This window comes from Streptomyces sp. HSS9-12, from assembly GCF_054963655.1.
This window is the reverse complement of sequence record NZ_JBUEGC010000011.1, coordinates 1-56,123: the sequence shown is the minus strand read 5'-3', so window position 1 is coordinate 56,123 and position 56,123 is coordinate 1. Positions and strand designations below refer to the sequence as shown.

Below are 56,123 nucleotides of genomic sequence, written 5' to 3'. Positions count from 1 at the left end.
GCCCGGAACGGCGGGCCACCGGTTGAAGTTGATGACGAGCGCCTTGGCGTACTGCGTGGGGTAGTTGATGAGGTGCTCGCTGCCGCGGTCTCCGGACTCGGTCAGCGGGAAATCCGCGCCCGCCTCGGTGTGCATCTGGTTGTAGAACTTCGACTCGGGGTCCTCGACCCACCAGTCGCTGCTGTTGACCACGTGATACGGCATGGCGGTGCCGCCCGGCTCGACACCGAACCCCTCGGTGATGGTGTAGGTGCCCGAGGGGGTGGTGTACGTGCCCTGCTTTCGGGTGGCCCCGTCGGTCACACCGTTGGAACCGACTCGCCCCGCGGTGGTGCTGAACTGCGCCTTCCAGCCGGAGGTCCCGTTCGCCCAGGCCGTCACGGTGGCGTACGAGCCGCTGGCCTTGACGGTGATGACCTGGGTCGCGTCGCCGACGGAGACCGGGACGGGGAAGTTCGGGGCGGCCGCGGGCTGGGCGGCCGTCGCCCCGGTGGTGGTGCCGGATGTCGGGTGGCTGGAGGGATTGCTCTTCTTGGCGGCGCCCGAAGCCGAGGCAGAGGCCGAGGCGCTGGGTGAGCCGGAGGGCTTCTTGGAAGCGGAGGCACTGGGCGAGGCCGAGCCGCCTGCCTTGTGGGACCGCTTCTCGGACGTCTTCGACACGTTGGCCGAGTCCGAGCCCGAGGCCGAGCCCTGGGAGTCGCTGGGTCCGCACGCGGAGGTCACCGCCAGCGCGCCGAGGAGGGCGGTGGCGACCAAGGCCTGGCGGGATGAGACCTGCACGCTGTGCTCCTAAGTGAATACGAAGAGTGATGGATGGTGGCGGCGCGTCGGAACGCCCGAAAAGAGTTGACCGCGAAAGATCACGCCCTACCGCGGCCGAGGTTCTAATCACCCGGCCGATGCAGCGTCAAGCGACCCGACATCTCGCACAAAAAGAACAATCAGTGGCGAACGAACGTTAAGAGGCCTCGTCGCTCGCGTGCGGCTGTGCCAGGGCCGGGGAGCGCGGGAAGCAGACGGGCTCGATTCTCAGGAGTCACTTGAGGTCGCGCGGAAGTTTGATGCTCCCGCCGAAGATCCCTCGATTCTCCTCCCGCACCTCCTGACTGTAAGTGATGGTCTGTCCCTGATAGGGGATCAGAAAGCGGAACTCACAGAGGTGAGACTTGACCCGGAAGGTTTTGGCATCGAGAACCAGCACCTCCTCGAGACGGTTCAGCGTGATCTGGCTTTCGCCCGCGGTGACACCGGACTTCCGCAGTTGCGCGAGAGTGGGTGCCAGTTCACGCGCCGCCTTCTTGACGGCGGGACGGTCCTTGACCTCGGACAGCCGCCGCGCGTCAGCCCGTACTCGGAGCCGCACCTCGCCACCCGTCCTGGTCAGCTGCAAGCCCCCGTTCGCGGTCTTGGCATAGCCCTGGAAGGCCGCCAGGGAGTCCAGGGGGGCCTCCACCTTGTTCGCGATGTCCGAATCCGACACGGGGCCCTTCTTCCAGGCGACTCCTGTCCCGCCCTCCCTGACGTAGCCCACTCCATCGACGACGAAGACCTCTTCCGGCTTGCTCTTCCCCTTGCTGACGATGGTCCCCGTCGAGTGAAGGGCCTCGGGATCCTGGGTCCGCCGCACCGTGGATGTGTAGGAAGCAGCGCTCCCCTGCCCCTGAAGTACGACCCTCTCGTTCCCCTCCACGGAAAAGGTCCATCCCGTCTCGGCCGCCATCGCATCCCGGGCGCGGGCGAGAATCTCCGCCGGTGTCTTCGGCGCCGCAGGCGGCTGCACCTTCTTGTCCTTGGAGTTATCCCCGCCCGAGGGAGCAGTCGCCTCGACCGGACTCGCAGTTCTTCCCGCCCCCTCTTCCGCGGAACAACCGACCAGCACAACCGAAAGAGGAACCGCAACCAAGGCCGCACATCCGAACCGGGTGCTCACTTCAGTACTCCCCATGCCGCACGAAAGGAGCCTGGTTATACAGGAACGCGGGCCAGGAGGACCACCGCAGGGACATTCAAGACAAAGAATCTCATCGCCGGCTTGCGTGCCCCCACTCGCTTGGCGACGCCCTGCCCTGGCCGACTTGGTCGCCTCAGGCAATACGGGTGAGCTGTACGGTCTCCACCCCTGGTGGCAAAATAGTCACCATGTCCAATTCATATGCGCAACCAATCCTGAGGACGACCGATCTCGCGGAGGCATCGCGAGTCGTTCGGCAGTTGCTGGAGATCGCGGACACCAGTGAGCTCGAAGTCGACTTCGACGCGCGAGTCTTCTCGGCGCTGTCCCTGGCACCGCTGATGAACCTGCTGCCGGCTGCGGATTGGTGGGCCGAAGGAAATCGAGACGCCTCGTCGGACAAGGGAGATGACCCCTCGGCGCACCTCCCCATCTGGTTGCAGAGCTGGAGTATGCCGCCGGACGTCGTGGAGCCGCTCTTCAACGCTGTGGGCGACAGCCCTGCCACGGTGCGGTGGGACTTCTCCGGCTGGCCCGAGGCGCCTGAGGTGGGCCTCGGTGTCGGCGGCTCCAGGGGGGCGTACGTCACGCTGTGCGTGAATGCCCGCGACCTCGACCTAACCGAGCCCGCTACCGATCACACGGTCTTCGTCCATGTCAAGCAGGTCGAGGCCGAACGCGCTCGGTGGTTGGCTGCTCAAGTCGGGTTGCGGGTGATCGGCGACTTGGTGATGGCCCCGCACTGATCCGCTCTGCCTTCGTGGATGAAAGCACACCACCGCCGGAATCTCCGGCGGTGGTGTGCGCACTCAGGAACTACTCAGGCGCAGTTCCCCGACGATGGATCACAGATGCCACCTGAGCTTGAGGGGGGCGCTACGGAGTCTGCGGCTCCGAAGGGATCGATGAAGTCTTTGCCCATTTCCGCCAGACCTCCCCAGAGACCGAAGCTTCGCACGTAGCTGTTAGCCTGGGCGAACGGCATCAGGTATCCCGCGACGCCGAATACGCGGCCGCGCAGCTTCGGAGTGACTCGTCCCGCGTTGGCACCACCAGTCGCCCCGTTGAAGACCTGGCCGGTGTCGAACCCGGTGCCCGGGTGGAGCACCCGGACCCGAGAGTCACCCGCGAAGTGATTGGCCACCGCCTGAGCCTGGGCCTCGCTCTGGGCGACATAAATCACATTGTTGGCCTGTCCCTTCTTATTCGCACTCATCTTGTTGTTGATGTCTGCGACGATGAATTTCAGGTCCTTGCCGACCTTGGAACTCGTCGCGTCGAAATCGGTAACGTCGACGATCTTTCCGTTCTCGTAAGAGACCCGGATGAAATCGGTCGTCGTCCCGTGGTGTCTCAGCTTTCCGTCCTTGTCGGTGAAGTTCCCCTTGCCCACCAGCGGGTTGGTGTCGTCTTGGAGCAGATACTGCTCTCCAGTTCCGTTTCCGGAACCGTCGGAAAAGACTCCCGCTGCCTTGAGGTCGTCGTTCAGCGCTTGAAGGGCAAGCTTTGAGGCGTCGTTATCGGGCGTGGAGCCGACAACGTGCCCGATACCGTACTCGTCATAGATCGCCGTACGGCCGTCCGACAGCGTCAGCTCCGTGAGAGTGGGGCTGCTGCCACCACCTCCCAAAGGCGCGAGCATGTGCCCGTCGAGCTCGATGAAGCTTGTGGGATTGCCGCCGCCGAAGGCGTACCGGTTCCCGGTGTACGGGTCTACGCCGAGTCCCATGTCCGCCAGGGCCCCGTTGTACATGTCCCGACTGGTGAAGCGGTTCAGGCCCGGGTTGTAGTCGCGGAAGCCCATGTCGTACGTGCCGGACTGGGCATCCCAGCGCTTCGCGTTGAAGCGGTAAGGGTTGTACGCCTCCTTGGTGGGGTCGGCGGCATCGGGCTTGTCGATGCCGGTGAACTCCGACTCGTCGTCCTTGCCGTACGCGGTGTAGCCGTACGTCGCCTTCGTGTCGCCGTTCTTGTCGGTCAGCGTCTCGACGTCGGTGTGGCTGTTGTAGCCGAAGTAGCCGTCCTCAGTCGTGCCGTCTGTGTTGTGCTTCACCTGCGACAAGCGCTCGCCCCAGGGGCTGTACTGGTACGACTTGGTCAGCGCACCAGCTACCTTCTCGTCCAGGATCTCGTTCGACAGGCCCAGGTACTCGAAGTCGGTCGTCTTGCCGTCCGCCGTCTTCGACGCGGTGCGGTCCAGCGGGTCGAAGGTGTACGTGGTGGACTCCATCGCACCCGCGTCGTCCATCTTCTGGGACTGCACGACGTGGTCGAAGCCGTCGTACACGCTTCGCTCGATGACCTTGCCGCCGCTCGTCACGGACTCCTGGCGGCCGAAGGGGTCGTAGTTGTAGTTGGCCGTGAGACCCGATGCCGTCGCCGTCAGCAGCCGGTTGCGGTCGTAATTGAATGTGGTGGTCGTGCCCTTGACCGTCTGGCTGATGACGTTGGCGTTGTCGTCGTGGACGTACGTCTCGGTCCCGGCCCCGTTGCCGGTCTTCACCGCCTTGGCGAGCCGGTTGACCGGGTCGTAGGTGTAGTCCGTGGTCGAGGAGAGGTACGCCGCGTGGTCGTCGGCGTTCATCTTCTTCGCCACATCTTGCGCCTTGTTGCCGTTGGGGTCGTAGGTGTAGGTGTGGGAGGAGACGAGCGTGCCGTTCGGTTTCTTCTCGGTCGTAGACTTGACCGGGCCGTCCAGGTAGTACGTGTAGTCGACCGCGTTGCCGTTGGCCTTGGTCTCCTTCAGCTTCTGACCGCGGTCGGTGTACGTGTACGACGTAACCTTCGGTGACGTGTCCGTCGCGCTCTTGCCGACCGAGACCGTCTTGACCAGCTCGCGAAGGTCGTACGTGTACTTGGAGAACTGGTCGGGGTGGGTGACCGTCTCCGGCTGACCGTTGGCGTCGTAGGTGTACGACGTGGACTTCTTCTCCTGGCCGGCCAGCGCCTCGGTCACCTTCTGGACCTGGTTGAGGCCCGTGTACGCGACCGTGTACGCGTCGATCTTCGCGCCCGACGAGGTGTCGTCGATCTTGGTCAGGTTGGCGTTCGCGTCGTAGGTGTACGCGAACGTCTTCTTCTCGTTGTCGGTGTCCGCGGAGTTGTCACGGACCAGTTTCACGGCGTCCGCGACCGCGATTCCACCACTGTTCTGGTCTAGCTTCAGCTTGGCGTCCTCGCCCTGCTTCAGGGAGTAGGAGCCCAAGCTGACCCAGGTGCCGGTGCCCGCGTTCTGGTCCTTCGTCACCGAAGGTTCAGTCGTCGACCCGTGGGTCAGGGTGTACTTCGCCGTCGTCGCCGCGCCCGTCACCTGCGGGAACTTCACGTACGCGGTGTACGTGCCGTCCTTGGGGATATTGAGCGTCCAGGTGAAGGCGTCGGTGCCCGTACCGGCCGCGTGGGTGCGGTGGTCGTATCCCTGCTGGCCGTACGCGTCTCCCTTCGTCCAGGTGCCGGTGGAGGAGGTGTTCTGGGTGTCGGAGTTGTCGACCAGGACGACCGACTTGCCGACCGGAACACCATCGTCCGACCTCGACTTCAGCTTCCCGTCGGGGTAGTACGACCACGACATGGTGCGGTTCGAGGAGCCGCCGGCGGAGGTCAGTGTCCGCGCGGTCTGCTGGCCCAGCTCGTTGTAGTCGTACGTGGCGGCGATGTCCCACGGGTCCGTGGCCGAACGCCAGAAGCGCGCGGTGGGCGTGCGTCTGCCGATGCGTAAGGAAAGGGTTCGCGTGAAACCCAGACTGGGCAGATCCGGATCAGGAGTCATCCGTCCACGCGAACGCGAACGGCACGGCGGCGAGCGAACCCGCGGACCCGGAGCCTGCGGACATCCGAGCCGCGGACGCCGGACGCTCCGACAGCGAACCGGCGGACAGCGGGTCCGACACGCAGGCCGGGCACACGGAGCCCTCGGACACCCAGCCCCCAGACAGCGGCACCGAGTCGCAGGGCGCGAACGCCCAGGCCGGCACCGAGGCAGCGGGCAGGCGCGCCGACCGCGGCGCGTTCGTCATCGCCGGCGTCGCCCTTGCCGCCTGCGCAGGGCTCGTGTTGTACGGCGTTGTCGACTGGGACAGCAAGCCGAAGGACACGGCGGTGCCCACCGCCGAGGTGACCTACGAGGTGGAGGGCACCGGCACGGTGGACATCTCCTACCGCGACGGCGACCGCTCCGGAATCGCGGGCAAGGCCGCCACCGCCGCCAAAGTCCACCTGCCGTGGAAGAAGTCGGTCAGGGTGCCGCTCGGCAAGGAACCGATCGTCAGCATCGTCCTGGGTGAGAAGGGTGGTCAGGCCCGATGCGCACTGGCCATCCGCGGCAGGCACGTGCAAAGCGCCACCGCCGCCGGAAAGTTCGGCCGGGCGACCTGCACGGGCGAACTGCCGTCTCCCGACCCCGCGCTCTCCGCGTCCACCGCCCCGGACGAGGGCTGATGGCGCTGGGCACCCGGCGAGCGCTCACCCGGGTGCGGTCCTGATGCATAACAGCGGCGAGCGTGAAGAAAGATGACCGGGGCCGCTGTGTGCGGCGGCCCCGGCCCGTACGGCCCGTCAGGTCGCCGGGTCCACCTTGTCCGCGAGCTTGACGAACGCCGGCCAGCTCAGGGACGGCTTGCGCGGATCCCACAGCCGCTGGGCAACCGCGGCCAGCGGCAGGCGGATGCCGCGCGCCACCTGCTCCTGGGTCTGGGCCTTCGGGATGTCGCCCCAGACTGCGAAGCGGCCGCCGAGGACCTGGTCCGGGCCGGCCAGCGACGCCGGCACCGGCTTGGTGCCGCGCAGGACCGCCGGCGACCACTCCTTGTAGATCCGCTCGCCCGTCGGGTAGACGAACTGGTTCGGCTGCCCGAGCACGTAGTAGAGGTACTCGTCGTTGAGATTGACGACCTTGCGGCCCTCACGCAGGTACTCCGCCGGAGGCCGGGCGCCGATCTCCTTGCCCGTCCAGTACTCCACCTCGATGTTCTTGTCCGGGTGGATGACACCGCCGCGGAAGAAGCCGTCGTTCCAGGCCTTGGGCTGCTTGCCCTTCGCGCGCACCACGGCCGCCCGGTCGTTCAGCCAGCCCGTGGCCAGGTCCTGTACCCCGGCGTTCGGCCCGTACTTCCGGCGGGCCTGCGCCGCGAGCCGGGGGTAGGCGGCGTCGGGGTCCTGCGCCATCAGCGCGCGGTACTCGTCCGCTCCCAGGTGGAAGTACTTGCCGGGGAAGACCTCGGCGAACTCGCGCAGCAGGTCGTCGACGATCTTGGCGGCGTTGGGATCGGCGATGTTGATCGCGCCGCGCACCGGGACGCCGCGCGCGTTGTGCAGTTGCAGCGTGGGGTGCGCGCCCATCACGGCCCCCAGGTGGCCGGGCGAGTCGATCTCCGGCACGACGGTGATATGGAGGCGGTCCGCCAGGCGGAGGATGCGGTGCAGCTGCGCCTTGGTCAGGTGCTGGGTCGAGACGATCTCCGGGTGCGAGTCGCTCTGGATCCGGAAGCCCTGGTCGTCGGAGAAGTGCAGCCCGAGCTGGTTGAGCTTGAGATTGGCCATCTCGCGCAGCCGGTCCTCGATCCACTGCTCGGTGTAGTGCTTGCGCGCGATGTCGAGGTTCAGACCGCGCTGGGGCCGGTCGGGCCGGTCCTTGACCACGCCCTCGGGGAAGGCGTGCGTGGTGCGTACGACCTGCAGGACGGTGCGGGTGCCGTAGAAGACGCCGGCGTCGTTCGAACCGGTGATGAGGACGCGGCCGTCGCGCGTGGAGATGCGGTACGCCTCGTCGCCGCCGCGCTGTTTCGGCTTGATCCGCAGCTCCAGGTCACCGCGCTTCGCGCGCCCCGTGGCGTAGGAGAGGCCGAGTTCCCGCGCGAGCAGCTTGGCCTCGTCGGCGACCGGGCTGCCCGCCGCGGCCACCACGCGGCTGCTGCGGTCGGGCCGCCAGCCGGGGCCGTTCATGGGCTCGTAGGAGCGTACGGAGGGAATCGTGCGGGGCGGGGCCGGCGGCGGGTACGTGGTGGGGGCCGACGGGCTGACGGGCGACGACCGGCCCTCGTGGTGCGGACGGCCGGACTCACCCCCGCCCCCGCACCCGCTCAGGAGCCCGGTGGTGGTGAGCGCCGTAGCGGCCCAGACGGCCACCTGCTTGACGACTGCGGTGCGGGCGGTCCGCCGCCTCGGCCCGGTCGATGCACCCATCGTTGTAAACATCGGCACAATCCTCCTATTTAGGGGCGAAGGTACGGCGTCTTGCTCACTTTCGCGTCCATCACGCGCGTTCGTTCGCTCCCGTCCGGGTGAAATTCGCGTATCCGCCGGACAGTGGCCGACATGCATCGATACGTTTGCGTCTCGCCTGCATCCCCAGTCCCACCACTTTCTTTCTGGAGTCCACGCTGTCCAGCGACCCTCCGGCCGCCCCGCCCGCGTTCGTGAACGCCCCCGCGGTGCGGCCCAGGTCCCTGCCCACGCAGAGCCGCGGCAGCGCTCACCCGTCTGCCCGGTCCATGGGCTCGGGCCGGCCGGCCGCCGACGGCTCGGGGCGCCCCGTCCGCTCGGGCCACCCCCGCCGCACCGGTCTGGATCATCTCAACGCCGCCACGCCCGACGCCGCCGAGGCCTGTCTGCTCGCCTGCTGCGGCAGTCACCGCTGGGCGCGCAGGCTCGCCGCGCATCGTCCGTACCCGGACCTCGACGCCCTGCTCGCGGCCGCCGATGAGGCCAGCTACGACCTGACCACCGGGGACCTCGCCGAAGCGCTGGCCCGGGAGTCGGCGGCGCACCATGCCGTGATCGGCTCGTGGGGTCCGGGAACCCTAGCGGCCGGGACCGCCCTGCGCGCAGCCCACGCCGCGTACGAGAGCCGTTTCGGCCATGTCTTCATCATTTGTTTGGACGGACTTCGGCCGGAGGACGTGCTCGACCACGTCCTCGCCGGCATCCACGCGCGGCTCGGCAACGAGCCGGAGGAGGAGCGGACCGTGGCGGCCGACGAGCTCCGCCGGATCGCCCGCGGGCGGCTGACGAAGCTGGTGATGGGCCGCCTGGTTCCGCGGTGACCTGCCACACACCCGGCACCACCACCGCCGCCATACTTTGTCCCAATGGTCGCCATAGCCGCCGCCAACGACGGACGGGGCGAATCCCGGCGATTGCGGGCGAGTTCAGTAGCCCGTACGTGCCTCTTTGATCACACCCGAACCACCCCGGCCTGGGGAACCGACAGGGCGTCGCTACGATGGCCAGGGCCGGTGGACCGTACCCGGCCGGGCCGACCGACAGTGAAGCCGGCAGGCCCCAATCGCCGCTTTCGGAGGGTTTCCGTGCCGGCTGGAACGTTGTACCGCGGCCGGGAAGGCATGTGGTCATGGGTGGCTCACCGAGTCACCGGTGTCCTCATCTTCTTCTTCCTGTTCGTTCACGTCCTGGACACCGCGCTTGTCCGCGTCTCTCCCGAGGCGTACGACCACACCATCGCGCTCTACAAGGCGCCGCTCGTCGCCCTGATGGAGTACGGCCTCGTCGCCGCCATCCTCTTCCACGCCCTGAACGGTCTGCGCGTCGTCGCCGTGGACTTCTGGGCCAAGGGCCCGAGGTACCAGAAGCAGATGCTGTGGACCGTCATGGGCATCTGGATCGTGCTGATGCTCGGGGCGATCTACCCCGTGCTCAACCACGCCGCGCGCGAGCTGTTCGGGAGCTGAGAGACATGGCCACCACTGAGACACCGTCGTCCGCCGAGACGGCAGGCTACGGTCCCGACAACCCCGCTCCGCTGATCGCGCCGCCGCGCTCGCGCACCGGCAGGACCCCGAAGGCCACCCGCACGAACTTCGAGCTGTACGCCTGGCTGTTCATGCGGCTGTCCGGCATCCTGCTCGTCGTCCTCGTCGTCACCCACCTGGTGATCCAGCTCGTACTGGACGGCGGCGTCAGCAAGATCAACTTCGCCTTCGTCGCCGGCCGCTGGGCATCGCCGTTCTGGCAGGTCTGGGACCTGCTGATGCTGTGGCTCGCGATGCTGCACGGCGCGAACGGCCTGCGGACGGTCATCAACGACTACGCCGAGCGGCACAGCACGCGCTTCTGGCTGAAGATGCTGCTCTACACCGCCACGGTGTTCACCGTCCTGCTGGGCACGCTGGTGATCTTCACCTTCGACCCGAACATCCGCTAGAGCCCGGGGCTGACGCGACCAATGAAGATCCACAAGTACGACACCGTCATCGTCGGCGCCGGCGGCGCCGGCATGCGCGCGGCCATCGAGGCGACGAAGCGCAGCCGTACCGCCGTTCTGACGAAGCTCTACCCGACCCGCTCCCACACCGGCGCCGCCCAGGGCGGTATGGCCGCCGCCCTCGCGAACGTCGAGGAGGACAACTGGGAGTGGCACACCTTCGACACTGTCAAGGGCGGTGACTACCTGGTCGACCAGGACGCCGCCGAGATCCTGGCGAAGGAGGCCATCGACGCGGTTCTCGACCTCGAGAAGATGGGCCTGCCCTTCAACCGCACCCCGGAAGGCCGGATCGACCAGCGCCGCTTCGGCGGTCACTCCCGCAACCACGGTGAGGCACCGGTCCGCCGGTCCTGCTACGCGGCCGACCGCACCGGCCACATGATCCTCCAGACGCTGTACCAGAACTGCGTCAAGGAAGGCGTGGAGTTCTTCAACGAGTTCTACGTCCTCGACCAGCTGATCACCGAGGTCGACGGGGTCAAGAAGTCCGCGGGTGTCGTGGCGTACGAGCTGGCCACCGGCGAGATCCACGTCTTCCACGCCAAGGCCGTCATCTACGCCTCCGGCGGCTGCGGCAAGTTCTTCAAGGTGACCTCCAACGCGCACACCCTGACCGGGGACGGCCAGGCGGCGGTGTGGCGGCGCGGTCTGCCGCTGGAGGACATGGAGTTCTTCCAGTTCCACCCGACCGGCATCTGGCGCATGGGCATCCTCCTCACCGAGGGTGCGCGCGGTGAGGGCGGCATCCTTCGCAACAAGCACGGCGAGCGCTTCATGGAGAAGTACGCGCCCGTCATGAAGGACCTCGCCTCCCGTGACGTCGTCTCCCGTGCGATCTACACCGAGATCCGCGAGGGCCGCGGCTGCGGTCCCGAGGGCGACCACGTCTTCCTGGACCTGACCCACCTGCCCCCGGAGCAGCTGGACGCCAAGCTGCCGGACATCACCGAGTTCGCGCGGACGTACCTGGGCATCGAGCCGTACACGGACCCGATCCCGATCCAGCCGACCGCGCACTACGCGATGGGCGGCATCCCGACCAACGTCGCGGGTGAGGTGCTGGCCGACAACACCACCGTCGTTCCGGGGCTGTACGCCGCCGGTGAGGTCGCGTGTGTCTCGGTGCACGGGGCCAACCGCCTGGGCACCAACTCGCTGCTGGACATCAATGTCTTCGGGCGCCGGTCGGGCATCGCGGCCGCCGAGTACTCCGCGCGGGCCGACTTCGTCGACCTGCCGGAGAACCCGGCCCAGTTCGTGGTCACGGAGGTCGAGCGGCTGCGCAACTCCACCGGCAACGAGCGGGTCGCCGAACTCCGCAGGGAGCTGCAGGAGACCATGGACGCCAATGTGATGGTCTTCCGCACCGAGCAGACCCTCAAGACGGCCGTCGAGAAGATCGGCGAGCTGCGCGAGCGCTACAGGAACGTCGCCGTCCAGGACAAGGGCAAGCGGTTCAACACCGACCTGCTGGAGGCCATCGAGCTGGGCAACCTGCTCGACCTGGCCGAGGTCATGGCCGTTTCCGCCCTGGCGCGCAAGGAGTCCCGCGGCGGCCACTACCGCGAGGACTACCCGAACCGCGACGACGTCAACTTCATGCGGCACACCATGGCGTACCGCGAGGTGGGCGCCGACGGCACCGAGTCCATCCGCCTCGACTACAAGCCGGTCGTGCAGACCCGCTACCAGCCGATGGAGCGTAAGTACTGATGAGCACCCCGACTCTGGACAAGGCCGAGGACGCGGGTCCCGGCACGGCCGCCGTCTCGCCGTACATCACGGTCACGTTCCGGATCCGCCGGTTCAACCCGGAGGTCTCGGCGGAGGCGACCTGGCAGGACTTCCAGATCGAGATCGACCCCAAGGAGCGGGTCCTCGACGGCCTGCACAAGATCAAGTGGGACCTGGACGGCTCGCTGACCTTCCGGCGCTCCTGCGCGCACGGCATCTGCGGCTCCGACGCGATGCGCATCAACGGCCGCAACCGGCTGGCGTGCAAGACGCTGATCAAGGACATCAACCCGGAGAAGCCGATCACGATCGAGGCTATAAAGGGCCTCACGGTCCTGAAGGACCTCGTGGTCGACATGGAGCCGTTCTTCCAGGCGTACCGGGATGTGATGCCGTTCCTGATCACGACCGGCAACGAGCCCACCCGGGAGCGGGTGCAGTCCCCCGAGGACCGCGAGCGCTTCGACGACACCACCAAGTGCATCCTGTGCGCCGCGTGCACGACCTCGTGCCCGGTGTTCTGGAACGACGGGCAGTACTTCGGCCCGGCGGCCATCGTCAACGCGCACCGCTTCATCTTCGACTCGCGTGACGAGGCCGGTGAGCAGCGCCTGGAGATCCTGAACGACAAGGACGGCGTGTGGCGCTGCCGCACCACCTTCAACTGCACCGACGCGTGCCCGCGCGGCATCGAGGTCACCAAGGCGATCCAGGAGGTGAAGCGGGCGCTGATCACGCGCCGCTTCTGACGCCTGCTGTACGCCGCGAAGGGCCCCGTCTCCCAGCCCAGGGAGACGGGGCCCTTCGGCATCTCCGCGCCACGAGATGCGCCTGTACCACCGGGGATGCGCACCATAGGCTGCCGTTCCGAGGAGCCACCGGGTGCGAGGAGGCCGCCGTGGACGCCCTGACCTTCCCCGAGATCGACGCCCTGGCGGCCGGGGCCCACGCCGGTCAGCGGGACCGGATCGGTGTGCCGTACGTCGAGCATGTGCGCGCCGTCGCGTACGGTCTCGCCCCCGTCAGCGACCGCCTTGCCCAGGCCGGGCTGCTGCACGACGTCGTCGAGGACACCGACTGGACGCTCGACGGGCTGCTGGCAGCCGGTGTCCGGGCGGAAGTGGTGGCGCTGGTCGACGCGGTGACCAAGAGGCCGGGGGTGCCGTACCCGGACATGATCCGCGCCATCGCCCGCGACGAGGACGCCGCCCTGCTCAAGATCGCCGACAACGCCCACAATTCGCTCCCGGAGCGTGCGGCCGCTCTCCCGGCCGACGTACGGGCCCGTCTGGCGGCGAAGTACCGGGCGGCGCGCGAGGTGCTGTGGCCGGCTGCCGACCCGGCGCGGCTGGAGACCGTGGTCCGCCGGATCAACCCGGCGCTGCTGGACGGTGCGTAACCAGGCGAACGGCTGTTCCGTTGCGAGCCCAGCAGACGACGAATACAGTCAACTGGCTTGTGATCAGGGGCCATTGACACATCGGGGGACCGGGGATGACGCAGGCTGGACACATCCCGCCGCAAGCCCAGCCAACTGGGCCGGTGGGCAGGTCACCGGAGTCACCGGGGTCGCCGCCGCCCGGCGGTCAAAGCGAGGACGGCTCCGGGCCGGGCTCCGGCAGACCGTCCGCGGCTCGCAGCGAGGCGACGCGGCTGCTGTGTGCGGGCGCGTTCCTCGACGCCACGTTCCGGCGGCGCGTCATCGAGGAGTTGGTCGAGCACCGGGAACGGCCGGTGCCGCCGTCGCTCGGCGTGGACGCGGTGCCCGTGCTGGCGTACGCACTGCGGGCCCGGGTGCAGGAGCTGCGCACCGGACTGCTGCTGCTCGGCGTGTGGGTGGTCTTCTTCGGCATCGACCTGGTTGTGGCGATCGTGTCCGGGGACAGCCCCTGGTCCGGAGGCAGCGGCGGCTTTACGGATTCTCCGGGATTCGACTCCGGCTACGGCGCCTACGACGGCTATTCGACGCCGGCGGATCCCTCGCTCCTCGGCCCCCTGGTGCCGGTCTTGGGCTATGTGGCCAGGGTCTGGCAGCTGCTGCCAGTCGGTGCGCTGACAACGCTGGGGAACCTCCCGGCGGGCGACCCGGTCGCCTGGACCGGTGTGTACGCGACGGTCGCGCTGTACCTGTGGCTCGCCCGCGCCCTCGCGGGCCGTCGCTCCGACCCGGTGCTGGGTGGATGGCAGCGCAGCGCGCGGGGGCCCGTGGGACGCCTGCGGCGCTACCTGGGCTGGTGGTTCCGGCTGTCCGCCTGGATACTCGGCGCCGGCTACTGGATCACGGCCGTCGTCGCGCTGAAGCAGGGCCACTGGCCGGCGCTGACCGCACTGCTGCTCCCGCCCGCCCTGAGCCTGGTGGTGTGGTGGCACCGGCTGCGCACAGAGGCGGTCGTGCGCGGCGAGCTGGGGCGTGACGCCTTCCGGGAAGCCCCGCACCGGCCCGAACTGCCGCCGCTGCCGGCGTTCCAGCGGATCAGCGAGGCGATCGACCGCGAACAGTACGCGCGGCTGGTCGTCTACAACCCCGACGATCCCTTCCTCGGCGCCGGACTTCCGTACGAACCCTGGTCACTGGCCCTTGAGTTGAAGCGGAAGAAGACCGTCGGCCCGAACGATCCGCAGCTCACCAGCCGCGAGATCGTGGACCTCATCAAGCCGCTGCTGAAGGCGCTGCGCACCTCGGCGGCGGTCACGGGCCGGGACCGGCTGCGGGACCTGGAGGTCGAGGAGTTCGTCTACGTCCCCGGAGGACTCCCGCGGTGGGAGATCCCGTACGACGACGTCGAGCAGCACCTGGCGGAGGCGGTCGACGAAGGCGCGGAGGCGCGGCGCCACTTCCTGCGGATCCGGGTCGGAGGATGGGAGGAGCACGTCGTACTCACCGTGCTCGTCCGCGTCCACACACAGGGCGGCATGCTGGTCCTGGAAGTCGCGCCGCACATCCTGCCGCCGGTCCGGCCGGACTTCCGGATCGTCGACGTCCTGGCGGCCCGGCCGCCGGAGACCCTCAGCGTGGGCACCCTGCTGCGAGCGCTGCCCGTCTCGCCGGCCTCGGGGCTCGCACTGCTGGCCACCGGCCTGCGGGCGCTCGGCTCGCTGCGCCGCGCGGGCGCCGAAGAGCCGGCCGTCGGGACACCGCCGAGCGGCCCCAACGCCTCACTGCGGCAACTGGCCGCCACGAACACGATGTCGCTCTTCCAGACCATGGACGTGAGCCGGTACGTGAAGACCGTGCAGGACCGCATCGCGAGCGGGGTACGGGAGGCACTGCGGGCCCGCGGCTACGAGACCGACGAGTTCGACCAGCAGATCGTGCATGTCGCGCAGGGCGGCGTGTTCATCGGCGGCGACATGTCGGGCGGCGCGATCAACACCGGCGCCCACGGCTCGGCCGCCGACGACCGGCGGGAGAACGGCGGAGGGGCCGCCGGCAACGGGCGGCCGGCGGCCCCGGCGGGCAATGACAGTACGACGGGAAGTACGACCAAGCGATGACGCAGAACGGACCGCAGGCCGCGGAGACCCCTCAGGGCGGCACGGGCAACGTGGGCATCGGCGGCGACATGTCGGGCGGCGCGATCAACACCGGCGCCCACGGCTCGGCCGCGGACAACCGGCAGTGGGGCACGGCACCGGCGGCCGACCCGGCGTACGAGGAACTGCTGGGCGCCGTACGGGAGCTGCGTTCGCACCTCCCGCTGCTCGTCCGCTCGCCGGAGGTCGACTCGCTCGAGGGCGAACTCGCGGGCGTCGAGGACGAGATCACGACCACGGGGCGGGCCGAACGCCCCCGTCTGGAGCGGCTGCGCGGCATGGTCCAGGGCGGGGTCACGGCCGTGTCCGGGCTGGCGTCGGCCCTTGCGGTGGCACAGGCGCTCGGCGACCTGCTGGGCTGACGGTCAAGCGGGCTGGACAGGCGGAACGGGGAGGCGATGCGGGCGATGGGCACGGTGCACTGGGACGCCGAGCAGCAGAAGTGGGTACGTCAACTCACCCCGGGGGACGTCGGCGGGGGCGGCGGGACACCGCCCGCCCCGGTCGGCACGCTGCCGCTGCTGCGGATGGTCTGGGCCGAGGACTGGGGTGTGGACGGCTGGCCCGCCATGGATCCCGCCACGCGCGCCCGCCGCCTGCGCATCGCGGGAGCGGTGGCGGCCGTGGTGGTGTGCGCTGGGCTGGCCAGTGGCGTGTGGGCGCTGGTCGGCGGTGACGACACACCGCACCGCGGTGCGCATGGGGAGGCGTCCGCGAGCACCGAAGCCGGGTCGGGCAGCACCGCGTATCCCTCCGAGGAGCCGGCCTCGCCCACCGACTCGCCGTCGGCCATGCCGGAGGGCTTTCGGCAGGCCCAGGAAAACGGCTTCTCGCTCGCCGTACCGCAGGGCTGGAAGCGCAGCGTGAAGGACGACCAGTTCTTCTACACCGCGCCGGACGGGCGGAGCCTGATCCAGATCAGCGTCACGGACAGCCCGGCGAAGTCCCCGTACGAGAACCTGACGGACGTGGAGAAGGACGTCTCCACGCGCGCCGCATCGCAGGACTACGTCAGACTCGGCCTGGAGCAGATGCCGACGGCTCAGGGGGCGGCGGCGGAGCTGCGCTACACGTACACCAACGCCGAGCACGGTCCGCGCCTCGTACTCGACCGCGCCTTCGAGGACGGCGGCCGCCAGTACGCCGTGCTGGTCGCCGTTCCGGCGGACCAGACCAGCTCGGCGTACGCGCTGCAGCGGGACGTGCTCGCGGGCTTCTGCAGCGACAGTTCGGGCTGCCGGGCGCCGGCGGACTGAGGCCCTGGCGGACCCACAAGCCCTACGCCCGCCGGGATGCCAGAGTGACGACCGTGATGTCCGGCGGTGCCCCGACCCGGACGGGCGGCCCCCAGGCTCCGGCGCCCCGCGTGACGTACAGCTGGGTGTCGCCGTAGCGCTCGAGACCCGCGACGGTCGGATTGGCCAGAGCGGCGAGGTAGTTGCCGGGCCAGAGCTGACCGCCGTGGGTATGGCCGGACAGCTGCAGATCCACGCCGTACCGCACGGCGTCGTGGATCACCACGGGCTGGTGGGCGAGCAGGACGGACGCCCGCGCAGGGTCCCGGTCACCGAGGGCCCGGGCGAAGTCGGGCGCGGCGCCTGCCGGGCCCGCGCCGTACGCGGAGACGTCGTTGACTCCGGCGAGGTCGAAGCCGGGCAGCTCCACGCGCGCGTTCTCCAGCGGCCGCACGCCGAGCTCATGGACGCGTTCGACCCACTCCTCGGCGCCGGAGAAGTACTCGTGGTTGCCGGTGACGAAATACGAGCCGTGGCGGGAGCGGAGGCGGGCGAGCGGCTCGGCGGCCCCACCGAGGTCGGCGACGCTGCCGTCGACCAGATCACCGACGATCGCGATCAGATCGGGCTGGGTGCGGTTGATCGCATCGACGATCCGCTGAGTGTGCGAGCGGCCGAGGATCGGGCCGAGGTGGATGTCGCTGACCACGGCGATGCGGTAACCGTGCGCCCCGCGGGGCAGTTTGGCGAGCGGGACGGTGATGGTCTTGACCGAGGGACCGTTCAGCACGTCGTAAGCCCCGTACGCCACGGTCCCCGCCGCGACGGCGGACGCGGCGACGGCCACGCTCCGCGCCACGAACAGCCTCCGGCTGAGGGCGGCCGGCGACTCGCCGCCCGCTGCGCGGCCGTCGCCGTCAGCGTGCGGAGATTCGGGGTCAGCGGGCCCCTCCGCCGCGGCCACGGCGATCTCTTCCCCGACGGTTCCGGCCGACGGCGAGGCGGCGGCTTCGGCCACCGCGGCCACACCCGCCGCGGGCACAGCGCTTCCCGGCCCGGCGGCGGTTCCGGCACCAACCCCGCCGTTGCTTTCCGCGGCGATCGCGGGCGTGTCCGTACGGGAACCTGATGCCATCCGCTCCGCCGGGGCGGACGCGCCCGTGCCGAGCGCGGACAGTTCGGTCGGCGCACTCCCCCGCGCGGCGGCGGCCCGGGCGGCGAGCCACGCCCGCAGGACGGGCCGTACCGCCTCGCCCACCAGCAGTGCAAGCGTCAGGTAGAGGACGAGCGCCAGCCACAGATAGCCCGGCCACGAGAGGATCTGCTGGACGGCGAACGGCGCGCCCGCGCGGCCGCCGATCAGCGCGCCCAGCGTCGTCAGCGGAAGGACGACCGCCGCGGCCGTGCCGAGCCGGCGGCCCGTACCGCCCTTGGCCGTCGTATCCCGTACGAGCCGGCGCCACAGATACCAGTGCACGCCGGCCAGCAGCCCCAGGACCACCGGCACGACGAGCACGAAGACGACGACCATCCCCCCGGCCTCCCCTTGTCTGTCGCGCTACTGCGCCGAGTCGCCGTCAGCCGACGAGTGAGTGTTGCCGGAGGCCGCTCGCTCCCGCCGCAGCGCCCGCAGGCCCCGCAGCCCGATCACCCCGATCACCGTCCCCAGCAGGAAGGAGATCACGGCCAGCAGCAGGTGCACCCAGAAGTACGCGGTGGGCTCACCCGCGTCGTCGAACGCGAGCCCGCTCGCGTCCTTCCAGAGGTTTTTGACGAACGTGATCCAGATGACCCAGCTCCACACCCCGAAGGCGAGCAGAAACCAGGACACAGGACGGCTGAGCTTCATAACTCCCAGTATCACCGGCCCGCGGCGGAGAAGCCCGCCGGGGTGGCGCGGGCGCCGTAGCGTCAACGCGGTGTGCCACCGCCACCGGTCGCACTGTACGTTCAACTGCGTGCCTGCATTCCTTCCCGGCGCTTCGCGCGCCCTGCCCTCACGGCCGCGCCGCGGTGCCGCGCTGGCCGTCGCCGCCGCCGTTCTGCTGCCCGCCCTGACCGGTTCGCCCGCGCTCGCGGAGGACCGGCACGGTGACAAGGAGAAGCAGGCGCGGCCGCCCGCGACCATGTCCACCGTCGGCGGCGAACTGCTCGGCCGCCCCGGTACGCAGGTCCGGCTGGGGCCGGGTGCGCCCAAGCTGCCCAAGAAGCTCACCGGCCGCTCATGGCTGGTCGCGGACGCCGAGTCGGGGGAGGTGCTGGCCTCGCACAACGCGCACTGGCCGCTGCCGCCCGCCAGCACGCTGAAGATGCTGTTCGCGGATACGCTCCTGCCCAAGTTCCCCAAGGAGCACAAGTACACGGTGGAGCCGGACGACCTGGCCGGGATGGGCGCAGGCAGCAGCCTTGTCGGCATCAAGGAGCACCAGACCTACACCGTCCACGACCTGTGGCTCGGCGTCTTCCTTCGCTCCGGCAACGATGCCGTGCACGTGTTGTCCGCGCTGAACGACGGCATTGACCAGACCGTCTCCGACATGCAGAAGCATGCGCGAGAGCTGAACGCGCTGGACACGCATGTCGTCACCCCGGACGGCTACGACGCCGACGGCCAGGTCAGCAGCGCGTACGACCTCACGCTCTTCGCCCGCTCGGGGCTGCAGAAGGCGGACTTCCGGGAGTACTGCTCGACGGCGTCCGCCCAGTTCCCCGGCGAGTGGAAGAAGGGCAAGGACGGGAAGAAGAGGCGTGAGACCTTCGCGATCCAGAACACCAACCGGCTGCTGACCGGGGACTTCGGCCTCGATGCGTACGAGGGCATCGCCGGGGTCAAGAACGGCAACACCACCAAAGCCGGGGCGACGTTCACCGGCGTGGCGCAGCGCGGCGACCGCGTCCTGCTGGTCACCGTCATGAACCCCTCGGACAAGGAGCACGACGAGGTCTACAAGGAGACCGCGGCCCTGTTCGACTGGGGCTTCAAGGCCTCCGGAAAGGTCGAGCCGGTCGGGCGGCTCGTCGGCCCGAAGAGCGTCGAGGGCAATGCGGACGCCCTCGGTGGCAGCGGCAAGCAGCGCAAAGGCGGCGGCGAAAGCTCGCAGGCCTCGGTCGTGGCTCACACCAAGCAGCAGGCGGGCGGCGGAGCGTGGACCGCACTCGGGATCATGGGTGCGGTGCTCGCGGTGCTGGGCGCCGGTGCGCTGCTGGTGCACCGCCGTTGGCCGCTGCCCGACCTGGTGCGCCGTCGGTCTCGGGGCTGACGTCGGCAGGGCCGGTTTCCTCGTCGGCGATCTCCGGTTCGGGATTCTGAGTCGCTGTCCAAGCGGCGCAGAACAGCAGCAGTTTCGCCATGAAGTTGATCCAGAGCAGGAGCGCCACCGGTACCCCGAAGGCGCCGTACATGCTCTTGCCCGCGACGCCCCGCAGATAGCCGCTCAGCAGCATCTTGAGGAGTTCGAAGCCGACCGCGCCGATCAGTCCCGCGGCGATGACCGCGCGCCGCCCGGGGTGCACCTGGGGCAGCCGCGTGAGCAGATAGACCAGCAGCAGGAAGTCGGCGAGCACGGAGATGGCCAGGCCCGCCAGGAACAGCAGTACGCGGCCGATGCCACCCTGGGCGAGCCCGATCTTGTCGGCCACCGCGCCTACGGCACTGCTGGCGAAGGCGGAAGCGCCCATGGCCACCAGTCCGACGACGCCGAGGCCGACCAGCACCACGGCGTCCTTGACCTTCAGCAGCAGCGGATTGCCGGGGTCCTCCTCCTTCAGCCAGACGGCGCGCAGGCATTCGCGCAGAGAGCCGGCCCAGCTGACACCGGTGAAGAGCAGCAAGGCGCCGGCGATGAGGCCGATGGTGCCGGCGTTGGCGACGAGGGCGTTCAGGTCGAGTTTGTCGGCGATGCCGGGGACCTGCTGGGAGAGCTTGTGCTGCAGATCGCGCATCTGGGCGTCGCTGAGCAGCGCGGCGCCGATCGCCGCGCCGACGGTGATCAGCGGGAAGAGCGCGATGAAGCTGGTGAAGGTGATGGCGGCGGCCAGGCGCGTCCAGTGGACCTCATCCAACCGCTGGTAGGCCCGCCATAGGTGAGTACGCATCAGCCACGCGACCAGCGGGCCGATCACGGGCAGTTTGGTGAGCCACTCCATGCCGGTCGCCTACCCTCCATCAGTTCCCGCGGCCCGTAGGGGTCGTGCGTTCGCGCCCTGCCTCCACTCCCTGCCGCTGCGTCATGTCTCGACGGACGCGAAGGACGGGAGTGCGGGTGCCCCCACATGTGCAGGCACATGCCAGGACGAGATTCACACCGGACGACATCCACACTCGGCGAATCCGACCATATATGGATGAACCTGGCGAACCCGGGAGTGCGGCGGCGGCGCAGTCGGGCGGGTAACGGGAGCGGGCGCGCGTCAGGGGCGCACGGGGTGCGCGGCGGATGCGTCCAGCGGGGCGCTCGGCGCGGGCACACCCTGGCCGGAGAGGCTCGCGCCGAAGGGGTAGTCGTGAACCTTGCGCCAGTGGCTGTCCGCGCCCTGCTCGTACAGGGCGAAGCCGCCGGCGATCCAGTCGGCGGTGTACTCCGCCAGCTCCTCGAACGCCCGGTCCAGCGCCTCGTCGGGGATGCCGTGGGCGACCGTCACATGCGGGTGGTACGGGAACTGGAGTTCGCGCTGCACCGGCCCCGAGCGGACGCGCTCCTGCAGCTCGGTGCACTCCTCGACGCCCTCGGCGAGCTTGACGTAGACCACCGGGGAGAGCGGCCGGAAGGTGCCCGTGCCGGCGAGCCGCATCCGGAAGGGGCGGCCCGCGGCGGCGACCATCGCGAGGTGGCGGCGGAAGGCCGGGAGCGCCGCGGCCTCCACCTCGGTGGGCGGGAGAAGAGTGATGTGCGTGGGGATGCCGGGGGCGGCGGGGTCCCCGAAGCCCGCACGCCGCTCCTGGAGCAGGCTGCCGTATGGCTCCGGGACCGCGATCGAAACGCCGAGCGTTACGGTCCCCACGTCGTTCTCCTCTGCTGGTCTGCCGCGGTCCCTGTCAGTGTGGCGGGTAGGCCCCCGGGGTGCGAGCGTCGTCGGTCCTTCGCGCACCGGCCGAGGGCCCCTTCTCACGGATTCCCTCGGGCGCGGCGCGGCGTCTCAGTGCTTGGCCGGGAGGAAGCCCACCTTGTCGTACGCCTGAGCCAGGGTCTCGGCGGCGACCGTACGGGCCTTCTCCGCGCCCTTGGCGAGGATGGAGTCCAGCGTCTCCGGGTCGTCGAGGAACTCCTGGGTGCGGGCCCGGAAGGGGGTCACCCATTCGACGACGATGTCGGCCAGGTCCGTCTTGAGCGCACCGTAGCCCTTGCCCGCGTACCGCTGCTCGAGTTCCGCGATACCGGTGCCGGTGAGCGTGGAGTAGATGGTGAGCAGGTTGCTGATGCCGGGCTTGTTGACCACGTCGTAGCGGATCTCGGTGCCGGTGTCGGTCACCGCGCTCTTGATCTTCTTGGCGGATACCCGGGGCTCGTCGAGGAGGTTGATGATGCCCTTCGGCCCGGAGGCCGATTTGCTCATCTTGATCGTCGGGTCCTGCAGGTCGAAGATCTTCGCCGTCTCCTTGACGATGTACGGCTCCGGGACGGTGAAGGTGTGGCCGAACCGGCCGTTGAAGCGCTCCGCGAGATCGCGGGTGAGCTCGATGTGCTGGCGCTGGTCCTCACCGACGGGGACGGCGTTGGCCTGGTACAGCAGGATGTCGGCGATCTGCAGGATCGGGTAGGTGAACAGGCCGACGGTCGCCCGGTCCGAACCCTGCTTGGCGGACTTGTCCTTGAACTGCGTCATACGGGAGGCCTCGCCGAACCCGGTAAGGCAGTTCATCACCCAGCCGAGCTGTGCGTGCTCGGGGACATGGCTCTGGACGAAGAGGGTGCAGCGGTCGGGGTCGAGACCGGCGCCGAGGAGCTGCGCGGCGGCCAGCCGGGTGTTGGCGCGCAGCTCGGCCGGGTCCTGCGGCATGGTGATCGCGTGCAGGTCCACGACCATGTAGAACGCGTCGTGGGTCTCCTGCAGCGCCACCCACTGCCGGACCGCGCCCAGGTAGTTGCCGAGGTGGAACGAGCCGGCGGTGGGCTGGATACCGGAGAGCACTCGCGGACGCTGCTGCATGGCGGAGCCATTCCCCTGAGGGTGCTGGTGGGTGACGGGTGGGTCGAAGGCCATGTCCCCCATTCTCTCAGGTGTGGAACCGTTCTCCGGCCTCCGGTGTAGGAAGAGTGTGAGGACGATGGAGGGGAGCAGCCGCCTCGCCGAGGGGGAGGCCGCGGTGATCGCGCGCGTGCGTGCCGGGGAGCGCGAGGCGTACGCCGATCTGGTGCGGGCGCATACGCGGATCGCGCACCGCACCGCGGTCCTGCTGGGAGCTGGGGCGGACGCGGAGGACGTGGTGCAGAGCGCCTTCCTGAAGGCGTACGAGTCGTTGGGGCGCTTTCGGGAGGGGGCGGCGTTCCGGCCATGGTTGCTGAGGATCGTCGCCAATGAGACCAGGAACACAGTGCGGTCGGCCCGCCGGCTGCGTACGGCGGTGGGGCGCGAGGCGGCGCTGGTGGAGGCCGAGCCGCTGATACCGGAGTCGGCGGATCCGGCCGCGGTGGCGGTGGCAGGCGAGCGGCGGGCACAACTGCTGGCCGCGCTGGACGAGCTGAGCGGCCCGCAGCGGCAGGTGGTGATCTACCGCTATCTGCTGGATCTGGATGAGGCGGAGACGGCCCAGGCGCTGGGCTGTCCGCGCGGCACGGTGAAGTCCCGGCTGAACCGGGCGCTGCGGCGGCTGGAGGAACTGCTGGGCCCTGAAGCGGCGGTGGCGGCGGCCGGGGAGCCGGCGGTGGCCGGGGCTGTGACGGTGCGGGGACGACGACGGCGGGGGCGTGAGGGGTGTGACAGCAGTGACCGGAGAGGTGACGGGCATGGGTGGACGGCCAGGCAGCGCCGAGCGGCCGGAGCAACGGCCGGCGGATGAGCAGCGGCTCGCGGATGAGCAACGGCAGCCGGATGCGGGGGCGCTGCCGGATGAGCTCCGGGCGCTCGGGCGGGAGCTGCGGATACCGCCGGTGGATGAGCAGACGGTGGTGGAGAGGGTGCTGGCGAGCCTGCTCGAGGCGCCGCCGCCCGCCGCGTCCCCCGGCCGGGGCATACGGATACGTCTCGGGGCCCGGGATCGGCGGCGGGCTGCGGACGCCTAGGCCTCAGGCCGTCGGAAGGCCGGGGGCGGGGAACGCGGCCATCAGCTCGGCAACCTCCGCGCGGATGGTGGTGAGCGTGTCCTCGTCGCCGGTGCGGGCGGCGGTCACCCCCCGGTCGATCCAGTCGGCGATGAGCGGCATGTGGTCGGTGCCCAGACCGCGGGAGGTCAGGGACGGGGTGCCGATCCGCAGGCCGGACGGGTCGAACGGCTTGCGCGGGTCGAAGGGCACGGTGTTGTAGTTCGTCACGATGCCCGCCCGGTCCAGGGCCTTCGCGGCGACCTTGCCCGGCACCTCCTTGGCGGTGAGGTCCATCAGGATGAGGTGGTTGTCCGTACCGCCGGAGACCAGGTCGAAGCCACGCTCCAACAGCGCCTCCGCCAGCGCCTTGGCGTTGTTCACCACGGCATGGGCGTAGTCACGGAAGGAGGGCTGGGCGGCCTCGTGGAGGGCGACGGCGATGGCCGCGGTGGTGTGGTTGTGCGGGCCGCCCTGCAGGCCGGGGAAGACCGCCTTGTCGATCGCCTTGGCGTGGCTCTCCCGGGACATCAGCATCGCGCCGCGCGGGCCGCGCAGTGTCTTGTGCGTGGTCGTGGAGATGACATCGGCGTGCGGGATCGGGGAGGGGTGCGCACCGCCCGCCACCAGGCCGGCGATATGGGCGATGTCGGCGACGAGCACCGCGTCGACCTCGCGGGCGATCTCGCCGAAGGCAGCGAAGTCGATCGTCCGGGGCACGGCCGTGCCACCACAGAAGATGATCTTCGGTCGCTCCTTGACGGCGAGTTCCCGCACCTCGTCGAAGTCGATGAGGCCGTTGTCCGCGCGCACGCCGTACTGGACGCCGCGGAACCACTTGCCCGTGACGGAGACACCCCAGCCATGGGTGAGATGGCCGCCCATGGGGAGGGACATGCCCAGCACCGTGTCGCCAGGCTCCGCGAACGCCAGGTAGACGGCCAGGTTGGCGGGCGAGCCGGAGTAGGGCTGGACGTTGGCGTGCTCGACGCCGAAGAGAGCCTTCGCGCGGTCCACCGCGAGGCTCTCGATGGGGTCGATGTTCTGCTGGCCCTCGTAGTAGCGCTTGCCCGGGTAGCCCTCGCTGTACTTGTTGGTCAGGACGGTGCCGGTGGCTTCCAGCACGGCCTGGGAGGCATAGTTCTCACTGGGGATCAGCCGCAGGGTCTCCGACTGCAGCCGCTCCTCCGCCCCGATCAGCGCGGCGAGCTCGGGATCCGAGGCGTAGAGGGCGGGATGGGACAGCGGAAGGCTCATGGCGTCCTCCGGGACGATCCGTCTATCGGTTCACGACTGTCGGTTCACGTTCCCGGGGTGCTTGGGGGCACCCCCGTGCCGAAGGCTACGGGGGAGTCGGCACCTCGTGGTGGTGGCCACACATCGCTCCCTCGTGGTCGCTTCCACGTTCGCCAGTGGCAATGTGCACCGCCAGTCTAGAGGGGGGCGTTCACCGAAAGGACTCTTCGCAAAATGGCCGGTCAGCGATAGAAATGAGCCCGGAACCGCCGCTACACCGAACGGAGCAGCCGTGACGACTACGGAACGCAGCATCGCCGCCGCCGAGGCGCACAGCGCGCACAACTACCACCCGCTGCCAGTCGTCGTCGCCTCGGCGGAGGGCGCGTGGATGACCGATGTCGAGGGCCGCCGCTACCTCGACATGCTCGCCGGCTACTCCGCGCTCAACTTCGGCCACGGCAACCGGCGGCTGATCGACGCCGCCAAGGCCCAGCTGGAGCGGGTCACCCTCACCTCCCGCGCCTTCCACCACGACCGGTTCGCCGACTTCTGCACCCAGCTGGCCGAGCTGTGCGGCATGGAGATGGTCCTGCCGATGAACACCGGCGCGGAGGCCGTCGAGACCGCGGTCAAGACGGCCCGCAAGTGGGGCTACCAGGTCAAGGGCGTCCCGGCCAACCAGGCGAAGATCGTCGTCGCGGCGAACAACTTCCATGGCCGTACGACCACGATCATCAGCTTCTCCACCGATCCCGAGGCGCGCGCCGGCTTCGGCCCGTACACCCCCGGCTTCGAGATCGTGCCCTACGGCGACCTCACCGCGCTCGAGGACGCCGTCACCGACAACACGGTGGCCGTACTGCTGGAGCCGATCCAGGGCGAGGCGGGGGTGCTGGTGCCGCCGGCCGGCTACCTCGCGGGCGTGCGGGAGCTGACCCGCGCCCGGAACGTGCTGTTCATCGCAGACGAGATCCAGTCCGGTCTCGGCCGCACCGGCCGGACGTTCGCCTGCGAGCACGAAGCCGTCGTCCCCGACATGTACGTCCTGGGCAAGGCGCTCGGCGGCGGGGTGGTCCCGGTCTCCGCCGTGGTGTCCTCCCGCGAGGTCCTGGGCATCTACCGCCCCGGCGAGCACGGCTCCACCTTCGGCGGGAACCCCCTCGCCTGTGCGGTCGCGCTGGAAGTGATCGCCATGCTGCGCACCGGTGAGTATCAGCAGCGCGCCACCGAGCTGGGCGAGCATCTGCACCATGAGCTGGGCCTGCTGGTGGGCGGCGGCGCGGTGGAGGCGGTGCGCGGCCGCGGCCTGTGGGCCGGGGTGGACATCGCCCCGAGCCACGGCACCGGCCGGCAGATCTCCGAGAAGCTGATGGACGAGGGCGTGCTGGTGAAGGACACCCACGGCAGCACGATCCGGATCGCCCCGCCGCTGGTCATCAGCAAGGAGGACCTGGACTGGGGCCTCGACCGGCTCCGCGAGGTACTCAGCTCCTGACAGCGGTTCGGCCCCCGCTGCCCGGCCTGCGGGCCGGGCAGCCGGGGCCGCCCGCATTCATCCGCAAGAGGGCGTTTCCTCTGGGCCACTTACTCACCAGGTAGGCAGCCACGTCTGACGCCGCATCAGATCGCTGCCCGCGCACAGCAGGCACTGGCCCTCGGGATTGGTAACCGTCGATAATCCTGAGCGCTGTATTTGGGTGGTTCGACGAGACACTCTTCACGCTCTGTGACGATGAAATGCTGTGGGACGTGCACGGACAGTGCTCTTTGGATGCGCGAAGACTGCATCCACCAGCCGCAGGGGACATGTTGAGAGAGTTGGCCTGCATCGCGCCAGAGGTCCGGGACCGGCTCGTCGTTCGGTTCGGAGCCCAGGTGCTCGCCTGGTGTGACGAGTTGCCGGCTCTCGTGAACGAACTCGCTGCCCGCTGGAATCTGGATCTTGTCGCGGCGGGTGGGGGAGGCACCTCGCGGGTGTTCCGCTGCTTCAAGCGTGACACCGGCACCTCAGCGTGGCTAAAAACCACGCCGGAGCCCGGGATTGCCCGGGAGGAAGCCGAAGCCCTGCGGGCCTGGGCAAAGACGCCGTCGGTTGTCACGCTGCTGGCACAAGATCTGGCCGCCGGGGCCCTGCTGCTGGAGGACGTGGAGCCGGGAGTGCAAGTGAGGCAGCGTGCCTGGAATTTGGCCGAGGTCGCGGCGCTGCTGCGGGACCTGCGGGTCTCTCCTCCCGCGCCGGGTGAGCACTCGGTACTGCGACCTCTCTCACACCGCGTCGACTTCCTGTTCGACTTGACCGACCGCAGGCTGGCGGCAGCCGACGTGAACGACCTGGCTGCCTCGGCGGTGCTTCGGCAGGCCCGAGCGGCAGCCCTGGAACTCGCTGCCGACGGGCCCGTGGGACTTGTGCATGGTGATCTTCATCCAGCCAACGTGCTGTCCGGTCCGGACGCCCGCATGGTGGCGATCGATCCGAGGCCCGCGCGGGGCGACCCGGACTTCGACGCCGTGGACTGGGTGCTTGAGGGAGCTGCGGATTTCGCCGTGCTGGAGCAAAGGATCGAGGAGCTGGCGGCGCTGGTTCCCGGCCAGTCTCCTCATCGTGTGCTGGGTTGGTGCCGAGCCCTGGCCGCCCTCATCGCAGTCCCCAGAATGTGCGCGGGGCGGGACGACGCGGAGACCCAGTTCCTTATGGCCCTGGCCGGCGGTTGATCCGCCCGGCGGCTTCAGCGGCGGCCGCAGCGTGCGCAGGTGCGTATGTGCCACCGCTCGTACTTATCGCGGCTGTCGTAGGCCGGGCTCACGAGTCGGGAGTTACACCGATGACGGTACAGTAGCCGCGGGCCCGTACGGTCGGGTCCGGCCTGGAGCCACACCTATGACTCCAGGCGGGACGGGCCATGTGCGCGGGCTACGCCGCTCCTCCGGTCCCGGCCCGAGTTCGGCGGCGCGGGCCCGGCGGATGAAGGTCCCAGCTTGACCACGACGAGCCCCTCTCCCGCCGCCAGTCGCCGGGAATACGGTGTGGGGGGATGGTCGAGGGTGGTTATCGGGCCCGCGCCTTGAAGGGCGTCTGGTGAGGGAGAGGCTGTGATGGACACCGTGTACGCGCGCAGGCGGGCTGTTGCCCGGTTGCTGGCCGTGTGCGCGGTGCTGTTCGGCCTGTTCCTCATGCACGGTGCTCCGGCCACGGCCGCCAGTGGTTGTCACGATGCGATGCCCGTGTCCGCCTCCGTGGAGCACGTCGGGCAGGCCGACAGCGGGCGTCATGGCGTTACCGCGATGCCCCCGGCCGCCACCAGCCATGCGCCACCGCATGCCGCGCCGCAGACGGGATCTGGTGGGCACGGTGCCCAGTGTGTGGCGACCCCAGCGCGTGACCGGCTGCTGTTGCCGCCGGTGTGGGCTCTGGCAGCTGTGGCCGTCGCGGTGTTGTCTGTGGGGGTGCTGGCCGGGCGCGGGTTGGCAGCCGGGGAGGCCGGCCGACGTGGCCCACCTGGTGGCGGGCGGGAGCTGCTGCTGAGAGTCTGCATCGCGCGGAGGTGACAGGACCTCGCTCGAGCCCGGATTGGTGCGGGCTTCGGGCCAGGTGTCCTGATCACCCGCGCGCCCGTAGGGCGCGCACACCTCGAAAGCAATGTGTGATGTCGTTCACTTCTCGTCTCACCTCCCGCCATCGTGCCCTGTCCGCAGCGGGTACGGCCGTCGTCCTGGCGACGACGCTGGCGGCCTGCGGATCGTCGAAAGACTCCGACTCGTCCATGTCCGGCATGGAGCACGGTTCCAAGCCCTCCGCCTCGGCCTCCTCGGCCGGTACGGGCCAGGATCACGGTTCCATGCCGGGTATGGACCACGGCAGCATGGGCGACGGTCTGGCCGACGCCAAGGACGGCTACAAGCTGACCTCCACCACCATGAAGCTCCCGGCGGGCAAGGAGGCCGCATACAGGTTCCGGATCACCGGTGAGGACGGCAAGCCGGTCACCGGCTTCGCCGTGGACCAGACGAAGCGGATGCACTTCTACGCCATCCGCTCGGACCTGACCGGCTTCCAGCACCTGCACCCCACCATGGGCGATGACGGCACGTGGACCGCCGACCTCGCGGCTTTGAAGCCGGGGAAGTGGCGCGTGTACGCCTCCTTCATCCCGGACAGCGGCCCTGGCAAGGGCAAGGACTTCGTCCTCAGCCGCACCGTCACCGCTCCCGGCGACGCGCGGCAGGCCCCGCTGCCCACCGCGGCCGACAGCGCCGACGTCGACGGCTACACGGTCACCGTCAGGGGCGATCTCATGGCCGGCATGACCCACCCGATGACCGTCAGCATCAGCAGGGACGGCAAGCCGGTCACCGACCTGCAGCCCTACTTGGAGACCTACGCTCACCTGACGGCCTTCCACAAGGGCGACCAGGCGTTCGCCCATCTCCACCCGCAGACCAGGGTGGAGGGCGACAAGGGCGGACCGGACCTGGCCTTCCAGGCCATGCTGCCCAAGTCCGGCAACTGGCGGCTGTTCCTGCAGTTCCAGACCGGCGGCACGCTGCACACCGCCGCGCTCACCCTGCGCGTCAGCTGATACGCCCCCCGCTGGGGGCGGCACCGCGGTACTGTCCCCAGCGGACATTCACTGTGTCGTCGCGGTGGGCGAGCTGGTGGCCAGCATGGTGCGCATCTGGATGATCTCGGCCGTCTGGGTGGTGACGATGTCGGCGGCCATCTTCTTGGCCGGGCCGTAGGCGCCGTGCTGTTGTTCGACCTTGGCCATGTCGATGGCGCCCTGGTGGTGCTTGATCATCATGGTGAGGAACATGGTGTCGAAGCCGCTGCCGGAAGCCTTTTTGAGCTGGTGCATGTCGTGGTCACTCATCATGCCGGGCATCGCCGAGGCATTGTGGCCCATGCCTTCCATGCCGTGGGGCACCTGCTCGCCCCAGGCTTTCAGCCAGGCGGTCATGGTCTGGATCTCGGGCTTCTGTTCCTTCTGGATCTTCCGGGCGAAGGCTTTGACCTTGGTGGAGGAGGCGCGTTCCTCGGCCATATCGGCCATGGCGATGGCCTGGCGGTGGTGCGGGATCATCTGCTGGGCGAAGGTGACATCGGCCCGGTTATGCCGTGCGGCGGGCGCGGAGGCCGGGGCGGACGCGGTAGGGGTGGGCCTCGGTGTGCTGGCAGAGCTGCCGCCGTCGCTGCCGCAGGCAGCCAGGACAAGTGCCGTGACCATGGTCGCGGCGGCCACGGCCGCGTGGCGGGGCAGGGAGCGGTCGATGTTCATGGGACGGGCTCCTGGAGGTGCGCGGCGGGGGGAGGGTGTGTGATCTACCTGTACGCGGCCTCTGCAGGACTGGTGGCGGCGCCGCGCCGCAAGGAAGCGTTCTTCATCCTGGCCCGCCGGGGTCATCTGGCGGGTGGCCGGTTGCTGGTGGCCGACACGGGCGGGGCGGTCGTGCGGTGGCGGATCAGGTAGGGCCAGAAGGCGCGGGTGCGGGAGGCGTAGGCGGTCCACCTGTCGCCGAACCGGCGGGCGACTTCGCCCTCTTCGCTGCGGGCCAGGCGGATGTACACGTACACCAGGACGGGGAACATGATCAGGGTGGGGATGGTGGGCCACTGGAGCAGGAACCCGATCATGACCAGCAGCAGCCCGTCGTACTGCGGGTGCCGCACGCGGGCATAGGGGCCGGTGGTGGCCAGGGTGTCGTGCTGGACGGCGGTGTGCAGGACTCTCCAGGCGGCGGCGATGAGCCAGAAGCCTGCACCGATGGCGACATAACTGGCGAGGTGGAAGGGGGCCAGGCTCCGGCCGTCTCGCCGGTGGCCACCGGCCGGCCCACCCGGGAGAACAGGGCCTTGAGCGGTTCGGGACCCAGCCGCAGACGCGCCCGGCCGATCGCCGCCGTGGTCGGCACCCCCCACGTTCTCTGCCACCGGCGCGCGTGCTCCAGTCCGTGGGTCAGCAGCCGCGCGACCTCCTCATAACCCTGGCCGGAGAACAGACACATCGCGAGCACGAAGTAGACCACCACCCGCGCGGGCAGCAGTCGATGCCGCTGCTCGACCCGCCCGCACTCGGCCACCACCTCATCGACCAACTCAGGCGGGAACGCCCGTGTCAGCACACCGATCGCGATCCGATCCGACAACCGCTCATCCGCTGACGACTTCACCTGTCCGGGCCTTGGCACACCCCACCCAACGACCCAAAGAGCCCAAAATCACCGGTATCGGTATTGCGTCTAGGGGGATGGTGCACCTGGTGGCGATCCTCGGAGGGTCGCCAGGCGGCGGTGGTATTCCTCGTCGTCGATCTCGCCGCGTGCGTACCGCTCGGCGAGGATCTGCTCGGGGCTGCCGGGCGGGGGCGTCTTGTGCCAGGCGGTGGGCCCGCCACCTGGCGGGGTGGGGCGGGCCAGGGCCCGGTAGAGCAGGACGCCGATGGCGATGATCAGCGCCCAGAACACCACCATGCTGATCGACATCGCGAACCAGCCCCAGCCGTTCATGCCATGGCCGTACCAGAACATCGTTCCCGCCTCACTTCCCCAGACCAGCCGCGGAACCAGGCGTTCATCAGGCCCGCTTTCCCTGCTCTCATCGTCGCTCGCGCCTGCCGGGTGTGCTGGGGCCTGCCGGGCCCGGCCGGTGGGCCGGTCAGCCCCTACCGGGTACCCGTGCCAGCGAACGAGGCTGGGGACAGGGGTCGGAAAGGAATGCCTGCCATGAACGTCCTGGATCTCGTGGTGATTGCCGCCGCGGTTGTCGTGGTCGCCGGGCTGGGCTGGTATTTCTTCGGGCCGCGCCGGGCCCGCACCGCGACCGTCGAGGGCGGGGTGCAGCGCGTCGGCATCACGGTGCGCGGCGGCTACAGCCCGAACGTCATCCGGGTGCGCCAGGGCATGCCGGTGGAGCTGGTCTTCGACCGGCGGGAGTCCGGGGAGTGCACCTCGCGGGTGGTCTTCCCCGACCTGCGGGTCAGTGCGGGCCTGCCCGCCCACACGCGCACCACCGTGCGGCTGAGGCCCCAGAAGGCCGGGTCCTTCGGGTTCGCCTGCGGGATGAACATGATCCACGGAACGCTGCTGGTCGGCCCGGCCGCGCCCCCGCAGGGCGGCGGCGGGCAGACCTCCGCCCACGGTGGCCAGGCTCCGCCCACCACAGCCAGGCCGACCGGCTCGCCACCGGAGGGCGAGAGCGCGGCGGGCGCGGAGGCGGCGGCGGCCGCTGAGCGGCGTGGGGAGATCGCGGACCTGACCCGGCGGGTCGCGGTGGGCGCGGTGCTGACGCTGCCGGTGCTCGTCGCGGTCATGGCGCATGAGCTGTTCGGTGCTGTCTGGGTGCCGGCATGGATGCTGAACCACTGGTTCCAGCTGGCGCTGGTCACGCCCGTGATGTTCTACACCGGCCGTCCGATCCACACCACCGGCTGGCTGGCCCTGCGGCACCGCTCGGCCGACATGAACTCCCTGATCACCCTGGGCACGACCGCCGCCTACGGCTACAGCCTGCTGGTCACCCTTGCCCCGTTCTGGTTCCCGGCCGGGGTCCGCGCGGTGTATTACGAGGCGGTCGGGGTGATCCTCACCCTGATCCTGCTGGGCCGGCTGCTGGAGGCCCGGGCCAAGGCTGGAACCGGCGAGGCCATCCGGGCCCTGCTTGGGCTGCGGGCCCGCACCGCCCGTGTGATGCGCGACGGCGCCCCGGTGGAGATCCCGGTCGACGAGGTCACGGTTGGCGATGAGCTGCTGATCCGCCCCGGGGAGAAGGTGCCGGTTGATGGCGAAGTCCTCTCCGGCTCTTCGGCGGTGGATGAATCCATGGTCACCGGTGAACCGATGCCAGTCACCAAACACCCCGGGGACACCGTCATCGGCGCCACCGTCAACGGCACCGGATCCTTGCGGGTGCGCGCGGCCAAGGTCGGCGCCGACACCATGCTGGCCCAGATCATCCGCCTGGTTCAGCAGGCCCAGGCGTCCAAGGCCCCGATCCAGCGGCTCGCCGACGCCGTCTCCGCCTACTTCGTCCCCGCCGTGATCGCCATCGCGGTCGCCACCTTCGCCGTCTGGTTCACCCTCGGCCCCGCCCCGGCCCTGACCCTCGCCCTGGTCTCCGCCGTCGCCGTACTGATCATCGCCTGCCCCTGCGCGCTGGGCCTGGCCACCCCCCTGTCAGTCATGGTCGGCACCGGCAAAGGCGCACAGGCAGGCATCCTCATCCGCTCCGCCGAGGCCCTGGAGACCGCCCACAGGCTCGATACCATCGTGCTGGACAAGACCGGCACCGTCACCGCAGGCAAGCCCGTCCTCACCGACGTGCACCCGACCAACGGCCACGACGAGAGCGAACTGCTGGCGCTCGTGGCGGCCACCGAGGAGATGAGCGAACACCCCCTGGCAACCGCGATCGTGGCCGGAGCCCGCCAGCGGGGCCTGGACCTCCCGGCAGCCGACGCCTTCGACTCGGTCACCGGCAAAGGCGTCCACGCCACCGCGGACGGCCACACCATCCTGGTCGGCACCGCCCGCCTGCTCCGCGACGCCCACATCAACACCGGTCCGCTCGATGGCGTCGCGGCCGACCTGTCGGCCCAGGGCAAAACCCCCGTGCTCGCCGCCATCGACGGAGCACCCGCCGGGATACTCGCCGTCGCCGACACCGTCAAGGACGACTCCGCCGCCGCCATCACCGCCCTGCAGCAGCTCGGCCTGGACGTCGTCATCATCACCGGCGACAACTCCCGCACCGCCGGGGCCATCGCCCGCCAGGTCGGCGTGGCCCGGGTACTGTCCGAGGTGCTGCCCGAACACAAGGCCGACGAGATACGCCGCCTGCAGGGCCAGGGACGCACGGTCGGCATGGTCGGCGACGGCATCAACGACGCCCCCGCCCTGGCCGCCGCCGACGTCGGACTCGCCATCGGCACCGGCACCGACATCGCCATCGAAGCCGCCGACATCACCCTCATCTCCGGCTCCCTCAGCGGCGTTGTCACCGCGATCCGGCTCTCCCGGACCACCATGCGCAACATCCGCCAGAACCTGTTCTTCGCCCTGATCTACAACGCCATCGGCGTCCCCGTCGCCGCCGGCGCCCTCTACCCCCTGTGGGGCATCCGCCTCAGCCCCGTCCTCGCCGCCGCCGCCATGGCCCTGTCCTCCCTGTCGGTCGTCACCAACTCCAACCGCCTGCGCCACTGGCACACCACCCCGCCACCACACACACCCGCCCGCGCCGAGCCTCACGCGTAGTCCACCGCACGCCGCACCCAGACCGCGAGCGGCACCCGCGAAGGAGACCCGCCGCGATGACCACCGCCCACCACCGCACCACCCGGGAACCGGCACCGCCCGGATACACGGGCCACAAGCCCGACCACCTGGCCCGGCTCCACAAGATCGAAGGCCAGACCCGCGGCGTCACCCGCATGGTCGCCGACGACCGGTACTGCATCGACATACTCACCCAGATCAGCGCCGTCACCCACGCCCTGCAGCAAGTCGCCCTCGGCCTCCTGGAAGACCACATACGCCACTGCATCACCACCGCCGCCCGGGCGGACCCGGCCCACGCTGAGGAGAAGCTCGACGAACTCACCTTCGCACTGCACCGCACGCTCCGACTGTGAACCGGCAAAACGGCCCCGCAGGGTTGGCGTCCCCGCTGTCATTCGCAGAAACGACCCTTTGTAAGAGCAAGATCGAAACCGGACCGCCGGGCGCCTCTTGATCTTCGATCGGTTCTCAGAACTCGTTCTCACGCAAAAGCGGGAACAACCCCCTTCTGAGAACTACATTGTGCGAAGATCCGGGGCCATGACGGACCCTCACGACCCCCCGCCATCCGACGCGGACCACGTCGAGCGCCACCCCTGCCCCCGCTGCGGCGTCCAGCCCGGCTCGCCCTGCCGCTCGCGCGGCGGCGCGGTCGCCGGCGCCTACCACACCGGCCGGTTCACCAAGGTGCCCCGACTCGCGAAGCTGCTCCGGGTGCCCACCCCGGCGGACCGCGGCCCGGATAGCCGTGGCGGCCCGGCACCCCGCCCCCGGCCCCCGTCACCGAGGACACCCCGGGCGCGGACATCCGCATCGGCTACGCCCGCTGGCCCGGCCTCTACGACCCCACCGGTCCGGGGAAGCTGCTGTTCGCATTCTTCGCGGCGATGGCGGAGACCGAGCGGGAGAACATCCGGGAGTCGACGCTGGAAGGGCTCGACACCGCCGCCCGCAAGGGCAAGCACGGCGGCCGGCCGCCGGTCATCACCGACGACATGCTCCACACCGTCCTGCGGCGGAGGGCAAACGGGGAATCCGTCGATCAGATCCAGCCGGACCTGATCATCCCCACGGGCAAGCGCAAAGGACAGAACCCGTCCGTGGCCAGCATCTACCGGGCGCTCGCCGAGCATGCCAAGCGCGAGGCGTACCCCGAAGCCGTCGCCCAGGCCCACGCCGACTTCGCCGCCCTCCAAGCCGGTGAACTCCCCGGCCCGCGCACAGCGACGACAGAGCCCGCTGGGTAACGCGGTACTGCGTCAGCGGCTACCGCTAATTTCCGTTCCGATACTCCCCAAGGGCCGCACTGGCGAGGTGGCCGCGTCGGCCTACCCAGCGGGGCAAGGTTGCTGTCCGTGCTGTACGCCTCGGGTCGGTCCCAAGTGCCCCCGCTGTCACGTGACACGCGCCGCGTCAGAAGAGGTTCAATCATCGTCGCCCCGAGCCGGAAGCCGGTAACCCCGCGATTCGGCGATACGGAGAGCGTCGCGGAGGCATTCGCAGAGCCTCTGCATGACGTACCGGCACTCATCGGGCTCCAGGCGGTCCGCGTTGTCGAGCATTGCCCGGGACAGCTCCATTACCGCCTGGGCCGCACTCAGTTGCTCCGCCTCGATACGGTCCGCCAGGCGCGCGATGAAGCCATTCGGCGAGTCGTCGGGCGTATAGGTCGGCTTGCCGTCGGGAGACAACCAGGGAAGCAGGCGCAGTCGGGTGGTGTCGCTCATGCGCCCACCGCCATGTAGTCCTGACCCCATGCCGCCAGCGCGAGAGCTCGACGCCTTTCCCGCTGCGCCTTGGCTTCCTGCTCGCGCTCGTATGCCAGAACGTAGGGGCGTACCAGCGGCAGGGAGTCCACTCCGATCACGTCCAGTACCGGGCGTGTGGTCACCACGAGCGTGCGCGGCAGCGGGGGCGGGACGCGCCGGGCCGGTTGTGTCGGCACAGGTGCGCGTCGCTTCCCATGAGCGGGCAGGAAGGCGCTCAAGAGCGCGGCCAGTAGGCTTCGCATTGTCGTTCGCTCCTCTTTAGCGATCGGCCACAGCCCCGGGACGGTTGCCACGTCGCCGGGGCACCTTTGCGTTCTGAGGATACGCGTATTCGCGTATTCGCGGTCGCGTGAGTACGGATATCCGCGCATGCTCGCCGTATGGATCTTGACCGTGGCAAGCCCGTGTGGCCTCAGGTGCGCGACGAACTGCGCCGACGAATCGACGCTGGCACCTATCCGGCGGGCGAGCGGTTCCCTGCGGTCAATGACCTTGCCGCCGAGTTCGAGGTAGCGCCGTCCACGATTCAGAAGGCTGTCGCGGCACTGCGCGCTGAGGGCAAGCTCCGCACCGTGCTGGGGCAAGGGTCGTTCGTTGCTGAGTAGTCGCCTGCCGAGGGGGCACAATCCCCGCTGCCGGTCATAGCGGAACTCGCCGTCGTAGTCGTCCTCCAGGACCAGCCCGCCCACGCGCCACGCCTGGTCCACGGCGGCCGCCCGACGGCCGCGACAGCTCCTCCGTCGCTCGCCGCGCTCGTCAACGCGCTCAGCGGTAGGGTGCGCAGCCCGGCCCGGTCAGGACGTTCCAGTGGAAGTCGAGCCCGCACGACTCCACGGGCGGCGGCATCCGCCTGATCACCGTCATCAACAGCTGGAACCGGATCGCCGTGACCACGCGCATGCCTCCCGGCCAGTACACGGCGGGCCAGTACAAGGGCCTGGCATGACCACCGGCCTGGCATAACCACGGGTCTGGCATAACCACGGGTCTGGCATGACCACGGGTCTGGCCCGGAACGACGCACCGCGTTCCGGGCCAGACGTATGGGGGCCGGACCTGGGAGGGTCCAGCCGTACAGGACCTGTGCACCTGTGAGAAGCCGGCCGGCGGTCAGCGCATCCACGCCTTCCACACGTCCGGGTTCTCCTTCACCCAGCGCTCCGCCGCCTCCTGCGGAGACAGCTTGTCCGACGCGATCATCTCGGAGACCTCGTTCTGCGCCTCCTTGGTCCACTGGAAGCGCTTCAGGAACTCGGCCGCCTTGCCGCCGTTCTTCTCGAAGCCGGCGTTGAGGTACTTCTGCAGCGGAGTCCGCGGATACGCGCAGTCGATGGCCTTCGGGTCCTTGGCCGCGCACGCGTCCGTGTACTCCGGCAGCTTCACCTCCACCATCGGCACCTGGTTGAACAGCCACTGCGGCTCGTACCAGTACGTCAGGAAGGGCTTCTTCTCCTTGGCGAACTGCTTGATCTGGGTGATCTGCGCTGCCTCGGAGCCGGCGAAGACGACCTGGTAGTTCAGCTTCAGGTTCTTCACCAGCGCCTTGTCGTTGGTGACGTACGACGGGGAGCCGTCCAGGAGCTGGCCCTTGCTGCCGCTCTCCGGCGTACGCAGCTGGTCCGCGTACTTGTTGAGGTTCTTCCAGTCGGTGACGTCCGGGTGCTTGTCCGCCCAGTACTTGGGCACGTACCAGCCGATGTGGCCGGTGACACCGAGGTCGCCGCCGGGCGCGATCGTCTTCTTGTCCTTGACGTATCGCTGCTCCTGGTCCGGGTGTCCCCAGTCCTCCAGGATCGCGTCGACGCGGCCCTGGCTGAGCGCGTCCCAGGCCGGGACCTCGTCAACCTGGACGGTGTCCACGCGGTAGCCGAGCTTGTGCTCGAGCAGATACTGCGCGACGGCCACGTTCGCCTGTGCGCCCACCCACGACTGGACGGACAACGTGACGGTCTTGGCGCCCTGAGCGCCGGCGTACGGCGACGCCTGCTTGGTCATGTCCGCCGCGCCGCAGCCGGTCGCGGTGAGGGCGATCGCCGCTGCGAGCAGAGCCCCCATGGTGGCCCTGGTCTGCATACGAGGCAGCGTCCGCATACGAGGCAGCCCCATGTCAGCTCTCCTTCCTCTCGCGGCGGGCCGTGGGCTGGGTGACCCGGTCGAGCATCAGCCCCAGGCACACGATGGCCGCGCCCGCGACCAGACCGGTCGCCAGGTCGCCCTGCGCCAGGCCGAACACCACGTCGTAGCCGAGCGCGCCACCGCCGACGAGACCGCCGATGATGACCACGGCGAGGACCAGGACGACGCCCTGGTTGACGGCGAGCAGCAGGGCCCGGCGAGCCAGCGGCAGCTGGACCTGGCGCAGCTGCTGGGTACCGGTCGCGCCCAGCGAGCGCGCGGACTCCACAGCCGCCGAGTCGACCTGCCGCACGCCCTGGGTGGTGATGCGGACGACGGCGGGCAGCGCGTACACGACCGCCGCGGCCGCCGCCGGGGCACGCCCGACGCCGAAGAGCGCCACGACCGGGATCAGGTACACGAACTGCGGCAAGGTCTGGAACACGTCCAGCACCGGCCGCAGCAGCTTCTCCAGCCGGGCGCTGCGGGCGGCGGCGATCCCGATGGCGAAGCCCAGCACCAGCGTCACGGCGACAGCGGCCAGAACCTGGGAGAGGGTGTCCATCGACGGCTTCCAGACACCGAGCACACCGATCAGCGCCATCGCGAGGACGGCGGTCAGGGCCGTGCGCCAGGTGCCGATCAGCCAGGCCAGCGCCGCCACGATCAGCAGCACCGACCACCAGGGCAGGCCCTGCAGACCGCTGCGCAGCGGGTCGAGCACCCAGTGGGTGAAGTGCCCGGCCCAGTCGGCGGTGCCGCCGATGACGGGCACGCCGGAGTAGAGGTGGTCCGTCATCCACGCGACCGCCTGGTTGACCGGCTCGGCGATGCCGACGGTCCAGCTGTCCGGCCAGGTGAGGCTGCCGGTCAGGCGTCCGGCGACGGCTACGGCGGCGGTCGCAAGGCCCGCCAGGGCCCAGCCGCGCCAGCCGCGCAGCAGCGCGGGGCCGGCTGCCGGCTCGGTGCCGATCCGCGCGCCCGCGGCCGCGGTGGTGCGGTCCAGGGCGACGGCGATGAGCACGATCGGGATGCCCGCGGCCAGCGCCTGGCCGACATCAACCGAGGCCAGCGCCTGGTAGACCCGGTCACCGAGACCGCCGGCGCCGATCACGGACGCGATCACGGCCATGGACAGGGCCATCATGATCGTCTGGTTGAGGCCCAGCAGCAGTTCCTTGCGGGCCAGCGGCAGGCGGGCGGTCAGCAGTCGCTGGCGCCCGGTGGCGCCGAGCGAGGCGGCGGCCTCCATCACCCCCGCGTCGGCGCCGCGCAGCCCGAGCGCGGTGAGCCGGGCCATCGGCGGGGCGGCGTAGATGACGGTCGCCAGGACGGCGGCCGGTACGCCGATGCCGAAGATGAGGACGACGGGCAGCAGATACGCGAAGGCCGGCAGCACCTGCATGGTGTCGAGCACGGGCCGCAGTGCGCGGTCCGTACGGTCCGACAGCCCGCCGGCGAGGCCCAGCACCGCGCCCAGCACGGCCGAGGCGAGGACGGCCACGACCATGAGGGCGAGGGTCTGCATGGTGGGCACCCACATGCCGAGCAGGCCGCACACGGCGAACGCCGCAGCGGTGCCCAGTGCGAGCCGGGCGCCCGCGACGCGCCAGGCGATCAGCCCGGCGGCTGCCGTGACGCCGGACCAGCCCAGTGCGAGCAGCACCAGGTAGACAGCGCGTACGGACAGCACGACGGCGTTGCTGATGTGCCCGAAGAAGTAGAGGAACAGCGGGTGGCTGTCGCGGTTGTCGATGATCCAGTCGCTGGCCTTGCCGAGCGGGCCGGACAGGTCGACGGTCAGCGCATCGGGCCAGGTGCCGCTGGACCACTTGGCGTGCGCCAGCGGCACCAGTACCGCGGCGATGACCATGAGCAGCAGCAGCTTGCCGAGCGCAGGGTGGCGCAGCGGCGCGGTGAGCGGGCTATGTCGTACGGGCCCGGAGGCCGTGGACGGCGTTGCGGTGGCAGTCATCAGGCAGCCACCCCCTCGGCCTCCGGGCCTGGGGGAGCGACCTTGTCGGTGCCGGCGATGACGCCCAGCAGGCACGCGTGGTCGACGATGCCGAGGAGCTTGCCGCCGGACATCACGCGGGCGGACCGCTCGCCGGAGCGGGCCACGGCCTCGATGGCCTCGGAGACCGTGGCGTTCGGGCCCAGCGCGGGGCCGGACTCGGACTCGCCGGCGCCGGCGGGCCGCATGGCGGTGCCGACGGTGATGACCTGCTCGCGCGGCACGTCCCGGACGAAGTCCCGTACGTAGTCGTCCGCGGGCGAGCCGACGATCTCCTCGGGCGTGCCGAGCTGCACGATCTGCCCGTCGCGCATCAGCGCGATCCGGTCGCCCAGGCGCAGCGCCTCGCTCAGATCGTGGGTGATGAACACCATCGTGCGGCCCTCTTCGCGGTGCAGCCGGACGACCTCGTCCTGCATCTCGCGCCGGATGAGCGGGTCGAGTGCGCTGAACGGCTCGTCGAACAGCAGGACTTCGGGGTCGACGGCGAGCGCGCGGGCGAGGCCGACGCGCTGCTGCTGACCGCCGGAGAGCTGGCTGGGCCGGTGCTGCTCGTACCCCTCGAGGCCGACCTTGGCCACCATCTCGGCGGCCCTGGTGCGGCGTTCGGCCTTGCCGACGCCCTGGATCTCCAGGCCGTAGGCGACGTTGTCCAGCACGCTGCGGTGCGGCAGCAGGCCGAAGTGCTGGAAGACCATGGCGGCGCGGTGCCGGCGCAGGGCGCGCAGCCGGCCGTTGTCCATGGCCAGGACGTCCTCGCCGTCGATGGCGATGGTTCCGCTGGTGGGCTCGATCAGCCGGGTCAGACAGCGGACGAGCGTGGACTTGCCGGAGCCGGAGAGGCCCATGACGACGAAGACCTCGCCCTTGCGGACGTCGAAGGAGACATCACGGACGGCCGCGGTGCAGCCGGTGCGCTGCCGCAGCTCGGCCGGGGACAGGTCGGCCTCGGCGCTGCCGGGGATCCGGCCGGCCTTGGGACCGAAGACCTTCCATACGTTACGGACGGAGAACACCGGTTCGGTGGTCTTGCTGCTACCCATTACGCCTCACCTCCCGGTGTCGTGGTTCGAGCGAGCAAATCGGCGCACTTCTCCCCCACCATCAGGACACCGATCATGGGGTTGACGGCGGGGATCGTCGGGAAGACCGACGCGTCGGCGATACGGATGCCGTCCAGGCCGCGGATCCTCAAGTGCGGGTCGACGACAGCCTGCTCGTCCGTGGCCGCACCCATCCGGCAGGTGCCGGCCGGGTGGTAGACGGTGTGCGCCACCCTCCGCGCGTATTCGCTGATCGCCTCATCAGAGGTGACGTCCGGACCCGGGCACACCTCGCGCTTGAGCCAGCCTGCCAGCGGCTCTGCCTTGGCGATCTCACGCGCGATCTTGATGCCGTCGACGAGGGTCTTGGCGTCGTAGTCCTCCTCGTCGGTGAAGTACCGGAAGTCCAGGGCGGGCTTCACCGAAGGGTCGGCGCTGGTGAGGTAAAGGCGGCCGCGGCTGCGCGGCTTGGGGATGTTCGGGGTCATCGACACGCCGTGCGCGGGCTTCTTGTAGCCCAGCCGCTCGGGGTTGTCGGTGAACGGGATCTGGTAGAAGTGGAACATCAGGTCCGGCCCCCGGGATTCGGGGTCCCGCCGGATGAACAGGCCCGCGTCCGAGTCCATCGCCGAGTTCTCCGGGATCGGCCCGTTGGTCTCCCAGACGATGACCGACTCGGGGTGGTCGAGCAGGTTCTCGCCGACGCCCGGCAGGTCGTGCACGACAGGGATGCCAAGCGCCTCCAGGTCCTTCTTCGGCCCGATGCCGGAGTGCAGCAGCAGTCGCGGGGTGTCCACCGCGCCCGCGCAGACCACGACTTCGCGTCCGGCCCGGATCAGCTTCTCCTCGCCGTCCTTGGTGCGGACGTGGACGCCGGTGGCGCTGGGGTTCCCCATGCCGGAGGCCAGGGGCGTGCCGTCCAACTCCAGCTTGTACGCCCAGGTCTCCAGCATGATGTGCAGGTTGGGACGGTCGCCGGCCTCCATATGGGGGTGGAGGTAGGCGACGGAGGCCGAGGAACGCTTGTTGTTCTCCGGGTGGTAGGCGAGGTCGAAGAAGCCGACGCCCTCGTGGAACGGCTTCTTGTTGAAGCCCTCGACGCGCGGCACGCCGGTCGCCTGCTGTGCGGCCTCGACGAAGTCGCGGGCGATGGCGTTCCGGTCCTTCTCGTCCACCGCCACGATGTTGTTGCGCAGCCGGTGGTAGTACGCCTCCATCGGCACGGGGCCCCAGCCCTCGGCGCCGGCCTCCTCCCACTCGGCCCAGTCGGACGGCAGCGGCTTGAAGCTGATGAGGGTGTTGTGCGAGGAGCAGCCACCGAGCACCCGGGCGCGGCTGTGGCGGATGTGCGAATTGCCGCGCGGCTGAGGGGTGGTGGGGTAGTCGTAGTCCAGCTCACCGCCGAGCAGGCCGAGCCAGCGGCGCAGGGTGAGCACGTCGGGGCGGTCCACGTCGGACGGGCCGCCCTCGATGAGGGCGACCGTGATATCCGGGTCCTCGGTGAGCCGGGAGGCGATCACCGATCCTGCGGTGCCACCGCCGACGATGACGTAGTCGTACACAGACATGGGGATGTTGCTCCTCTGGTGCAAGGTGCGTGGCGTGAAGATGAGCCCTGGTCGGCGGGGGTCAGCCCGCGAACCAGCGCACCGGGCTCGGGCGGAGGTTCTGGTAGATGTGCTTGGTCTCGCGGTACTCCGCCAGACCGGACGGGCCGAGCTCACGGCCGATGCCCGACTTGCCGAAGCCGCCCCACTCCGCCTGCGGGAGGTACGGGTGGTAGTCGTTGATCCACACCGTGCCGTGGCGCAGCCGCCCGGCGACGCGCCGCGCGCGGCCCGCGTCGGAGGTCCACACCGCGCCGGCGAGGCCGTATTCGGTGTCGTTGGCGAGCGCTACGGCCTCGTCCTCCGTGTGGAAGGTCTCGACGGTGAGGATCGGCCCGAACGTCTCCTCGCGTACGACCTTCATTTCGCCGTGGCAGTAGTCCAGGACCGTGGGGAGGTAGAAGTACCCGGTGCCGGGCCGCACGTCGGACGGCGCCGGGCGGGCACCGCCGCAGCGCACCACAGCGCCCTCGTCGCGCGCGGACTCCACGTACGCCTCGATCTTCGCGAGCTGCTGTTCGGAGACCAGCGGACCGCACTCGACGCCGTCCTCGGTACCGCGGCCCAGCTTGATCTTCTCGGCCCGCCGCACCAGCTCGCTGACGAAGCGGTCGCGCAGGGACTCCTCGATGATCAGCCGGGTACCGGCCGAGCAGACCTGCCCGCTGTGGATGAAGGCGGCGTTCAGCGCCTGGTCCACGGCGGTGTCGAAGCCCTCGTCCGTCGCGCAGGCGTCCGCGAAGACGACGTTGGGGTTCTTGCCGCCCAGCTCGAGGGCGACCTTCTTCACGGTGGGCGCGGCGGCCTGCATCACCTTCGTACCGCTGGCGAGGCCGCCGGTGAAGGAGACGAGGTCGACGTCGGGGTGGGAGGACATACGGGCGCCGACCGGGTCGCCCGCGCCGGTGACGATGTTGGCCACCCCGTCCGGGAGCCCGGCCTTGACGAGCAGCTCCACCAGCCGGACGGTCGACAGCGGGGTGATCTCGCTGGGCTTGATGACGAAGGTGTTGCCGGCGGCCAGCGCGGGGGCGATCTTCCAGCTGGCCTGGAGGAGCGGGTAGTTCCAGGGCGTGATCAGGGCGCAGACACCGACCGGCTCATGGACGACGACGCTGTGGATGTCGTCCGAGCCCGCGTCCACGACGCGCCCGCCGCTCTCGTTGATCACCAGGTCGGCGAAGTACCGGAAGGCGTCGGTGACGCAGTCGACGTCGATGCGGCCCTCTTCCAGCGTCTTGCCGGTGTCGCGGCTCTCGATCAGCGCGATCTGCTCGCGGTTGCCCTGGAGCAGGTCGGCGACACGGCGCAGCAGCGCGGCCCGCTCGGCGACCGGCGTGTGCGGCCAGGGCCCCGAGTCGAAGGCACGACGGGCGGCGGCGATGGCAGCGTCTGTGTCCTCGTTGCCACCCTCCGCGACGACCGCCAGGACCTCGGCATCGGCGGGGTTGAGAACCTCACGGGTGACACCGGATACGGCGGCGCGCCATGCACCGTCGATGTGGATCGTCTCGAAAACCGCCACGTCGTGCTCTGCCTTCCCTGCCTGAAATGTTCCGTCGCTGGTCAGACCAGCGGCAGGGAGCCCTCCCCCCGGACGGCGAAAACATGCCTAAAACTTCACGTTAAGTGACTCTCCTCACGCCGCCCTCACTCAGCGCCGAACTGGTCCGCACGCTGCGCGAGACAGCCCGCGCCTCTGCGGCGCGTCCTCACATACGGAGGGTGACGACGGGCGGGTGCCGCGAGACCCCGTTGGTGACCGTACGTAAGCATGTCTGAATTCCTGTGTACGGGGGCGTGCCCGAATCCCCGTACGTATCGTTGAAGCACGCGACTGCCCGCAACGCGCGGCAGCGGGGGAGGAGCGGCACGGTGACCATCGCACTGACCGACAGGATCGAGATGGCCGAGAGCGACGAGCTCAGCCTGGACACGATGTTCGACTGGCTGGAGCGGATGCCTGTCCCCGAGGGCTACAAGGCCGAGATCGTCGAGGGGGCCATCTACATGACGCCGCAGCGTGACGTCCACTGGGACATCATCCTGGACATCATTGAGCAACTGCGGGCGAAGTACCCCCGAAAGCGGCTGAAGTCCGATGTACGCATCGACTTCCCCGGGCGCCTGAACGGGTTCGCGTCGGACGTGGTGGGGCTGGCGGAGGATGCGGCCAAGGACTCCAAGGGCCGCTGGCGGTACCAGGACGTCGAGTTCGTCGCAGAGGTGATTTCCCGGGACACCGCGGCCAACGACTACGGCCCGAAGAAGAAGACCTACGCGCAGGCCGGCGTTCCCGTCTATCTCATCGTCGACCCGTACACCGCTCAGTGGCACCTCTACACGCTGCCGAAAGAGGATGAGTACCGGAGTGAGCTGACCCTCGACTTCGGCGATCCGGTCGACCTGACCGGCACGGTCGTCGACCTGGTCATCTCGACTGAGGACTTCCCCCGCGACTGACCCCGACGGCCCCGGCGGGGCCCACGTACGTACGCAGTAGCAGCGCTATCGGTCATCGCGTATATAGGAACCGAACGCACCCGCGAGATTACTTAGCGTACGCCCATCGGGGGTGTGCCCCGTGTAGGCAAGGCATGCGAAAGGCCCCGCCCTGGGGCGGGGCCTGTCACGGGATGCCCGTATCAGATGAGGCCGAGGGCGCGAACCGCCTCCCGCTCCTCCTCGAGCTCCTTCACGGAGGTGTCGATGCGGGTACGGGAGAACTCGTTGATGTCCAGGCCCTGGACGATCTCGTACTTGCCGTCCTTGCAGGTGACCGGGAAGGAGGACATCAGGCCCTCGGGGATGCCGTAGGAGCCGTCGGACGGGATGCCCATGGAGGTCCAGTCGCCCTCGGCGGTGCCGTTGACCCAGTCGTACACGTGGTCGATGGCGGCGTTCGCGGCGGAGGCGGCCGAGGACGCGCCGCGGGCCTCGATGATCGCGGCGCCGCGCTTGGCGACCGTCGGGATGAAGGTCTCGGCGAGCCACTTCTCGTCGTTGATGACCTCGGCGGCGTTCTTGCCGGCGACCTCGGCGTGGAAGATGTCCGGGTACTGGGTCGCGGAGTGGTTGCCCCAGATCGTCAGCTTCTTGATCTCGGTGACCGGGGCGCCGGTCTTCTTCGACAGCTGCGACAGGGCGCGGTTGTGGTCGAGGCGGGTCATCGCGGTGAAGCGCTCGGCCGGTACGTCCGGGGCCGCGGCCTGCGCGATCAGCGCGTTGGTGTTGGCCGGGTTGCCGACGACCAGGACCTTGATGTCGTCCGCGGCATGGTCGTTGATGGCCTTGCCCTGCGGCTTGAAGATGCCGCCGTTGGCCTCGAGCAGGTCGCCGCGCTCCATGCCCTTGGTGCGGGGGCGGGCGCCGACGAGGAGGGCCACGTTCGCGCCGTCGAAGGCCACGTTCGGGTCATCGGTAATGTCGATGCCCTGGAGCAGCGGGAACGCACAGTCGTCAAGCTCCATGGCCGTGCCCTCGGCGGCCTTGAGCGCCGGGGTGATCTCAAGAAGGCGCAGCTTCACCGGCACATCGGGACCGAGGAGCTGACCGGAAGCGATGCGGAACAGCAGCGCGTAGCCGATCTGGCCGGCCGCGCCGGTGACGGTGACATTGACGGGAGTGCGGGTCATGGCTGTCTCCTGCTTGCTTACCTGGCGGTGGGTGTCCCTGCCCGAATGTGTGATCTCTTGCCCGGCGTAAGCCTGATGGGCTCAGCGAGAGATTCGTTGTCAGGCTATCCTGCGGCGCCGGTGACCAACCGCCCACCCTGTGTGTCGCACCTCACCGCCCGGCCCGAACGTAGGGCGGCCGCTCGCCGGATGAGGGGAGGGCGAGCGGCCGCCGAGGGGTGGCATGCACCCGTGGGGGGAATGACCTGCGCCTGCCCCGGATCGGCGCTGCCATGCACATTTTTCTCGGACTTTTTCCCGCGCCCCTCCGGCACGCCATTTGTCATACGCCGCACCGGTTTTGTGGCGAGAGCGCTACACACCAGCAGCGCTTCGGCAGCACTTCGGCGAAATGGTCACCACGGCGCCACAGCGCACCCGCATTCCTTGATCACGAGCCCCGGTTCCAAGATCCTCAAGACACGACGGCGGCCCGCCCTGCTCTCGGGGGAGAGGACGGTCCGCCGTCGTACGGGGCGCGGTCGCGGACGCGGCGAGAAGGATCAGGCGGCGGCCATCTTCTTCTGCAGATTGGTGTCCAGCACGTCCAGGAACCGCTCCGTGGTCAGCCACGGCTGGTCCTTGGAGATCAGCCGCGCCAGGTCCTTGGTCATCTGGCCGGACTCGACGGTCTCGATGCAGACCTGCTCCAGGGTCTCGGCGAAGTTGGTGACCTCGGGGGTGCCGTCCAGCTTGCCGCGGTGAGCCAGAGCGCGCGTCCAGGCGAAGATCGACGCGATCGGGTTGGTGGAGGTCGCCTTGCCCTGCTGGTGCTGGCGGTAGTGGCGGGTGACGGTGCCGTGCGCGGCCTCGGCCTCCACGGTCTTGCCGTCGGGGGACATCAGCACGGAGGTCATCAGCCCCAGCGAGCCGAAGCCCTGCGCGACGACGTCGGACTGGACGTCGCCGTCGTAGTTCTTGCACGCCCAGACGTAGCCGCCCTCCCACTTGAGCGCCGCCGCGACCATGTCGTCGATCAGCCGGTGCTCGTAGGTGAGTCCCCTGGCATCGAACTCGGCCTTGAACTCCGTGTCGAACACGTCCTGGAAGATGTCCTTGAAGCGGCCGTCGTAGGCCTTGAGGATCGTGTTCTTCGTGGACAGGTAGACGGGGAAGTTACGGTCCAGGCCGTAGCGGAAGGACGCCCGCGCGAAGTCCCGGATGGAGTCGTCCAGGTTGTACATGGACAGCGCGACTCCGGAGCCGGGGAACTGGTAGACCTCCAGCTCGATCGGCTCGGAGCCGTCCCTGGGCTGGAAGGTCATGGTGAGCGTGCCCTCGCCCGGGACCTTGATGTCGGTGGCGCGGTACTGGTCCCCGAAGGCATGGCGGCCGACGACGATCGGTTTGGTCCAGCCCGGAACCAGCCGCGGCACATTGGCCATGATGATCGGCTCGCGGAAGATCACGCCGCCGAGGATGTTGCGGATGGTGCCGTTGGGCGACCGGTACATCTTCTTGAGGCCGAACTCCGCCACCCGCGCCTCGTCCGGTGTGATGGTGGCGCACTTGGCGCCGACGCCGTACCGCTTGATCGCGTTGGCCGCGTCAATGGTGACCTGGTCGTTGGTGGCGTCGCGGTGCTCGATGCCCAGGTCGAAGTACTTCAGCTCCACATCCAGGTACGGCAGGATCAGCTTGTCCTTGATGAACCGCCAGATGATGCGGGTCATCTCGTCGCCGTCGAGCTCGACGACCGGGTTGGCTACCTTGATCTTGGCCATGGGAGTTGCCCGTCCCTCTCGCACGGCTGGGAGTATCTCGGCAGCAAAGTACTCGGCTTTGCCGGCCGCTCCCCGTAGGGCGCGCTGGGGGCAGGCCGAGCTCAGCGCACCGTGAAGTGGACGATGTCATCCAGCCACGGGATCTGCAGCCACGGGTCCGGCTGCGCCATCATCGCCAGCAGCGTTATCACGGTGCCCAGTACGCCGTAGGTCGCCATGTCCGTGAACCGGGACCGTACGGCCAGCATCCCGACCGACGGCAGCGTCCGTCGCAGGAGCGCGCCCGCGATCAGGGACAGCCCGATGAGTATCGTGCCGGTCCTGGCCGCGTCGAGGGCGACGAGCAGCAGGCCGCCGACGGTGCCGCCGAGTACGGACAGCAGCGGCCACTGCCGGGCGGGGGCGGGGGCGTCGCGCGGCGCGGCCCGGCCACCGCCCTCGGGCCGGGCGGTGTCCCTGGTGATCCGCGGAAAGCGGTGGCTGCGGGCCGGCTCCGCGCCGTTGCCGTTCGCGTGCGCCTCAGCACCCATGGGCGACAGCCCCTTCCTCGTCCTTCTGGTCAGCCGGCGGCGGCCGCACCGCGCTCGGCGGCCTCAACGACGTTCTGCAGCAGCAGCGCGCGGGTCATCGGACCGACGCCACCCGGGTTCGGCGAGATCCAGGAGGCGACCTCGGTCACCCCAGGGTGCACATCGCCGACGATCTTGCCGTGCTCGTCGCGGCTCACGCCCACGTCCAGGACGACGGCGCCCGGCTTGACGTCCTCCGCCTTCACGATATGCGGGGAGCCCGCCGCGGCGACGATGATGTCCGCCTGGCGCAGATGCGAGCCCAGGTCGCGGGTGCCGGTGTGGCACAGGGTCACGGTCGCGTTCTCCGAGCGCCGGGTGAGCAGCAGGCCGATCGAGCGGCCCACGGTGATGCCGCGGCCGATGACGACCACATGGGCACCGTTGATCTCCACGCCGTGCCGACGCAGCAGCTGCAGGATGCCGTTCGGGGTACACGGCAGCGCGCCCTCCTGCCCCAGCACCAGCTTGCCCAGGCTCATCGGGGCCAGCCCGTCGGCGTCCTTGGCCGGGTCGATCAGCTCCAGGATCCGGTTGGTGTCGATGCCCTTGGGGAGCGGCAGCTGAACGATGTAGCCGGTGCAGGCCGGGTTCTCGTTGAGCTCCCGTACGACCGCCTCGATCTCCTCCTGGGTCGCGGTGTCGGGCAGCTCGCGCTGGATGGAGGCGATCCCCACCTGGGCGCAGTCGCGGTGCTTGCCGGCGACATACCACTTGCTGCCCGGGTCGTCGCCGACGAGCAGGGTACCGAGGCCAGGCGTGATGCCCTTGGCCTTGAGCGCCTCCACGCGGGCGGCGAGTTCGGACTTGATCGCGGCCGCGGTGGCCTTGCCATCGAGAATCTGGGCGGTCATGGCCCCCATCCTCCCGGATGGGGCGGGCCCGGGACCAGTCAGGGAGGGATACGGGACCAGTCAGGGAGGGATACAGGGAGGTCCCGGGTTGCAGAACCGCCACAATTCACGACCCCGGCTGGACAACTTTGTCGCAAACACATCAACATGGGTCGGCAGCGCCGCCGCCACCGGAGGACCGGGTACCGCGGCGCATCACCGTTTTCGGGGGAGAGACGTACCGCGCATGACAGGCACCACGAAGTGCACCGCGAGCATGCACATCCCGCAGAGCATCTGCTGGGGCGGATCCGCCGTTCCCCGGACGATTCCCCGGTCCGCATCCGTTTCCTGTCCCCAGCTCGAAGGATCACTCGCGTGAGCTACCCTCCGCCGCCTGGCCAAGACCCGAACAACCCCTACGCCCAGCCGCAGCAGCCCCAGGGCCAGCCGTACGGCTACCCGCAGCAGCAGCCCCCGCAGCCGGCGCCGGGCTACGGCTACCCCGCCCAGCCGCCCCAGGCCCAGCCGCCCCAGGCCCAGCAGCCCTACGGCTACCCGCAGCAGCCGCAGGCGGCGGGCCAGCCGTACGGGGCGTACCCGCAGCCGCCCGGCACCGTCCAGGCGAACAACGGCTACATCAACATCGGCCCCCTGGGCACGGTGCAGCTCGCGACCATGGGCCAGCGCTTCCTGGCCCGTCTGGTCGACGGTCTGATCCTCGGCGTGATCATGACCATCATCATGGTGGCGGGTGTGGGCAGCGCGATAGGCATCGCCGGCGACACCTCGAGTTGCGACCCGAACGCCTCGGACTACTACAACTGCGTCAACCAGCAGAGCCAGGCAGCCGGCAGCGTGTTCGTCGCGACGTTCGCCGTCATCGGGATCCTCTCGCTGCTCATGGCCCTCTACGAGTGGGTCATGATCGGCCTCAAGGGCGCCACCTTCGGCAAGATGGCGCTCGGCCTGCGGGTCGTCAAGGAGTCCACCGGCATGGCGCCGGGCATCGGCGCGGGCTTCATCCGCTACATCATCCCGGCTGTGGGTTGGTTCCTGTGCTACATCGGCGGGATCCTGACCTACCTGTCGCCGTTCTTCGACAACAGCGGCAAGCTCCAGGGCTGGCACGACCGGGCGGCGGGCACGCTCGTCATCAAGAAGTAGCTGTACCGGCCGTTTCGCGGAAGGCCGCGCCCCGCATCTGCGGGAGCGCGGCCTTCGTGCTGTGCGACTCAGTGGTAGAAGTGGCGGGTGCCGGTGAAGTACATCGTCACGCCGGCCTTCTTCGCGGTCTCGATCACCTGCTCGTCGCGGACCGAACCACCCGGCTGCACCACGGCCTTGACGCCCGCCTCGATCAGCACCTCAAGCCCGTCGGGGAAGGGGAAGAACGCGTCGGAGGCGGCGTACGAGCCGCGGGCCCGCTCCTCGCCCGCGCGCTGCACGGCCAACTTGGCCGAGTCCACGCGGTTGACCTGGCCCATGCCGACGCCGACGGTCGCACCGTCCTTGCCGAGCAGAATCGCGTTGGACTTCACCGCCCGGCACGCGCGCCAGGCGAACGCCAGGTCCCTGAGGCCCTCGTCCTCCAGCGGAAGGCCGCTCACCAGAGTCCAGTTGAGCGGGTCGTCGCCCTCGGCCTGCAGGCGGTCCTTCTCCTGGAACAGCACCCCGCCCTCGATCGGGCGGGCCTCCTTGACCTGGCACGGAGCCTCGGGGCAGCGCAGCACACGGATGTTCTTCCTGCGGGCCAGCACCTCCACCGCGCCGTCCTCGTAACCGGGGGCCACGATGACCTCGGTGAAGATCTCGGCGACCTGCTCGGCCATGGCCAGCGACACCGGGCGGTTGACGGCGATCACGCCACCGTAGGCGGACAGGGAATCGCAGGCGTGGGCCTTGCGGTGCGCCTCGGCGACGTCCGTGCCGACCGCGATCCCGCAGGGGTTGGCATGCTTGATGATGGCGACGCAGGGCTCGTCGTGGTCGTACGCGGCGCGCCGGGCCGCCTCGGTGTCGACGTAGTTGTTGTACGACATCTCCTTGCCGTGCAGCTGCTCGGCGGAGGCGAGGCCGGTGCCCGAGGCGTCGGTGTACAGGGCGGCGGGCTGGTGCGGGTTCTCGCCGTAGCGCAGCACGTTCTTGCGCTCGAAGGTCGCGCCCAGGAAGTCCGGGAAGCCGCCTTCGGCCGCAGCGTCCACCGGTGCGTAGCTGTCCGCGAACCAGCTCGCCACCGCCACGTCGTACGCGGCGGTGTGCTGGAAGGCCTCGGCGGCGAGCCGCTTGCGGGCGGCCAGATCGAAGCCGCCCTCGCGGACGGCCGCGAGCACGTCGCCGTACCGCTTGGGACTGGTGACCACGGCCACGGACGGGTGGTTCTTGGCGGCGGCACGGACCATCGACGGGCCGCCGATGTCGATCTGCTCAACGCACTCGTCCGGGCCGGCGCCCGAGGCGACGGTCTCGCGGAAGGGGTAGAGGTTCACGACGACCAGCTCGAACGGGGCGACGCCCAGCTCCGCCAGCTGCGCGCGGTGCGACTCCAGCCGCAGGTCGGCGAGGATGCCCGCGTGCACGCGCGGGTGCAGCGTCTTGACCCGGCCGTCCAGGCACTCGGGGAAGCCGGTCAGCTCCTCGACCTTGGTGACCGGCACCCCGGCCGAAGCGATCTTCGCGGCCGTCGACCCGGTGGAGACCAGCTCGACCCCCGCCTCGTGCAGACCGCGGGCCAGCTCCTCCAGACCTGTCTTGTCGTAGACGCTGACCAGCGCCCGGCGGATGGGCCGCTTTGTACCTTCAGCGGTGGCGGTCACGGGATCCTTACCTTTCGTCCCTCGATGCGATAGCCGTCGCGGGCGAGACGTCCCACGACCTCGACGAGCAGCTGTCGCTCGACTTCCTTGATCCGCTCGTGCAGAGCGGTTTCGTCGTCCTCGTCCCGGACCTCGACCACGCCCTGGGCGATGATCGGGCCGGTGTCGACGCCGTCGTCGACGAAGTGGACAGTGCACCCGGTCACCTTCGCGCCGTACGCGAGCGCGTCGCGGACGCCGTGGGCGCCGGGGAAGCTGGGCAGCAGGGCGGGGTGGGTGTTGATGAAGCGCCCACCGAACCGGTCGAGGAATTCCTTCCCGACGATCTTCATAAACCCGGCCGAGACCACCAGGTCGGGCTCGTACGCGGCCGTCGCCTCGGCCAGGGCGTGGTCCCACTCCGCGCGGTCCGGGTAGTCGCTCACACGGCAGACGAAGGTGGACAGGCCCGCGCGTTCGGCGCGCTCCAGACCGGCGATGCCGTCGCGATCGGCGCCCACGGCGACAATCTCGGCGCCGAAGCCCGCGGGATCATCGGCGATGGCGTCGAGCAGCGCTTGAAGGTTCGTACCCGAGCCGGAGACCAGCACGACGAGGCGGGCGGGCTTCCGGCCCGACTGGGGCGAGGACGCAGCGGGGCACACAGCGGGGATCTTTCTACGGGACCCTGTGGTTTGTGCGGTCGTACAAGCGAAGGGGGTCCATGAAACGGGTAGACCCTACGAAGCCGCCGACCGTCAGCAACGATACCGGCACACCGAGCGGCCCCCACGGGACGGGGGCGCGTGCGGGAGGTAGCGTCTGAGGAACGAAAGCCGCCCTCCCGGTGCCCGCCCCAGGTGGTGCAAGCAGCCACCGGCGAGGTGAGCGCTTCAGACGACACAAGGGGAAGAAACACTCCAGATGCCGGACCGATGCCGCCGCGCGGCCCTTAGTCTCCCGCTGCCCGCCTGGCAACCGTCCCTGGAACCGGGCGACCCAGGGCAGGCCGTCTCCGGGTGCGCGCCGCTGTGGCCGTCGCAGGTGCCGCGGGCGCTGCTGCGTGAACGGCGGTCCTCGGCCGCGGCCGGCGGGTCGGGCGGCTCCGGCGCGTCCGACGGGGAGTACAACCCCTTCGCCGCGCCTCCCGAGGGGCGCCCGGACCAGCCGTGGCAGCCGCGCGGCCCGCAGGGCGGCAACGGCCACGACAACGGGAACGAGGACAAGGACCGCGAAGAGGGCGAGTCCGACGACGCGCAGCAGCCGGCCTGGGGCAGCCAGTGGAGCAGCCGGCAGCCCGACCGGCAGAACGGCGGCTTCGGCACGGGCCCCAGCTCCGGCGGTCAGGGCGGCGGCCCGGAGGGGCCCGGCAGGCCGGGAGGTCCGGGCGGACTGCGCTGGGATCCGACGGACCCCGTCCAGCGGCGCGCCCGCTACGCGCTGCTCGCGGGCATGTGGAGCTTCTTCTTCGCGCTGTTCAGCCTGCCCCAGGTGGCGCTGCTGCTGGGTGCGCTGGCGATCTACTGGGGCATCAGTTCGCTGCGCGGCAAGGCGCGTACGGGCGGCGGGGGCACGGATGCCTCCGGCTCGGGCGGACCGGACGGCGGCACCGGGGCGGCGGGCGGCGGTGTCCCCGAGACCAAGCCCCAGGCGACGGCGGCGATCAGCGGGCTGGTCACCGGCGGCATCGCGCTGGCGATCGTGGCGGCGTCCTTCACCTTCCAGATCGTCTACCGCGACTACTTCACCTGTGTGAACGACGCCCTGACGCAGTCCTCGCGCCAGTCCTGTGAGCGCCTCCTGCCCGAGCACCTGCGCCCGCTGCTCGGCGGCACCCAGGAGAAGTGACCCGGGCAGTCCTCAGCGAGCCCCGGACGCCGATTTGTCTGGTGCGCGCCGGTCCCGCGGGCGCTGGGCCACCCGTCCCACGCGCCGGAGCGCTCGGGCGTCGTCGTTGCCGCCCGGCGCGCCGGGCTTGGCCGCGGCCTTCGACTGAGCCTTCGCGCGCCACAGCCACCACCCGCGCATGACGAGCGCTACCGGCGGTGCCACCAGCGCCGTCCAGCCGAGCGCGGCTCCGCCCGTCTGCCACCATCTCGGTCCGAAGTCCGCCAGCACACCCCTCCCGAGCGGCCCGCCCGCGAGCCCGGCGAGGACGGCCATCGTCACCCCGCAGGCACCGCTCGCGAGATAAGCCGTCAACGCTGTCCCACGCCAGCCCCAAGCCCGCCGCTTCCCGGAACGCACCGGCCTGGCGGGAGATCCGGCAGACCGGGGAGTCCTCCGCGCGGCCGCGTCCGCGATGAACCACCCCACCACACCTGCCGCCACGACCGGCACCACCCCGACCGACCAGGTCAGCAGCCAGCCCCGCCCCTCCCCCGGAACGGCGGCGAGCAGGGGAAAGTTCGGCAGCCGCGGATGCTCCGTCACCCCCAGCGGACCCGCCACACTGCCGGCGCCCACGGTGAAGCCGGGCCCGAGGACGTACGCCGCACCCCACACGGCGGCGTTCGGTACGAGAGTGAAGGCGAGCACCAGCACCGTGAATCGTCCCAGCAGCGAGTGGGCGAGCTGCTGGAACGAGTGCTGGGCCAGCGCCGCGTGCCAGGTGAGCGACACCGCGACGAGCAGCGCCCCACCACCGAGCAGTACGGCGGTGCCCGCGGTCGCGGCCCGTAGGGCGACGGAGACCCGGGGGCGCGTGACCCTGATCCGCACGCCCCTCGGTACACGATCCACCACCTGGCGGACATCGGGGGCCAGCGGCCCGTACGGTCGGCCGTACGCGGTCCACACCCCGTACGAGGCGGCCGCCACGGCGACGAGGGGCAGCTGCAGCAGCGCGCTGAGGGCGTCGACCTGCAAGGGCCCGTTCCAGGTGTAGACGACGGCCGCCAGGCCGACCGACAGATATCCCGCGCACAACCACCCGATGGTGGGACGGGGCGGCGGCCGGTCGCCGGTCTCGGGGCGGTCGTCCGGCGGCTCGACCGTGTGGCGGGCGGCGCGGTAGAGCAGCCACACCGGAAGCGCGCTCAGCAGCATCGGCGTCACCCCGACCGGCGTCGGCCCGCCGGCGAGCGTCTCGGTCCGTACGAGATCGACGCCGTGCGCGAGCAGCCACAAAGTGGCCGCGACGTGCAGCGCGCCGCTCGGGCCGCTGTCGGGGTAGGGCGAGCCGATCCACAGCAGGAGGACGACGACGGCAATCACGCCGAGCCCGAGCACGGCCGCGACCACACCGCCGAGCAGTCCCTCCCCCACGACCGGGACTCGATGGGAGCTCGCCCGGCTCCCCGAGGACAACGACGGGCTGGGATCGGTCACTTGGGTCACAGGGTCATGCTGCCAAGAACACACCATTCAGCCATGGAGCAGATCAATTCCCGTCGTGTCGCCCTATATATCGCGATGCACTGTTTTTGAACCGAGCGCCTTCCCGTGGCAGACACAGCCAAGGGCGTGGGCCCGTACCTCGGCGGTACGGGCCCACGCCCTTGGTGTGGTGCTGCCCAGCGTCAGCCGGCGAGCGCGGCGCGCGCGAGGCGGGCGGTC

The 56,123-nt window shown here is 69.8% G+C and carries 51 protein-coding genes and 4 pseudogenes (1 of these 55 running past the window's edge); 25 read left to right on the top strand and 30 right to left on the bottom strand.

The annotated features are described in order from the left end of the window. Both ACY34J_RS08275 and ACY34J_RS08270 read right to left on the bottom strand, forming a co-directional pair. On the bottom strand, positions 1–780 hold the 5' portion of the coding sequence (locus tag ACY34J_RS08275; protein WP_462725895.1) for a L,D-transpeptidase family protein. It extends 135 nt beyond the left edge of the window; the window shows 780 of its 915 coding nt (coding positions 1–780); it begins with the start codon at positions 778–780; its stop codon lies off the left edge, out of view. 256 nt (positions 781–1,036) lie between these two features. After that, positions 1,037–1,930 (bottom strand): hypothetical protein, encoded by an 894-nt coding sequence (locus ACY34J_RS08270; RefSeq protein ID WP_462725896.1) that lies wholly within the window; start codon positions 1,928–1,930, stop codon positions 1,037–1,039. A 209-nt stretch (positions 1,931–2,139) separates the two neighbouring features. Between ACY34J_RS08270 and ACY34J_RS08265 the strand changes: the two genes are divergently transcribed. Continuing rightward, entirely contained in the window at positions 2,140–2,697 is a 558-nt protein-coding gene (locus ACY34J_RS08265; protein WP_462725897.1) for a hypothetical protein, read from the top strand. A gap of 875 nt (positions 2,698–3,572) precedes the next feature. On the opposite strand, the pseudogene ACY34J_RS08260 reads toward ACY34J_RS08265, so the two are convergent. Together ACY34J_RS08260 and ACY34J_RS08255 are read right to left on the bottom strand one after the other, a co-directional pair. Then, positions 3,573–5,630: pseudogene (locus tag ACY34J_RS08260) on the bottom strand (golvesin C-terminal-like domain-containing protein); the annotation flags it as partial. Between the two features lie 79 nt (positions 5,631–5,709). Next, positions 5,710–5,967 carry a hypothetical protein gene (locus ACY34J_RS08255; protein WP_462725898.1) on the bottom strand — a complete coding sequence of 86 codons (258 nt, stop codon included), beginning with the start codon at positions 5,965–5,967 and terminating at the stop codon, positions 5,710–5,712. 34 nt (positions 5,968–6,001) lie between these two features. Between ACY34J_RS08255 and ACY34J_RS08250 the strand changes: the two genes are divergently transcribed. Next, entirely contained in the window at positions 6,002–6,388 is a 387-nt protein-coding gene (locus tag ACY34J_RS08250; RefSeq protein ID WP_462725899.1) for a hypothetical protein, read from the top strand. Positions 6,389–6,505: 117 nt separating this feature from the next. Here the strand turns inward: ACY34J_RS08250 and ACY34J_RS08245 are convergent, their stop codons facing one another. Continuing rightward, positions 6,506–8,131 (bottom strand): beta-N-acetylhexosaminidase, encoded by a 1,626-nt coding sequence (locus ACY34J_RS08245; RefSeq protein WP_462725900.1) that lies wholly within the window; start codon positions 8,129–8,131, stop codon positions 6,506–6,508. A gap of 308 nt (positions 8,132–8,439) precedes the next feature. On the opposite strand from ACY34J_RS08245, the gene ACY34J_RS08240 reads away from it, so the two are divergent. The 9 genes from ACY34J_RS08240 to ACY34J_RS08200 all read left to right on the top strand — a co-directional run bounded on the left by ACY34J_RS08240 (position 8,440) and on the right by ACY34J_RS08200 (position 16,696). Further along, positions 8,440–8,991 (top strand): 2-oxo-4-hydroxy-4-carboxy-5-ureidoimidazoline decarboxylase, encoded by a 552-nt coding sequence (locus tag ACY34J_RS08240; RefSeq protein ID WP_462761942.1) that lies wholly within the window; start codon positions 8,440–8,442, stop codon positions 8,989–8,991. A 264-nt stretch (positions 8,992–9,255) separates the two neighbouring features. After that, entirely contained in the window at positions 9,256–9,636 is a 381-nt protein-coding gene (gene sdhC, locus ACY34J_RS08235; protein ID WP_462725902.1) for a succinate dehydrogenase, cytochrome b556 subunit, read from the top strand. A gap of 5 nt (positions 9,637–9,641) precedes the next feature. After that, complete coding sequence (locus tag ACY34J_RS08230) at positions 9,642–10,109, top strand: succinate dehydrogenase hydrophobic membrane anchor subunit (protein WP_462725903.1); 468 nt, start codon at positions 9,642–9,644, stop codon at positions 10,107–10,109. Positions 10,110–10,130: 21 nt separating this feature from the next. After that, positions 10,131–11,885, top strand: coding sequence for a succinate dehydrogenase flavoprotein subunit (gene sdhA / locus ACY34J_RS08225; protein WP_462725904.1), 1,755 nt, complete (start codon positions 10,131–10,133; stop codon positions 11,883–11,885). Continuing rightward, complete coding sequence (locus ACY34J_RS08220; RefSeq protein ID WP_462725905.1) at positions 11,885–12,655, top strand: succinate dehydrogenase iron-sulfur subunit; 771 nt, start codon at positions 11,885–11,887, stop codon at positions 12,653–12,655. The genes sdhA and ACY34J_RS08220 overlap by 1 nt, the downstream gene beginning before the upstream one ends. 149 nt (positions 12,656–12,804) lie before the next feature. After that, positions 12,805–13,305, top strand: a complete 501-nt coding sequence (locus ACY34J_RS08215) for an HD domain-containing protein (RefSeq protein ID WP_462725906.1) — start codon at positions 12,805–12,807, stop codon at positions 13,303–13,305. A 95-nt stretch (positions 13,306–13,400) separates the two neighbouring features. Then, the gene (locus ACY34J_RS08210) at positions 13,401–15,401 is read left to right on the top strand and encodes a hypothetical protein (protein WP_462725907.1); all 2,001 of its coding nucleotides are present in this window, start codon (positions 13,401–13,403) and stop codon (positions 15,399–15,401) included. Further along, a complete protein-coding gene (locus tag ACY34J_RS08205) occupies positions 15,398–15,802 on the top strand; it encodes a hypothetical protein (protein WP_462725908.1) in 405 nt (134 codons plus the stop codon). Before ACY34J_RS08210 ends, ACY34J_RS08205 begins: the two co-directional genes overlap by 4 nt. A gap of 45 nt (positions 15,803–15,847) precedes the next feature. After that, positions 15,848–16,696: a hypothetical protein gene (locus ACY34J_RS08200; RefSeq protein WP_462725909.1), complete on the top strand. Its 849-nt coding sequence runs from the start codon at positions 15,848–15,850 to the stop codon at positions 16,694–16,696. 22 nt (positions 16,697–16,718) lie between these two features. Here the strand turns inward: ACY34J_RS08200 and ACY34J_RS08195 are convergent, their stop codons facing one another. Further along, the gene (locus ACY34J_RS08195; protein WP_462725910.1) at positions 16,719–18,206 is read right to left on the bottom strand and encodes a metallophosphoesterase; all 1,488 of its coding nucleotides are present in this window, start codon (positions 18,204–18,206) and stop codon (positions 16,719–16,721) included. 27 nt (positions 18,207–18,233) lie between these two features. Beyond that, a complete protein-coding gene (locus ACY34J_RS08190) occupies positions 18,234–18,524 on the bottom strand; it encodes an SCO4848 family membrane protein (protein ID WP_462725911.1) in 291 nt (96 codons plus the stop codon). Between ACY34J_RS08190 and ACY34J_RS08185 the strand changes: the two genes are divergently transcribed. Continuing rightward, a complete protein-coding gene (locus ACY34J_RS08185) occupies positions 18,463–19,935 on the top strand; it encodes a D-alanyl-D-alanine carboxypeptidase (RefSeq protein WP_462725912.1) in 1,473 nt (490 codons plus the stop codon). The genes ACY34J_RS08190 and ACY34J_RS08185 overlap by 62 nt on opposite strands. On the opposite strand, the gene ACY34J_RS08180 is transcribed toward ACY34J_RS08185, so the two are convergent. The 3 genes from ACY34J_RS08180 to trpS all read right to left on the bottom strand — a co-directional run bounded on the left by ACY34J_RS08180 (position 19,838) and on the right by trpS (position 22,822). Further along, entirely contained in the window at positions 19,838–20,821 is a 984-nt protein-coding gene (locus tag ACY34J_RS08180) for a YihY/virulence factor BrkB family protein (RefSeq protein ID WP_462725913.1), read from the bottom strand. The genes ACY34J_RS08185 and ACY34J_RS08180 overlap by 98 nt on opposite strands. Before the next feature lie 264 nt (positions 20,822–21,085). Next, positions 21,086–21,676, bottom strand: coding sequence for a 2'-5' RNA ligase family protein (locus tag ACY34J_RS08175; RefSeq protein ID WP_462725914.1), 591 nt, complete (start codon positions 21,674–21,676; stop codon positions 21,086–21,088). A 135-nt stretch (positions 21,677–21,811) separates the two neighbouring features. Continuing rightward, positions 21,812–22,822: a tryptophan--tRNA ligase gene (trpS, locus tag ACY34J_RS08170; RefSeq protein WP_462725952.1), complete on the bottom strand. Its 1,011-nt coding sequence runs from the start codon at positions 22,820–22,822 to the stop codon at positions 21,812–21,814. A gap of 109 nt (positions 22,823–22,931) precedes the next feature. Here trpS and ACY34J_RS08165 point away from each other — a divergent pair. Beyond that, positions 22,932–23,531 (top strand): annotated as a pseudogene (locus ACY34J_RS08165) (RNA polymerase sigma factor); the annotation flags it as partial. An 88-nt stretch (positions 23,532–23,619) separates the two neighbouring features. Then, positions 23,620–23,895, top strand: a complete 276-nt coding sequence (locus ACY34J_RS08160; protein WP_462725915.1) for a hypothetical protein — start codon at positions 23,620–23,622, stop codon at positions 23,893–23,895. A gap of 3 nt (positions 23,896–23,898) precedes the next feature. On the opposite strand, the gene ACY34J_RS08155 is transcribed toward ACY34J_RS08160, so the two are convergent. Next, a complete protein-coding gene (locus tag ACY34J_RS08155) occupies positions 23,899–25,170 on the bottom strand; it encodes a serine hydroxymethyltransferase (RefSeq protein ID WP_462725916.1) in 1,272 nt (423 codons plus the stop codon). A 271-nt stretch (positions 25,171–25,441) separates the two neighbouring features. Between ACY34J_RS08155 and rocD the strand changes: the two genes are divergently transcribed. The 3 genes from rocD (at position 25,442) to ACY34J_RS08140 (ending at position 29,729) form a co-directional block, all read left to right on the top strand. After that, a complete protein-coding gene (rocD, locus tag ACY34J_RS08150) occupies positions 25,442–26,647 on the top strand; it encodes an ornithine--oxo-acid transaminase (protein WP_462725917.1) in 1,206 nt (401 codons plus the stop codon). Between the two features lie 242 nt (positions 26,648–26,889). After that, positions 26,890–27,864: an aminoglycoside phosphotransferase family protein gene (locus ACY34J_RS08145; RefSeq protein ID WP_462725918.1), complete on the top strand. Its 975-nt coding sequence runs from the start codon at positions 26,890–26,892 to the stop codon at positions 27,862–27,864. Between the two features lie 932 nt (positions 27,865–28,796). Continuing rightward, a complete protein-coding gene (locus ACY34J_RS08140) occupies positions 28,797–29,729 on the top strand; it encodes a hypothetical protein (protein WP_462725919.1) in 933 nt (310 codons plus the stop codon). A gap of 48 nt (positions 29,730–29,777) precedes the next feature. On the opposite strand, the gene ACY34J_RS08135 is transcribed toward ACY34J_RS08140, so the two are convergent. From ACY34J_RS08135 to ACY34J_RS08120, 4 genes are all read right to left on the bottom strand, one after another. Then, the gene (locus ACY34J_RS08135) at positions 29,778–30,425 is read right to left on the bottom strand and encodes a DUF305 domain-containing protein (RefSeq protein ID WP_462725920.1); all 648 of its coding nucleotides are present in this window, start codon (positions 30,423–30,425) and stop codon (positions 29,778–29,780) included. A gap of 122 nt (positions 30,426–30,547) precedes the next feature. Next, positions 30,548–30,844, bottom strand: a complete 297-nt coding sequence (locus tag ACY34J_RS08130) for a methyltransferase family protein (RefSeq protein ID WP_462761944.1) — start codon at positions 30,842–30,844, stop codon at positions 30,548–30,550. Continuing rightward, a complete protein-coding gene (locus tag ACY34J_RS08125) occupies positions 30,778–31,227 on the bottom strand; it encodes a transposase domain-containing protein (protein WP_462761943.1) in 450 nt (149 codons plus the stop codon). Before ACY34J_RS08125 ends, ACY34J_RS08130 begins: the two co-directional genes overlap by 67 nt. Positions 31,228–31,386: 159 nt before the next feature. Next, positions 31,387–31,674, bottom strand: coding sequence for an SHOCT domain-containing protein (locus ACY34J_RS08120; RefSeq protein ID WP_462725921.1), 288 nt, complete (start codon positions 31,672–31,674; stop codon positions 31,387–31,389). A 195-nt stretch (positions 31,675–31,869) separates the two neighbouring features. On the opposite strand from ACY34J_RS08120, the gene ACY34J_RS08115 reads away from it, so the two are divergent. The 4 genes and pseudogenes from ACY34J_RS08115 (at position 31,870) to ACY34J_RS08100 (ending at position 35,669) form a co-directional block, all read left to right on the top strand. Beyond that, positions 31,870–34,398 (top strand): heavy metal translocating P-type ATPase, encoded by a 2,529-nt coding sequence (locus tag ACY34J_RS08115; protein WP_462725922.1) that lies wholly within the window; start codon positions 31,870–31,872, stop codon positions 34,396–34,398. 56 nt (positions 34,399–34,454) lie between these two features. Beyond that, complete coding sequence (locus ACY34J_RS08110; RefSeq protein ID WP_462725923.1) at positions 34,455–34,775, top strand: metal-sensitive transcriptional regulator; 321 nt, start codon at positions 34,455–34,457, stop codon at positions 34,773–34,775. Between the two features lie 187 nt (positions 34,776–34,962). After that, positions 34,963–35,088, top strand: a pseudogene (locus tag ACY34J_RS08105) (zinc finger domain-containing protein); the annotation flags it as partial. 221 nt (positions 35,089–35,309) lie between these two features. Further along, the gene (locus ACY34J_RS08100; protein ID WP_462725924.1) at positions 35,310–35,669 is read left to right on the top strand and encodes a hypothetical protein; all 360 of its coding nucleotides are present in this window, start codon (positions 35,310–35,312) and stop codon (positions 35,667–35,669) included. A 177-nt stretch (positions 35,670–35,846) separates the two neighbouring features. Here the strand turns inward: ACY34J_RS08100 and ACY34J_RS08095 are convergent, their stop codons facing one another. Together ACY34J_RS08095 and ACY34J_RS08090 are read right to left on the bottom strand one after the other, a co-directional pair. Beyond that, complete coding sequence (locus ACY34J_RS08095; protein WP_462725925.1) at positions 35,847–36,149, bottom strand: hypothetical protein; 303 nt, start codon at positions 36,147–36,149, stop codon at positions 35,847–35,849. After that, positions 36,146–36,313: a hypothetical protein gene (locus ACY34J_RS08090; RefSeq protein WP_462725959.1), complete on the bottom strand. Its 168-nt coding sequence runs from the start codon at positions 36,311–36,313 to the stop codon at positions 36,146–36,148. The genes ACY34J_RS08095 and ACY34J_RS08090 overlap by 4 nt, the downstream gene beginning before the upstream one ends. A gap of 258 nt (positions 36,314–36,571) precedes the next feature. Here ACY34J_RS08090 and ACY34J_RS08085 point away from each other — a divergent pair, with 258 nt between their 5' ends. Next, entirely contained in the window at positions 36,572–36,796 is a 225-nt protein-coding gene (locus ACY34J_RS08085; protein WP_462725955.1) for a GntR family transcriptional regulator, read from the top strand. Positions 36,797–36,823: 27 nt separating this feature from the next. On the opposite strand, the pseudogene ACY34J_RS08080 reads toward ACY34J_RS08085, so the two are convergent. From ACY34J_RS08080 to ACY34J_RS08055, 6 genes and pseudogenes are all read right to left on the bottom strand, one after another. Then, positions 36,824–37,025: pseudogene (locus tag ACY34J_RS08080) on the bottom strand (PLP-dependent aminotransferase family protein); the annotation flags it as partial. A 276-nt stretch (positions 37,026–37,301) separates the two neighbouring features. Further along, positions 37,302–38,264: an ABC transporter substrate-binding protein gene (locus ACY34J_RS08075; RefSeq protein WP_462725956.1), complete on the bottom strand. Its 963-nt coding sequence runs from the start codon at positions 38,262–38,264 to the stop codon at positions 37,302–37,304. Positions 38,265–38,298: 34 nt separating this feature from the next. Beyond that, positions 38,299–40,284 carry an ABC transporter permease gene (locus ACY34J_RS08070; protein WP_462725957.1) on the bottom strand — a complete coding sequence of 662 codons (1,986 nt, stop codon included), beginning with the start codon at positions 40,282–40,284 and terminating at the stop codon, positions 38,299–38,301. Next, entirely contained in the window at positions 40,281–41,363 is a 1,083-nt protein-coding gene (locus tag ACY34J_RS08065; RefSeq protein ID WP_462725926.1) for a quaternary amine ABC transporter ATP-binding protein, read from the bottom strand. The genes ACY34J_RS08070 and ACY34J_RS08065 overlap by 4 nt, the downstream gene beginning before the upstream one ends. Continuing rightward, positions 41,363–42,931, bottom strand: a complete 1,569-nt coding sequence (locus tag ACY34J_RS08060) for a GMC family oxidoreductase (protein WP_462725927.1) — start codon at positions 42,929–42,931, stop codon at positions 41,363–41,365. Before ACY34J_RS08060 ends, ACY34J_RS08065 begins: the two co-directional genes overlap by 1 nt. Before the next feature lie 61 nt (positions 42,932–42,992). Next, entirely contained in the window at positions 42,993–44,495 is a 1,503-nt protein-coding gene (locus ACY34J_RS08055; RefSeq protein WP_462725928.1) for an aldehyde dehydrogenase family protein, read from the bottom strand. A 380-nt stretch (positions 44,496–44,875) separates the two neighbouring features. Here ACY34J_RS08055 and ACY34J_RS08050 point away from each other — a divergent pair, with 380 nt between their 5' ends. Further along, positions 44,876–45,433, top strand: a complete 558-nt coding sequence (locus tag ACY34J_RS08050; RefSeq protein WP_462725958.1) for a Uma2 family endonuclease — start codon at positions 44,876–44,878, stop codon at positions 45,431–45,433. 182 nt (positions 45,434–45,615) lie between these two features. On the opposite strand, the gene ACY34J_RS08045 is transcribed toward ACY34J_RS08050, so the two are convergent. From ACY34J_RS08045 to ACY34J_RS08030, 4 genes are all read right to left on the bottom strand, one after another. After that, positions 45,616–46,605, bottom strand: coding sequence for a malate dehydrogenase (locus ACY34J_RS08045; RefSeq protein ID WP_462725929.1), 990 nt, complete (start codon positions 46,603–46,605; stop codon positions 45,616–45,618). A gap of 542 nt (positions 46,606–47,147) precedes the next feature. Next, positions 47,148–48,368, bottom strand: a complete 1,221-nt coding sequence (locus ACY34J_RS08040) for an NADP-dependent isocitrate dehydrogenase (RefSeq protein WP_462725930.1) — start codon at positions 48,366–48,368, stop codon at positions 47,148–47,150. A 101-nt stretch (positions 48,369–48,469) separates the two neighbouring features. Further along, positions 48,470–48,898 carry a DUF3017 domain-containing protein gene (locus tag ACY34J_RS08035; protein ID WP_462725931.1) on the bottom strand — a complete coding sequence of 143 codons (429 nt, stop codon included), beginning with the start codon at positions 48,896–48,898 and terminating at the stop codon, positions 48,470–48,472. A gap of 29 nt (positions 48,899–48,927) precedes the next feature. Continuing rightward, positions 48,928–49,791: a bifunctional methylenetetrahydrofolate dehydrogenase/methenyltetrahydrofolate cyclohydrolase gene (locus ACY34J_RS08030; RefSeq protein ID WP_462725932.1), complete on the bottom strand. Its 864-nt coding sequence runs from the start codon at positions 49,789–49,791 to the stop codon at positions 48,928–48,930. Positions 49,792–50,148: 357 nt separating this feature from the next. Here ACY34J_RS08030 and ACY34J_RS08025 point away from each other — a divergent pair, with 357 nt between their 5' ends. Continuing rightward, entirely contained in the window at positions 50,149–50,937 is a 789-nt protein-coding gene (locus ACY34J_RS08025) for an RDD family protein (protein WP_462725933.1), read from the top strand. 68 nt (positions 50,938–51,005) lie between these two features. Here the strand turns inward: ACY34J_RS08025 and purH are convergent, their stop codons facing one another. Together purH and purN are read right to left on the bottom strand one after the other, a co-directional pair. After that, positions 51,006–52,586, bottom strand: coding sequence for a bifunctional phosphoribosylaminoimidazolecarboxamide formyltransferase/IMP cyclohydrolase (gene purH / locus ACY34J_RS08020; protein WP_462725934.1), 1,581 nt, complete (start codon positions 52,584–52,586; stop codon positions 51,006–51,008). Beyond that, entirely contained in the window at positions 52,583–53,230 is a 648-nt protein-coding gene (gene purN / locus ACY34J_RS08015; RefSeq protein WP_462725935.1) for a phosphoribosylglycinamide formyltransferase, read from the bottom strand. Before purN ends, purH begins: the two co-directional genes overlap by 4 nt. A 259-nt stretch (positions 53,231–53,489) precedes the next feature. Between purN and ACY34J_RS08010 the strand changes: the two genes are divergently transcribed. After that, positions 53,490–54,413 (top strand): hypothetical protein, encoded by a 924-nt coding sequence (locus tag ACY34J_RS08010; protein ID WP_462725936.1) that lies wholly within the window; start codon positions 53,490–53,492, stop codon positions 54,411–54,413. 12 nt (positions 54,414–54,425) lie between these two features. Here ACY34J_RS08010 and ACY34J_RS08005 read toward each other — a convergent pair whose 3' ends face one another. Continuing rightward, entirely contained in the window at positions 54,426–55,832 is a 1,407-nt protein-coding gene (locus tag ACY34J_RS08005; RefSeq protein WP_462725937.1) for a cell division protein PerM, read from the bottom strand. Positions 55,833–56,123 lie beyond the last annotated feature (291 nt).

Bases quoted from the DNA above. Each gene is read 5' to 3' on its own strand.
- ACY34J_RS08100 (WP_462725924.1), top strand. From the start codon at position 35,310: ATGGCGGAGACCGAGCGGGAGAACATCCGGGAGTCGACGCTGGAAGGG.
- ACY34J_RS08255 (WP_462725898.1), bottom strand. From the start codon at position 5,967: ATGACGAACGCGCCGCGGTCGGCGCGCCTGCCCGCTGCCTCGGTGCCG.
- ACY34J_RS08135 (WP_462725920.1), bottom strand. From the start codon at position 30,425: ATGAACATCGACCGCTCCCTGCCCCGCCACGCGGCCGTGGCCGCCGCG.
- ACY34J_RS08205 (WP_462725908.1), top strand. From the start codon at position 15,398: ATGACGCAGAACGGACCGCAGGCCGCGGAGACCCCTCAGGGCGGCACG.
- ACY34J_RS08085 (WP_462725955.1), top strand. From the start codon at position 36,572: ATGGATCTTGACCGTGGCAAGCCCGTGTGGCCTCAGGTGCGCGACGAA.
- ACY34J_RS08010 (WP_462725936.1), top strand. From the start codon at position 53,490: ATGCCGGACCGATGCCGCCGCGCGGCCCTTAGTCTCCCGCTGCCCGCC.
- ACY34J_RS08075 (WP_462725956.1), bottom strand. From the start codon at position 38,264: ATGCAGACCAGGGCCACCATGGGGGCTCTGCTCGCAGCGGCGATCGCC.
- ACY34J_RS08195 (WP_462725910.1), bottom strand. From the start codon at position 18,206: ATGGTCGTCGTCTTCGTGCTCGTCGTGCCGGTGGTCCTGGGGCTGCTG.
- ACY34J_RS08065 (WP_462725926.1), bottom strand. From the start codon at position 41,363: ATGGGTAGCAGCAAGACCACCGAACCGGTGTTCTCCGTCCGTAACGTA.
- ACY34J_RS08045 (WP_462725929.1), bottom strand. From the start codon at position 46,605: ATGACCCGCACTCCCGTCAATGTCACCGTCACCGGCGCGGCCGGCCAG.
- ACY34J_RS08035 (WP_462725931.1), bottom strand. From the start codon at position 48,898: ATGGGTGCTGAGGCGCACGCGAACGGCAACGGCGCGGAGCCGGCCCGC.
- ACY34J_RS08230 (WP_462725903.1), top strand. From the start codon at position 9,642: ATGGCCACCACTGAGACACCGTCGTCCGCCGAGACGGCAGGCTACGGT.
- ACY34J_RS08240 (WP_462761942.1), top strand. From the start codon at position 8,440: ATGGGCTCGGGCCGGCCGGCCGCCGACGGCTCGGGGCGCCCCGTCCGC.
- ACY34J_RS08160 (WP_462725915.1), top strand. From the start codon at position 23,620: ATGGGTGGACGGCCAGGCAGCGCCGAGCGGCCGGAGCAACGGCCGGCG.
- ACY34J_RS08115 (WP_462725922.1), top strand. From the start codon at position 31,870: ATGAACGTCCTGGATCTCGTGGTGATTGCCGCCGCGGTTGTCGTGGTC.
- sdhA (WP_462725904.1), top strand. From the start codon at position 10,131: ATGAAGATCCACAAGTACGACACCGTCATCGTCGGCGCCGGCGGCGCC.
- ACY34J_RS08155 (WP_462725916.1), bottom strand. From the start codon at position 25,170: ATGAGCCTTCCGCTGTCCCATCCCGCCCTCTACGCCTCGGATCCCGAG.
- ACY34J_RS08140 (WP_462725919.1), top strand. From the start codon at position 28,797: ATGTCGTTCACTTCTCGTCTCACCTCCCGCCATCGTGCCCTGTCCGCA.
- ACY34J_RS08265 (WP_462725897.1), top strand. From the start codon at position 2,140: ATGTCCAATTCATATGCGCAACCAATCCTGAGGACGACCGATCTCGCG.
- ACY34J_RS08210 (WP_462725907.1), top strand. From the start codon at position 13,401: ATGACGCAGGCTGGACACATCCCGCCGCAAGCCCAGCCAACTGGGCCG.
- ACY34J_RS08220 (WP_462725905.1), top strand. From the start codon at position 11,885: ATGAGCACCCCGACTCTGGACAAGGCCGAGGACGCGGGTCCCGGCACG.
- ACY34J_RS08050 (WP_462725958.1), top strand. From the start codon at position 44,876: ATGGCCGAGAGCGACGAGCTCAGCCTGGACACGATGTTCGACTGGCTG.
- ACY34J_RS08040 (WP_462725930.1), bottom strand. From the start codon at position 48,368: ATGGCCAAGATCAAGGTAGCCAACCCGGTCGTCGAGCTCGACGGCGAC.
- ACY34J_RS08185 (WP_462725912.1), top strand. From the start codon at position 18,463: ATGACCCAGCTCCACACCCCGAAGGCGAGCAGAAACCAGGACACAGGA.
- ACY34J_RS08145 (WP_462725918.1), top strand. From the start codon at position 26,890: ATGCTGTGGGACGTGCACGGACAGTGCTCTTTGGATGCGCGAAGACTG.
- ACY34J_RS08180 (WP_462725913.1), bottom strand. From the start codon at position 20,821: ATGGAGTGGCTCACCAAACTGCCCGTGATCGGCCCGCTGGTCGCGTGG.
- ACY34J_RS08110 (WP_462725923.1), top strand. From the start codon at position 34,455: ATGACCACCGCCCACCACCGCACCACCCGGGAACCGGCACCGCCCGGA.
- ACY34J_RS08030 (WP_462725932.1), bottom strand. From the start codon at position 49,791: ATGACCGCCCAGATTCTCGATGGCAAGGCCACCGCGGCCGCGATCAAG.
- ACY34J_RS08060 (WP_462725927.1), bottom strand. From the start codon at position 42,931: ATGTCTGTGTACGACTACGTCATCGTCGGCGGTGGCACCGCAGGATCG.
- ACY34J_RS08190 (WP_462725911.1), bottom strand. From the start codon at position 18,524: ATGAAGCTCAGCCGTCCTGTGTCCTGGTTTCTGCTCGCCTTCGGGGTG.
- ACY34J_RS08095 (WP_462725925.1), bottom strand. From the start codon at position 36,149: ATGAGCGACACCACCCGACTGCGCCTGCTTCCCTGGTTGTCTCCCGAC.
- ACY34J_RS08245 (WP_462725900.1), bottom strand. From the start codon at position 8,131: ATGGGTGCATCGACCGGGCCGAGGCGGCGGACCGCCCGCACCGCAGTC.
- ACY34J_RS08200 (WP_462725909.1), top strand. From the start codon at position 15,848: ATGGGCACGGTGCACTGGGACGCCGAGCAGCAGAAGTGGGTACGTCAA.
- trpS (WP_462725952.1), bottom strand. From the start codon at position 22,822: ATGCAGCAGCGTCCGCGAGTGCTCTCCGGTATCCAGCCCACCGCCGGC.
- ACY34J_RS08120 (WP_462725921.1), bottom strand. From the start codon at position 31,674: ATGTTCTGGTACGGCCATGGCATGAACGGCTGGGGCTGGTTCGCGATG.